Raw genomic sequence first — 41,885 nt, forward strand, 5'->3', positions numbered from 1 at the left:
TGATCTGATTTGGGAAGGACTTGATAAAATCCCCGCTCAAGATCTGCATGTACCTGGCAAGCACCACAAAATCCACCTGATGCTGTTTCAATAACTCAATTTGTTGTTTTTCCACCTCAGCCTTATTGGACTTATCCACAGGAAGGTAATAAAATGGAATTCTAAAGGCAGTAACTACTTTTTTCAGTTCCAAATGATTGGAAATAACCAGAGGGATTTCTACATCAAACTGTCCTGAATAATACCGACTCAAAATATCAAATAGACAATGGGAAAGTTTAGACACAAAAATGGCCATCCTAGGTTTGGAGGTGTTGAAATATAACTCAAATTTCATCTCAAACTCATCAGCCACCTCTTGCTGAAAGATTTCTGCAATTTTGTCCTTTTCCAAATCAAAACTCTCGAGTTCCCAAGCGGCTCGCATAAAAAACATCCCGATTTCCCCATCCACATGTTGGTCAATTTCGAGGATATTGCCTTTGTAGGAATACAAAAAATCAGATACTTTGGCAACTATACCTTTTTGATCTGGGCATTGAATAATGATCGTTGCAGTTTTCATTAAGAAAATTATTTAAAATGTTATATTACTTGTATAGTTGGAATTTAATAGAGATTATTACATAGTAACTAGTATATTAATTCGAATGTCCAGATTTCATTTCTCAATTATAATTTTTTTTTGCATCTCGAATGTAATATTTGGACAAAATAATGACTTACAGAAGGATTATAAAGAAATAAAATTTGGAAAATATCCCGGATTGCAAACAGGAGCTGTATATCCTTCCAAAGACCCTTTGCTGAGAGATGAACCAACACTTGCTGAAAAGCAGTTCCAGGAGTCTAAATTGGAATACGAAGATTTTCATTTTGATAGACAGCTAATCAAGTATGATATTTTTATGGATGAGCTCGTCATCTCCTCTCAACAATTTCAAAATGAAATAATCCTGAATGCAGACCTTGTCTCATATGCAGAGTTTACAGACGGGACTATCATTGTCAAAAGACACTTAAATCCCAGTTACAAACATCATAGAAATGGATTCTACAGGCTAGTGTGGTCTGGTGAGTATGAATTGTTATCCAAACACAGAAAGGAACTTCAAAGATTCTCCTCCCCGTCAGAGTATTACAAATTTTTCTCCACGCATACCGATTATTTTGTTCTGAAAAATGAAGAATGGATTCCAGTGGAGAGCCCTAACCAATTGATCAAGGTATTGGATGTGGACAAAAAAGAGTTCAAAAAACATGTCAGAGGGTTAAATCTAAAATTCAAAAGGAATAAAGACGAATTCCTAATTGAGCTATTGAAATTCAGTACCAATACCCGAAAAGCTCAATGAAGAATATATTAAAAATATCATTTGTTTTATTCTTGTGGTTGATGTGTCAATATTCCATTATGGCCCAATCCGAAAATAGAGAACTCATTAGCGGGCTGTTTTTGGGAATTTCTTTTGAAAGATTTGTTGCCCAAGTAGAATCTAACACTTCATATAGATTCTACTATAAAAGCCAAGATATCCTTGAGCTAAGGGTGAATATGAGCGCGGAAAACAACTCCCTTTCCGATATCCTCAGCACATTGTTTTCAAATACCGAATTAAAATTTTTTATTGATGACAATCAAAATGTATACATCACAAAAGGGGTTTTGGTAAACAATACCGTACATCAAGGATTCAAAATACCTTCCGAAAACCAAAATATTCCTTTGGAAGGTCAAGCCGAAATAGCTCAACAAACTGAAAGCACTACATTAGACCGAAACACCTTATGGGAAATAGGCTCTACTGAAACACACGACGGAAGTGGTTATGCCACCCTCAGTGGTGTAATTCAGGCCAAGTCAACTAGAGAACCAATAAGTGGAGCATTGGTGACAGGTCCACAAATTTCTGACAGGATAGTATCGGACCAAAATGGCAAATTTAGTGTCCGATTACCACTTGGTAGACAATCTTTGGTCGTGCAGGGTTTTGGTTTGGGCCAAGAAAGAAGGAGCATAAATGTCATGGGTGATGGTGGATTGAACATCACCATGGAGGAAGATTTTATCAGCTTGGGGGAAGTAACCGTCAGCTCCAACAGACCTATTAATGTGGAAAAAGTCCAAATGGGTGTAGAAACCATGGACATCAGCACTATGAAAAAAATGCCTTTGCTGTTGGGAGAAGTGGATGTGATCAGGTCAATACTTACCTTGCCGGGAGTAAATACAGTAGGTGAAGCCAGCGTAGGATTCAATGTGCGAGGCGGTGCTGCTGACCAAAACCTGATTTTGTACAACGAGGCTACAATTTTTAACCCCAGTCACTTATTTGGATTTTTCTCAGCATTTAACCCAGATATGGTAAATGGGGTCGACCTTTACAAAACAGGAATCCCCATCCAATATGGGGGCAGGTTATCCTCAGTCCTGGATGTAGAGGGGAAATACGGAAACGCGGAATCCATCCAAGGTGGTGGAGGAATAGGTCTCCTGGCCAGCAGGCTAAACCTTGAAGGGCCAATCGGTAAAAACACCACCTTCAATATAGGTGGTCGTACAACCTATTCCAATTGGCTGCTATCATTACTCGACGAAACTACAGGGTTTAACAATGGCCGAGCCTCCTTTTATGATATAAACCTCAATCTCTCACATCAAATTGACGGGAGAAACAAGCTTTTATTTACAGGATATTTGAGTGGTGATAGTTTCAGGTTTGAAAGAGATACTACATTTTCTTATTCCAACAGGAATCTGAATCTTAGCTGGATAAGGGAGCAATCCGATGAGTTATCCTTTAAGACCACAATTGGCTATGATGGCTATGAATTCAATATCATCAGTGATTTAAATCCTTCAAACTCATTTGACTTTGGTTTTGATATCAACCAATTCCATTTCAAGAGTTTGGCCAATTATACTGCAATACCAAATCACAAGCTGAACTTTGGGGTTTCCTCCATACTGTTTAGTCTTAATCCAGGAACTATTTCGCCTAAAGGCACTGGCTCACTGATCCTTGACCAACGTGTTGATACTGAAAGGGCTCTTGAGTCGGCCATATTTATCAATGATGAGTGGGAGTTAAGCGATAGATTCAGTTTGAGTTTGGGCGCAAGGCTGATGTTCTATCAATTTTTGGGACCCACCGATGTTGATATCTATCAAGAAGGAACCATAAGGACAGCAGAAACTGTAGTTGAAACAATCAGTTATTCCTCAAATGAAATTGTCCAGCCCTATTTTGGCCCTGAATTCAGGATATTTGGGAGGTACTTGTTGAATGAGAACAGCTCAATCAAAGCAGGGTTTTCGAGTTCAAGGCAACATCTCCACATGGTTACCAATACTTCTGCTATCGCACCAACTGATACTTGGAAACTCAGTGACAGATACGTGAGGCCTCAGATCGGGAATCAGGTGTCAGCAGGATATTTCACTTTTATCCCATCCAGGTTTTTGGAAGCTTCTTTTGAGGTGTTTTACCGTACAATGGACAACCTGCTTGATTACCGTAGTGGTGCTACCCTCATTCTCAACAACGCAATAGAAAGGGATATTTTACGCACAGAAGGACAAGCATATGGCATAGAAGTATTGCTCAAAAAAAATGTGGGCAGATTGAACGGCTGGCTGAGTTATACTTATTCCAGGTCACTTCTCAGGACATCACCCGATGAGCTGGGGCAAAAAATCAATATGGGGAGATTTTATCCAAGCAATTTTGATCAGCCACATGATGTGTTTCTTGTATTGAACTATGAGATCACAAAAAGGGTAATGCCTGCCATCACTGCAAATTACAGTACTGGCAGACCAATAACTTTACCGATCGCCAAGTATGATTATCTGGGAGTGGAAAGGGTATTTTATTCAGACCGGAATGACTTCAGGATACCTGATTTCTTCAGGATTGATGCCTCTGTCAATTTTGAAGGAAACCATAAAATCGAAAAATTGGCACATACCTCCTGGTCTTTGGGCGTGTACAATTTGCTGGGAAGGTCTAATCCGTATTCGGCATATTTCACTCCAATCAATGGCACATTGCAAGGATTCCAACTGTCCATATTTGCAAGGCCGATCCCGTTTATTACTTATAATTTTAGATTTTAATATGGATAGAAAGGGTATATTAAAGATTTGCTTGTTGTTCATTTTAATGTCCTGTCGGGAAATCTTCGAGCCTGAAATAGCCTTTGTGGATTTTGGGTTTTTGGTGGTAGAAGGCCATATAGAGGTTGGCGGTAATGAAGTGGCCAATATCCGTCTCAGTAGGACCAGAAGCATTTATGATTCCCTTCCGTCTGTACCAGTCACCCAAGCAGAAGTCTGGGCAGAATCTGATACAGGCAACAAGTATTTCTTTGTCCACAGTGCCAACGGGAATTATAGACAAGAAGAAAATTTACCTTTTGAACAAAACTATAGACTTCAAATCCGATTAAACAATGGATTGAGTTATGCTTCTGATTGGATGAGTCCTTACCGGACCCCATCAATTGAGAACATTTATTTTGAAAAAGAAGAAGAGGGTGTTTTTGTATATCTGGATGCTTCCGCAGGAAATCAATCAGGATTTCTCTTTTGGACATACGAAGAGGTCTGGCAGTTTGCCACCCCTTTCACTTCTCTTTTTAAATTTGATACAGAGATCAATGATTTAGTCATACGTGAAGATCCTATCAACATTTGTTTTAATGAAAATAATCCAGGTAGAATTTTGCTTGCAGATACGGAGAGTATGGATGATGGGAAGGTCAACAGGCAGGAAATTACTCGTATTCCAAATGAGTCTGAAAAACTGGGAATCCGGTATTCCATAGAAGTAATCCAAAGGTCAATAAATCCTGATGCTTTCGAGTTTTGGGAAGTATTGAGAAAAAACACAGAGGATGTTGGAGGTATTTTCAGTCCCATGCCTTCTGAGATTCCAGGAAATATTAAGAGTTTGGACAATCCGGAAGAACCTGTGATTGGTTTTGTTGGATTAGGGTCTACTGAGAGAAAAAGGATTTACATTAACTTTACAGATATCAGTCCTTGGAGAGCCAGAATTCCTGATTACATCAATTGTGCTCTGACAGATACCATTGAGCCCTTGCAGTTCGCTACTTTCTTTTCTACCAGAAGGTTTATACCCCTTGCCTCCATTGAAACAGAAGATCCCGAAGAGGGATTCAAGATAAAATACCTCACTACTACAGTGTTTTGTGCAGACTGCAGGTCTAGAGGAACTTTGGAAAAACCAGAATTTTGGGAAGAAAGATGATGATGTTCCGAGGCAAAACGATTTATAAGCGAGCCATTTGTTTTCTCATGGTACTAATGCTGATCAATAGTAAACCATTTGCATCTACTGGTCCTGAGATACAGGTTTTTGGGATGTTGTCTACTCAAAATGTTATTGCAGGTGATTTTTTGCTCTTAGCCTTCGAGGCAAAAATGGGCAATACACATTCCCCTGAAAAAATCGCCTACACAGAAATTGTCAATAGCAAAGGTACCGCTGTGGAGCAAGTAATATTCGAACTCAACCAAGGAAAAGGCCAAGCTATTTTAAATGTTTCCAATGACCTTCCATCAGGTTATTATCTCGTAAGGGCATACACAAAAGGAAGTAGACTAAGCCATCAGAATTTCGGGGTCTTTCATCAGTGGGTAGGAATCATCAACCCGCAACTGCCTCCTAGATTTCAAGAAAAAATCAAAAGTCAAGAGTACACTAGAGATAAGGAACCGCAAATCGAAATCATTTCAACGAAAAATGAATTCTTGCCAAACGAAAATATTGAAATCAAATTAAAATTCAATCAGAGGGAAATATTCGGTATTACTTCCAGTTTGGAATTTCCTGCAATTTCAAAGCCACCCAGTCAAAATAAAGCTCCTATCACCTATCCTAATGAAGCATCAGAAAGTGAATGGATTCCTGAGATTTATGGACCCATTGTCAAATTTAAAGGGGGAAAGGAGGAGAATAAAAACCCCGTACTGATAAGCAGTTCCGGAAAAACCAATAAGTTTTTTGCCGGCAATTTTGATGAGAAAGGAGAAATGATCCTGGATTTAGGAAAAATCGGAATGATGGATTTTTTGACCGTACAATCTTCAAATAAAGAATCTTTGGATCAAATATTTTTAGAAACCTCTTTTTGGTCAGCAAAGCCGATCATTGATCAATGGCCGGAAATGACTCTGACAGGAGACATACGCTCTTTTGTCCAAAAGATACATGAAAGCAGGCAATTGATGGAATACTTCCTGCCTTTACCAGAAAGCGATTACTCAGCAGTCATATTAAAACCATCAAAGTCCTATATCCTTGAAGAGTACAATACATTTGATGACCTTTGGACCGTGTTCAGAGAGTATGTGGAGGAAGCTTTGGTAAGAAATCAGGGTGGTAAATCTGTGCTCCGTATCATTAACCATAGTACAGGAAAAGCTTTTCAGAATGGCCCACTTATACTACTAGACGGCTTGCCAATTCTTGATACTGATGCATTATTGAAGCACAGTCCAGAAAATATCCGAGAAATAAAAGTAACCAATTATGAGTATTTGAATAATGGAAACTCATTTGACGGCGTGGTGCAGTTATTTTCCCAAAAAGGGGACTTAGGAGAGTTTCCAGTTCCTAAAGATTTATTATTGGTTCCTTTCTCAGGAGTTCAACCCTTTGTGGAGTATAAAGACTGGCTGCTAGTCAAAACTGAAGAAAATAGAACTCCTAACCTTAAAAGACTCCTGTATTGGGATATACACCCGATACAAAAGGCCGGAGAGGAATACACCATTGAATTTCAAGCCTCAGGAATAGAAGGCGACTATGTGCTGGAAATTTTCCCAGCGAATTCATCTGATCAAAGTTCCAAAACACTCTGGAGATATTCAATTCGTTCAGAAGTACATTAATCAAGCAATGCTTCGATATCGTCTTTGCTCAAGCTCTTCATAAAGCTTTCTTCAGTACTGATCAATTCTCCTGCAAGTGCCATTTTTCGCTCTTGCAAGGCCATTATTTTTTCCTCAACGGTATTTCTGGTGATAAATTTGTAGATAATCACCTTATTTTCCTGCCCAATCCTATGTGCTCGGTCTATGGCTTGAGCTTCAACCGCAGGGTTCCACCAAGGATCCAATAAAAAGACATATTCTGCAGCGGTAAGGTTTAGTCCTACACCTCCAGCTTTAAGCGATATCAAAAATATTTTTACACTATCATCTTCTTGAAAAGACCTTACTTGCCCCTGCCTGTCCTTAGTGGTACCATCCAGATAGGCATATTTGATTTCTTGCTCGTCCAGGTACTCCCTTACGATACCCAAATGTCTTACAAATTGGCTAAAAATCAACACCTTGTGGCCTTCACTTGCAGTAGCTTGCAACATGTGGATAACATCTTCCAATTTACCTGAGTCGGATGCATATGTCTTATCTGTAAGCCTCGGATGATTGGCTATCTGCCTCAGCTGAGTAAGTCCTCTCAACAAAGTAAACTGTTGGTTTTTGAGTCCTGGAATGGACATTTCATTCACTATTTTTTCACGGTAAAATCCCTTTACTTCCTCATAAGCTTTTTCTTGATCTGAGGTCATGGTAGAGTATTTTACATTGATAACTTTCTCGGGAAGGTCTGTTGCCACTTGTGTTTTCAGCCTTCTGAGAATAAATGGTTTGATCAAGGCATGAAGCTTCCCTGCCTTATCCATGTCGTTTTGCTTTTCGATCGGCTGCAAAAACTGTTTCTTAAACATGCTTTGTCCCCCCAATAGCCCTTTGTTGATAAAATTCATCTGTGACCAAAGGTCCATGGTTCCATTTTCTACAGGAGTTCCCGTCAATATCAATTTTTGTTTACAATACAGTTCTCCTACTGCCCTAGAAATGATGCTACTGGGATTTTTGATGGCTTGGGATTCATCTAGAATGACATAATTGAAATAGAATCCTTTCAATATATCTATATCCATTCTCGTAATGCCATAGGATGTCAACACCAAATCGTACTTAGCAAAAAGACTATTATCTTTTTGTCTATGCGTACCTGTATAGGTAAGGATTTTTAAGCCAGGAGTAAACTTCCTCGCTTCCAGTTCCCAGTTGTAAATCAAAGAAGTAGGCATCACCAAGAGGGATGTTGTACCTGGGTTGACCTCTTTTTGGTGTGCAAGCATGGCCAAGGTTTGCACCGTCTTACCTAGACCCATATCATCTGCCAAGCAACCGCCAAACTTGTACTCTGCCAAAAATCTAAGCCAGTTATAGCCAGCTTTTTGATATGGTCTTAACTTTCCTTTAAAGCCTGATGGTAAGTCATAATCTTCAATTTTGCTGAAATCACGCAGTTTTTCCAGCTTTCTGCTTAGGGTCAATTGCAGTAGGTTACTTTCTTGCAATTCCTGCGCAAGAGAAATATGGTGTTTTTTGAGTACTAAAGAATGATCCTTTTCTTCTTCTTTTTCTTCCAGAAAAGCGAACATTTCCGAATAATTGACAAACCATGAATTAGGGATTACTGCGATTTCACCATTTGGCAACTCAAACTCAGTTTTGCCTTGAAGCAATAACTTCCTGATCTTATGGAAAGGAATTTCATAAGAACCAAATTTGATTATTGCATTCACATCAAACCAATCGATGTTTTCTTTTACTTCTACAGAAATATGGGCATGACCAATAAAATACCTCTTACCTTTAAGTGTGCTCGATTGCTGGATTTGGATTCCCTGTTCCTGAAGACCTTCTCTATGATTGTTGATCCAACCAAAAGCTTTGGATTTAGACAATGAAAACTTGGAACTGATAACTGGCAAGCCTAATTTCTTCAAGTAATCCCCATAAGATTTCTCCTTCTCTAAGTCCCTTATTACTTTGTGAAAAATATAATTGTCCTCTATCTGTTCAAGTTCGACATTGTTATCATTTTTCTCTTCAGAACGGAAAACGTACTCACCATATTGAAACTTTAGGTCAAAAACAATTTTATCCTCTTCCTTTTCATCTAGCTGATTTCCGAAAAGGTCTGTACCCGAGTTTCCAGGTAAGTCGCTCAAGCTAAGCACTGGGTTAGGTTCATCTCTTACCACGTTGATATCAAACCCTTTTGCATATACATCAAAAGACGAGACCAATTGGGTGACAAATTTCTCGTAATACTGTTTCTCTACCTTTCGGGGAATTACAATAAATTTCTTGTTCAGAAATGGTCTTAGCTTTTTACCGTCTACATCTTTCTTAAAACTGTAAAGCTTACTTTCAACCACCAACCAAGCCGGCTCATGGCATATGAGATACGCATTTTTATATTGCCATTCCAACCTTTCGCCACCGTATTTGAGTGTTGGGAAATAATGGGTATTGTCTTCATTTCTTCTGAAATGAAAAAGTACTGAGGCTTTTTCGGGCATAATTTGGATTTCTCTCCAGATTGGATTGCCATCATTACCCATTTCAAAAAGTCTTTTACCTAGTAGATTTTCAAGAATTTTTGACCTCAATACTTCAAGCTTACGCTCAATCGATTCCTGAACAGTCTTATTTTCCGTTTTGGGATCGTATATTTTCCTCAGGTATTCTTTTGGTTTAAGTTTTTTGGTATTCAGCTTTTTGACCACAGCATCCTGCTGCATGTCATCCATCCATTTGATAAGCTTATAATCCATGTCATCGAGGCCAGAAGCAAATTCCGGAGCATTGATGCTGGATATATTTTGGTTGGCAAATGACAGTCTCCCCCTTTCATCTAATTGTACCACGAAGGACTCAAACAAAAGTCCCAGATACTCATGGCTGAATATGGCATAAATAATTTCAAATGGTTTTTCTGAAGAGACTTTCATGCTTTTTTTTAGAAATGAACGGAGCAATTCCGCTGATGAATTTCTTTTTTGTCAATTAAACTAGTTCGAAAAATACAGAATATAATCAGATAAAAAAAGGTCAAATTGTATAGATGAGACCTGATTTTCCGATGATTTACCCAGTTTTTGTCTTGATCTCTTTGAAATTCAGTAAAAAATAGGTTCTTCTAGACAGAACATATTTATTGACTTTTTATCCATTCATCAACATAGAATGGCGGGCTGATATCTTTGCTTTGAATTGAGAAAATAATATCTGATTTTAACCGGCGAATGAAGAATATTTTTACATGCGTCAAGCTACTCTAAGCCGCCAACTTGGTCTATCCGCTCTCGTTGCCACAGGGGTATGCTCTATGTTGGGAGCATCTATTAATGTAGTCCCCTTTATGATTCAAAGGAACGTGCCTGGTATAGGGCCCTACGTTCTTTATGCCTTTGCTTTTGCAGCCATACCAGCGATTTTGGCAGCATTTGCTTACAGTATCCTGGCGACGGCTATGCCAAAAGCCGGAGGAAGTTATATTTATGCGAGTAGGGGCCTAAACCCATATTTGGGATTTATTGCAAGTTTTTCTCAGTGGTTTGGACTTTCTATTGTCATTGGGGTTGTGGCTTATGTAACAGTTCCCTTTTTACGAGATATTGTGGATAACTTAGGCTACGCTCAGGCAGCCTCAATTTTGGATATAGGTTATGCTCGGGTTGGTATCGCCCTTGCGCTCGTTTGGCTTTTTGTATATGTCAATATCCTAGGCGCGAAACAATATGAAAAAACAGTTGTCCCTCTAATGATCTTGATGTTTATACTGGGGAGCATAGTGATATTCGCAGGTTTTTATTTTACACAAAGTGATTTTGTACAATCTTATACAGAAAAGGTTGGCACACCCCCTATTTTAGAAGATGCTGCAACTTTTGATTTTTTTGCCTTTCTCTCAGCTTCAAGTATCCTATTCGCAAGCTTTATTGGATTTGACAGCATCGCACAAGCTGGAGGTGAAGCTAAGGATCCAACCAGAAAATTGCCTCTCGCCATAGGATTAACGATTTTGATTGTTGGAGGCTATTATATTTTGTTTTCTGGTGCAGTTTATCATGCGATTCCTTGGTCTTTCATTTCATCTGAGGCTGCCAAGAGAGATATCACAGCCCCCGGGATGATGGGATATTTGCTCCCGAGTGGCATGACGGTTTTGATCATTGCAGGAGCCGCCATCGCATTGATCAACGACTTGCCGGCCATGCTGCTTTCTGTTTCCCGATTGATGTTTGCCTGGGCGGAGGATGGAATATTCCCAAGCTTTATAACAAAGGTTCACAGCAAATACAACACCCCAACTTCAGCTATCATTTTGAGTGGTGCAATGGCTAGTTTAGGTATATTTGGCAGTCACTTCGCAGGAGATTTTTTCCTTGGAATTGACATTATGGTTACCTCTATGATGGTCAATTTTCTTTTGATGTGCGTGACACTATTGACTTTGGACAAAATAAACCCCCAACTGGCAAAGGAAATACGCTTTGTTGAAAATCCAAAAACAAGAAAATGGATCGGTTGGGCAGGTGTATGTATCCTGGGCTTTTTCTTAGTTATCCACACCTGGAAAGACTTGCAATCCGATGTTGACAATTGGTACTTTCATTCCACACCTATATGGCTTATTGTTATGGGAATTGCCAGTTTGATTTTCTTAATCAAATACAGATCATTGAAAAAGAGCGGGAAAGATGTGGATAACATTTTCAAAACATTACCATAATGGAAAAAATGACTGATAAAATGTATACCCAATTGGGTGAGAATTTAAGAATTTCTAAAGTATTGACAGGGCTATGGCAAATTGCCGATATGGAAAGGGATGGCAAGATACTAGATCCTGAAAAAACTGCTTTTGCCATGGAACCATATGTACAGGCAGGCCTCAGCTCATTTGATATGGCTGATCATTATGGCTCAGCAGAAATCATCGCAGGCACCTTTGGCAGTCAATCCCCTTTGGGAATAAATTCGCAAATGTTGACGAAGTGGGTGCCGAAACCTGGGAAATCCACAAAAGCTGAAACCAGGAAAGCCATAGAATTGTCACTTCAGCGCCTTCAGACAGAAAGCTTAGACTTGCTTCAGTTTCATGCTTGGCTCTATGCAGACCCTGTCTGGCTCGATCAATTATTCTGGCTCTCTGAATTGAAAGAAGAGGGTTTGATCAAGAATTTGGGTTTGACCAATTTTGATGCTGCCCACCTGAGAATCGCCTGTGCATCTGGCATACCTATAGTTTCGAATCAGGTTTGCCACTCCATTTTAGACATGCGGGCATCACATGATATGGCAAAGGTATGTGCTGAGTATGGCATCAAGGTTTTGGCATTCGGGACACTTGCCGGAGGATTTCTGTCTGAAAGATGGTTAGCAAAAGCTGAACCCTCCACTGAAACTGGGGCCACTTGGTCACAAATGAAATACAAGCGTTTTATTGATACAGCAGGAGGTTGGGAAAAATTTCAATCTTTGTTGCAAACACTCGATCAAATTGCAAAAAGGCACCATGTTTCTATAGCCAACATAGCTACCAAATTTATTTTAAGTCAAGAGCATGTTGGCGGAGTAATCATAGGTGCTAGGCTAGGACAAAGTGCACATGTGTCCGAAACATTGAATTTATTTTCTTTTGAATTATCAACAGAAGACATTATTCAGATCAATCAAGCCCAACAAGAGTTATCCACAATTCCTGGTGGATGTGGAGATGAATATCGAAAACCTCCATTTTTAACTGCTTCAGGGGACCTGAGTCATCACTTGGACGAACTTCCCAAACCTTTTGAAGTAGTACCCGGTCCGGGTGGAAGTCAGAAAGTGTTCAGTGGAACGGAGTGGGAAAGCATGGCAGGATATTGTCGGGCTGTAAAAAAAGGGAACAGGATTTCTGTTTCCGGTACAACAGCTACCCATGGAAATAAAATTATTGGGGGAAGTGACCCGGCTGCACAAACACACTTTGTCATTGATAAAATTGAGGCTGCAATCATCTCATTAGGGGCAAAGCTCGAAGATGTGGTGAGAACTCGAATCTTTGTCAATAACTTGAAAGATTGGGAACCTGTAGCTAGAGCTCATGGACAAAGGTTTTCGGAAACCCAACCCGCAAATACTTTGGTAGAGGCAAAACTGGTTGGAGACGGTTATTTGGTTGAAATAGAGGCTGATGTTGAAATTTGAATCTTATTTATCCACATTAAAAATCCTTACTCTTTTTTTGTTAAAAATTATCATTTCAGACTTATCCACACAGAATTCACGCATATGAAAAATTTATTTGTACTTCTCTACTTCTTGAGTTTCGCTGTATTTTCACAAGAGAATCAAATTCCTGAGCCCAAAAAATTTGAGACTGATCATGAAGGGACTTTCAATGGCAACAGCATTAAGTTTAAAGCCATCGCGAGTGAAACTTATCTGAAAAATGATGATGGTTTACCTGTTGCGTCCATTTGGTCTACGGCCTATCTCAAGGAAGGGGCGGACACCAAAAGGCCGGTGATTTTTGTTTTCAACGGAGGCCCTGGTTCCGCTTCGATTTGGCTACATATGGGTGTATTTGGCCCCCGTGTGGTAGAGGTAGACTCTGATGCTTCTGAAGATGACGGAGCAGCTCCGTATAAAGTTATCCACAATGACTTGGCGCTACTGGATATCGCCGATTTGGTGTTTGTAGACCCTGTAGGGACAGGTTTTAGTAAAACTGTGGGCAAAGGAAAGGTAGAAGATTTTTGGGGATTGAACGAAGATGCTGCCTCAATCTCCAAGTTTATGAGGATGTGGATAACTCAGTATAAGAGGTGGCAATCGCCTAAATATATTGCCGGAGAAAGTTTTGGTACGACACGGGCGGCGGCAGTCACTGCAGCCTTGGAAAAAGGAGGTCAAGCCATGTCATTGAATGGTTTGATCTTGATCTCCCAAGCCTTGGATTACCAGGGATCCACATCAAGGCATGACAATATCGCTTCTTACTTTACCTATTTCCCAACTATGGCCGCCACGGCTTGGTACCATAAAAAAGCCGGACAGGGAAAAAGTTTGGAAGGCTTTGTACAGGAAGCTCGGGATTTTGCTTTCAATGAATATGTTCCGGCTTTGTACAAAGGCAATTTATTGGACAAAGAAGGAAAGGAAAAAATTGCTGAAAGACTCCATTACTTTTTGGGTTTGGACAAGGAGTATATACTTCGTTCGGATAATAGGATTTTATCACGTCGCTTTCTGAAAGAATTAATGAGAGAAGAAGGGAAAACAATCGGGGCATTGGATGGAAGGTACCTTGTCGAAGAAGGGGATCAGGTAGCAGAAAATCCTACTTTGGGAGATCCTTCAAGTTATGGCATAGACGCAGCATATTTTGCGGCATTGCAAGATCACTTTGCAAATGTATTGAAAGTCGATATGGAAGATAGACCCTATTTGACATCAAATTCAGGAATCTATGGAAAATGGAACTGGAGACCTGTCCCCCAAGGTGCAGGATGGGAACCATCTTATGTCAATGTAGCAAGAAGTCTTGGTGAGTCAATGCGTAGAAACAAAGACTTGAAAGTAATGGTGGCCAATGGTTACTATGACCTGATCACTCCTTTTATGGATGCTGAATACACTTTTGCCCGACATGATATTCCCATGGAAAGGGTAGACATGTATTATTACGAAGGCGGCCATATGATGTATAACCATAGACCTGACTTTGAAAAATTAGTAGAAGATATGAGGAAGTTCCTTCAGAAATAGGGGCATTGATCGGGGTTTTATCATTCTAATATCGGATTTTCTAAATATCAACTTTGGATTATAGGCCATAAGCCATACTTGATCAAAAACCCAAGATTGATAGCCTTGAAACTGACACTGCCTAAATTGAACATTTCTATAGATATGAGTAAATCAATCAGAATTGAATTTGATGTTTTCAGAGGTCAGATGAGGTTTAAATCATAGTTCTATAATTTGAAGAAGGCTGTTTTTAAGGGCTTTTAGAAAAAAAACTTGGGAAGCTTTGGTCGAATCAAATCAAAAGGAAACCATTTTTCATCATTTCGCATTTAAAAACCGAATACTACCAGTCAAAATACAACATTATGGAAAAACCAGAATTCAACATAGAAGAAGTAAACAAGATCATCCGTGGAAGAAGGTCTATGTTTGTAGCACAATTCAAAGAGAATGACCCTGTAGAGGATGCTGTCATTCAGGAGATGTTAGAAAATGCGAATTGGGCACCTACACACAAACTGACCGAACCATGGTCTTTCACAGTTTTTTCGGGAGAAGGATTAAAAAAATTCGCTGATTTTCAGGCCGAGCTTTATAAAGAAAGGGCGACTAAAAACGGGAATTTCATCGAAGCCACTTACAACAAGTTTAAAGAAAATCCACTAAAGGCCTCACATATTATTGCCATCAAATTGAAAAGAGACCTCAAGGCCAATTTACCTGTAATGGAAGAAATCGCAGCTGTTTCTATGGCTGTGCAAAATATGTATTTGACAGCTTCAGCACATGGATTAGCTGCTTATTGGGGAACTGGTGGACCTACTTTTTGGCCAGAAGCCAAGTCTTGGTTTGGTCTGGAAGAGGAAGATATGTTGATGGGTTTTTTCTACGTAGCAAAACCAGCCACAGACCGTTGGCCTTTGGGTAGGAGAAAACCTATTGAAGAAAAAGTAGAATGGGTGAGGTAAAGGAAAGGAGGATGGATGATGGAAGAAAAGGAGAAGCGAGAGACAAGAATCAAGACACAAGACGGTTTTGCGACAGTTTAGAGCTTGGTTTAATGTAAACAGTTCCAACCTCAAGATTTAAATCAGCTTCACCTTGTCATTTCAAGTTTTTAAAATTTGGCATTTACAGAAAGGGAATGACAGTTGGTGAAAGTCATCCTGAACGTAGTGAAAGCCTGTCCCGCAGTATTGCGGGGAATCTCCTACACTTTAGGCTAGGAGATCTTCTCCCGTATAGCTATCGGGATCAGGGTGACGTACCCTACAAACCTGTCATTTCGACGCAGGAGAAATCTGAGGAAGGATGAAAAGGAGAAGTGATAAAAGAAAGGATGAAGGATGAGAGACCTTTGAGGTTTTCAAAACCTCAAAGATCTTTATAGAAAAATAGCCTCTAGAAAATAAACAAAGTCCAATTAAAAAGAAAAAAACCATCGAGTTCAAAGAAGCCTCGATGGGTTTTCATTTTTAAATAAGACTTTTTACATAGCCCTGAATGCAGGAGGCTCGATGCCGTTGGCACGGATGTAGGAAATCGCAGCTCCTCTATGATGTGTGGTATGGTCATCAATAAGGGCTGCAACCTGTCTTTTAGTAGCCATATTACCACCAAAAATTTCAACACTGTTCCCTAATTCGTTTTCAGGTATGGATTGAAATACTTTTAAAGCATACTCAAAACTTAGTTTAACATGTGCTTTAAGCTCTTCTCTGCTTTCAGGCTTGGCTTCTAAGATGCTCTTTGCATCAGGCCCATCTAAGAAGCGTTGGCTCATGCCCACTGCTGCACTTGAAAGGTGCATTACCTGCTCCTTAAAACTCATCGCTGACTCATGAGGCTTGTAGTCCATTTTGTCTTCAGGCATTTTGTCTACCACTTCCATGGTAAATTGCATTCCATTTTCCCATTTGGACAAAAACTCCTCCATTGTAGTCTGTGCTTGGCTGGTACTGAAGGTGAATAAAAATATACCCATCGCTAAGCATACTGAAAATAATTTTTGTTTGATAATCATAACATCTCGGTTTTGAATGAAGTATAAATATCAGTCTATCTCGATTGATTTCAAACCTATTTGATAACTTTGGATCTATGCGCAGCGCTTTAGCAATATTATTTCTCGGTATAATGCTTACTTCTTGTCAGGGTGACTACTTTCCAAAACCGAAAGGATACAACCGTATCGATCTTCCCGAGCGTGAATTCACGATGTTGAAAGAAGATAAGCCCTTTACTTTTGAGCATTCCAAGCATGCCCATGTAGAACCTGATAGTTTCAATTTGACTGAGGAAAATTGGGTAAATTTGAACTATAGGAAGTTAGGAGGGAAAGTCCACTTAACTTATTTAGAACTGGAAACTAATGGAAAAGACCTCAAATCGGTCCTCAACGATGCCATCAACCTTACTGCCAAACACCAAGTCAAAGCCTACGGCATCGAGGAATCAATTGCTTTGACTCCAAAAGGCTATACTGGGGTGGTAGCTGAACTTTCTGGAGAAGTGCCAACCCAATTTCAGTTTTTTGTCACCGATTCTACCAAAAACTTCCTGAGAGGTGCCTTGTATTTTGACACCGCAATGAAAAATGACTCCCTCGGCCCGGCCATAGAATACATCAAGGTCGATATGGCACATTTGATGAATACATTGGAGTTTAAAAATTAAAGGGATACTGGTTGATATTAGCTGGAGGCGATATTAAGGTATATGTATACCGGGAATCATGCCACTAATCAATTTAACGATGGTTTTTGGTCACACAGATACGAATGGATCTCTATTTCAAAAACAGTTTAAGCGTTAAAACCATCATCAGAATTACCAATTTAAATATCCCTTAAACTTATCAACGCATATTTTTCCAACTTTTGATGATGATTACTCCTCCAGCAATGGCTACTACCGTGGCAATGATGGCCGAAAGCGTATTTCCATAAATCCAAAAACCTACTGCAAACAATACAGCATACACCATAATGGAGCCTACCAACATCAAACCGATTTCCATTGGGAGTTGCCCTTGCTCCTGCACTTCTTCCGGATACCTGTCCAATACTTTTTTCCATCCAAATGCAGCTGGTCTTACTTTTCTGTAAAAAGAAAGCAAGACCTTGTCTTTTTCTGGTTTGGTAAGGAAAGTTGCCAATACCCAACCTATAGTAGTCAAACCTACCCCATAAAGCAATTTGAGGTAAGCCATTTCCTCTGGAATGTGGATAAGTTCAATTTTAGGGTTAATGGTTTCAAAAAATATAGCCACTATAAATGAAATTACCATGGCGTATATTTCTGTGTAAGCATTGATTCTCCACCAAAACCAACGCAGTATAAATATCATCCCTGTACCTGCACCAATCTGCAAGAGTATGTTGAATGCTTCCAAGGCATTGGACAAAGCAAGTGCAAGAAATGCAGCCAAGACCATCAAGACAACTGTGGATATCCTACCCACCATTACCAATTCCTTATCTGTGGCTTCAGGCTTGAGAAACCTGAGGTAAAAATCATTCACTACATAAGAAGAGCCCCAGTTGAGGTGCGTGGATAAGGTGGACATCACCGCTGCAATCAGGGATGCCAACACTATCCCGATCAAACCAGTCGGTAGGAAGGTCAACATTGCTGAATAGGCCAAGTCATTTCCCAACTTATCCACAGGAATATGCGGGAAAGCTTCTTGCATGTCTGAGACATTTGGGAAAATGATCAGAGAAGAAAGTGCTATGATGATCCATGGCCAAGGACGCATGCCATAGTGTGCAATGTTGAAAAACAAAGTTGCTCCAATCGCATTTTTCTCGTCTTTGGCAGAAAGCATCCTTTGGGCGATATATCCACCTCCGCCTGGCTCGGCACCAGGGTACCAAGTAGCCCACCATTGTATCGCCAATGGCATAATCAATAGTGGTACTACCAAATTCCAATTGTTGAAATCAGGAAAGAAATCCAGTTTGTCTGCCACATTGGGATGTGTCAATAAGTTGTCGAGGGAACCGATTTCCGGCATGTCCAAGACATAAATTGCAGCGCCTATTGCTCCTGCCATGGCGATGAAGAATTGGAAAAAATCCGTCAACAATACACCCTTCAAACCACCTAGCGAACTGTAAACCACAGTAACGACCGAGGCTATCAGAAGGGTTTCAACAGGACTCAAACCCAACATCACTCCCCCGATTTTGATGGCAGCAAGCGAAACAGTAGCCATGATGACTACATTGAAGAACACCCCCAGATACAAGGCCCTGAATGCCCTTAAGAATGCTGCAGGTTTGCCTCCATATCTCAACTCATAAAACTCAAGGTCAGTGGTCACTTCTGATCTTCTCCAAAGTTTGGCATATACAAACACGGTAAGCATACCAGTCAAAAGGAAAGCCCACCACACCCAGTTGCCAGATACCCCATCTTTTCGGACAATGTCTGTGACAAGATTTGGTGTATCCGCGGAAAAGGTTGTCGCTACCATAGAAACCCCCAAAAGCCACCAAGGCATATTTCGGCCGGAAAGGAAAAATTCTTTGGCTGATTTGCCTGCTTTTCTTGAAGTATAAACTCCGATGAGCATGGAAATGACAAAAAAGGCTATAATAATGCCCCAGTCAATCAAGGAAATGTTCATAGGTTTTGGGTTTCTAAGGTGTTTTTGCGAAAGGTTTGTTAATTTTTTTGACTTTCTCTTTCAAACTTCTTTAATAAATTTCACTAATGTAAATATTTATGTAGTATTTGCAAAAGCCCTGATTCCAAATTAGGGAAATTTCCTGCAGATTTGAGGGGTATTTAAGTCCTTCGATTAATTTACCCCCAATTCTTACCCGCTTTAACATTATCAATATGTATATCACATGGTTTTCGGCACTGAATGATTTATATAAGTTTAAGATCCACTCCGAAAGCATGCAGCCTTTTGGAGAGGGGCATATTCACCATACCTATTTAGTAGAGACATCTGTAGGAAAAATGATCCTGCAAAAGTTTAACCATGCCGTATTTACAGAACCTGAAAAAATATCCCATAACCATTTGGTATTACTTTCAGAGATCGATAGAAGTAAACTATCCTTTCAACTACCCTTACCAATTCCCAATAAAAAAGGTGAGGTTTTCACAAGGATTGAAGACTCATTATTCAGGTTTACACCTTTTGTAAATGGGACTTGTATCAATGAGGTGCAAGATACCAAACAGGCCTATTTGGCAGCGGAGGCTTTTGCTGGATTTATTGAATCAGGCAAACATATAAGTTCAGACAGTTTTCTGGAAGTCATACCAGGGTTCAACGACCTTAGCTTAAGGTACAACCAATTGCAGCAAGCCATAAAACAGACAAAAAGAAGGTTGACTAGCGAATTGGACGAACTGATATCGTTTTATTTGAATCAAAAAGACCTGGTAGAGGAATATGAAATGTGGATAAACAAGCTTCCTTTGAGACTTACACACAACGATACAAAAATCAATAACCTGATATTTTCTGAGGACTTATCCACAGTCAATGCGGTGATAGATTTGGACACCTTGATGGCGGGGTATGCTTTTTATGACTTCGGAGATTTGGTCAGGACTGTGGCCTGCACTGAGCATGAGCATTCGACGAAATGGGAAAAAATTGGTGTGGATAAGCGGAAGTACAGTGCTTTAATGGAAGGTTTTTTGGAAGGAGGGAAGGAGTTTTTGACAGATGATGAAATAGCCTCTTTGCCTTTTGGAGGTAAAATGATGACCTGCATTATGGGCTTCAGGTTCTTGGCTGACTACCTCAACGGAAATATCTATTACGTAATCAAATACGACGAACAAAACCTCCACCGAGCCAAAAACCATATGTATTTATTGAAGGCTTTGGAGGTGATGGGTTAGATAAAAAAACGCTCTAATTTTTTAAGCAATTCTTAGTTTTGGGGTGTTCCGACTTTTACCGATTCTATTTGAAACCACAAAGATGACAAAAGAAAACAAAAGACATAGGTACTTTTTAACAGATTTGGAAATGAATTAATATTTATGGTAAAAGAACTCTATAGAGAACGCTTTAGTGACTTTTTGTTTCCTTTTGTGGTAAATTATTAACCTTTATTGTTTCGAGATATATACTGTACACAAAAGAGAAATACTAATATCAAATTCAGAAAGCTTTCGGGTTCGAAAAGATTATAGCTGAAATAAAAAGACCCGCCACGAAGTTTGATTCAATATTTGCATCGTGGCGGACAATATTCCTTTCAAAAGGAACTTCCCTGAATTAATTTGAAATAGTAATCGCTCCAAGCATGCCGGGATGAAAAGAACAACGGTATTTTGCCAATTCTGCAGCCAAAGCTGTAGTCAAGGTAAAGGTGATGTTATCCCCTTCTACCATAAAGTTGACAGCATCGTCATTTTCAAAGGTACCGGTTTGATTGTTTTGAGCCAGAAGCACTGCATTGCTTGAGCTCAAAAACTCTAATGGATGGCCAGAACCACCATTATTGACAAAGCGATAACGCATACCCGTCCTCAGGCCAATGGCAACATTTTGTTCACCTGTAATCGCCGTCGCTCCATCACCACTTATAGAAGCTACTACATAGGCGTTTGCACCAACATTTTCCAATGTAATCGTAGCGGCTATTACATTTGGATCTGGCATGGGCTCTTCTTCCTCTTCCTTACAGGACACAAGAGCAGTCAGCATTAATAGCCCTAACAATAATAAATTGTGATTTAATCGAAATTTCATAGTGGTTTAATTTTAGTAAAATACAGTTTTCGATGTCAATTAACTTTTGCCAAAATTGAGAAAAGGTTAAATGTTTAATCGATTCGGGTTCATATACGAGCTCTAAATGGAATTGAGATTACATACAGGAAATTAAAAGCCAATTACTCTCCAGAAAAAAAATTGGAACTTCTTTAGATATTATGCGAACCTTCTGTCAGACCCTGAAAGGGTCAAATACATATTTGCCCCGGGTAGCTACCTGGGGATTCGATGGAATGATATCTATCAATTTTTGGCCGGAAATTGTCTGCTATTGATCAATGCTTTCCGCCAAAACAGGAATGTAAAAGTTTATCTCCCGCTGATCTCGCAGATTTTCGATGATAGACTTAGGTTTTATGTCACTCTTAATGCTTCCTCTAATTTTCTACTCAGAAAATCAAATGAGTAAACAACAGTCTTACCTCCTTTGAAACTCTTCTTTTGCCTCATCCAAGAACTCCACAAAATTCTGAACAGAAGTATCATAAGCTTTTGGCCTGATCAAGAGCTCTTCATTATGGTCTAAAATCACATAATACGGCTGGGCATTATTGTTAAATCTAGTGATTTGAAAATCTGCATTTTGTTTGCCTATCGTTTTTTTGACCTTCCCATCATACTCAGAAGTAAACCATTCTGCTTCCGGAAGTTCAAAGCGCTCATCTATATACAAAGCTACCATCACAAAATCTTCCTTTAGCCTTTGCAAGACAGGAGCCTCAGACCAAACCCGCGCTTCCATTTCCCGACAATTGACACAACCGTGTCCGGTAAAGTCGATGAATAACGGTTTGCCTGATCTTTTAGCAGCAGCCAAAGCCTGTTCATAATCAAAGTATCCCTGTATCCCATGAGGGAAATGTAGGAAGTCCGCATACTTCGGGATATCATCCAACTGATTTTCAGAAGTTGCTGTTACACCTCTATTTTCAGTAATGTTAAAATCATGCGTAGCCATCGGCGGCAAGTAGCCACTAAGCGCTTTTAAAGGCGCTCCCCATAGGCCTGGAATCAAGTAAACCACAAATACAAAAGTAGAAATGGCAAGCATCATCCTAGGCACACTGATATAATCCAAAGGCGAATCGTGCTTGGTTCTGATTTTTCCCAAAAGGTAAAAACCAAGCAACGCAAAAATCACAATCCAAATGGCAATATAAATATCCCTATCCAACAGACCCCAATGGTATACTTGATCTGCCACAGAAAGGAATTTGAAAGCCAATGCCAATTCCAAGAATCCCAAGACCACTTTGACTGAATTGAGCCAGCCACCTGATTTCGGTAGTGAATTGAGCCACTCTGGAAAAATGGCAAATAAAGTAAATGGTATGGCGAATGCCAGTGAAAAGGCAAACATGCCCGCAATAGGCGTGATAAAATCACCTCCTGCTGCTTTGATCAAAATAGATCCTACGATAGGACCCGTACAGGAAAATGAAACCAATACCAAAGTAAAGGCCATAAAGAAAATTCCTGTTAGGCCTCCCTTATCTGCTTTGGCATCAATTTTATTCACAAAACCACTTGGCAAGGTCAGTTCGAACATCCCCAAGAAGGCAAATGCAAAGAAGATAAATACCAAAAAGAAAAAGACATTGGGAACCCAATGTGTGGATAACCAATTGGCGAACTCAGGCCCTTGTATGGCTGCTACCGCTGTCCCTGCAATGGTATAAATGGCAATTATAGAAAATCCATAAATAGCAGCGTTGCGGATACCCGAAATCCTGGACTTAGAGCGACCTGTAAAAAAGGTAACTGTCATAGGGATCATCGGAAACACACAAGGCGTCAGCAAAGCTGCCAATCCAGCCAAAAAGGCCACAAACATAAAGCCCAACAAACCTGATTGGTCTTCATCGTCATCGAGATTGATAAAGCTTCTTTCACCAGATTGTTCTTGAATCTTGTCTTGATCTGCTTGGGTTTCTTCGTCGATATCATCAGCAAGAGGAAGGCCATCTTCTGCACCTACAGCCTCCAAAACGCCATTTGAACCAGCTGTAAGGCTAATATCAATATCTTCTTCAAAGGGAATACATTGTCCTGTGACATCAGTACACATCTGATAACCGAGGTTTCCAACAAGGGAAATTTCTCTTTTTGTGATTCTTACTTTTTGTTCGAAAGCACCACTGACTTCAAAATAAGTAACTTCACCTTCCCATATCTCATCGTACTTGGATTTGGGATTGATAGCCTTCAACTCACCTATAAACTCGATTCCCGAGGACTTATCCACATTTAATTCGGTCAACATGGGACCCAAATCGGGATCAAAGTCATTGCTATAGATATACCAGTCCTTTGGAATATCAGCGTTAAAAATGATTTTGGTCTCATCACCTACCTTGAGGTCTTTTTTCTCAAATTGGATATCCCACTTTGGAGGGGAGATAATTTGGGCAAAAGCTGTAGCGTGAAGAAGGAATGTAAAAGCAAAAATCAATACAGATTTTGAATTTCTGGACATGTCTCGAGGATTGATTACTAAGATTTATAAATGTATAAATCAGTCATTTGGTTCAATTATAAATACCGCCTGTATAAAGAAGAACTTCCGAAAAGGTTACAACCACAGATTTGTTTAGTACGTCACCCTGATCCTGATAGCTATACGGGAGAAGGTCTCCTTGTCTAAAGTGCAGGAGATTTCCCGCAATACCACGGGACAGGCTTTCACTACGTTCAGGATGACGTTCACCAACTGTCATTCCCTTTCTGTAAATGATTAATTTTTAATTACTCAGAATGACGCCGTGGTGATGTAATTCTCCTTTCGGAGTTGTTCCCAGTGTTTACATTATTTTGAAGCTTCTTCCTTAAAGTTCTTAAAGAATGCTGCTATGGTTTCTATTCCCATAAAGTAATTTTTCACGCCATAGTGCTCATTTGGGGAGTGAAGCGCATCTGTATCCAAGCCAAAACCAAGAAGAATAGGGTCAAGACCCAGCACTTTTTGGAATAAAGAGCAAATTGGAATAGAACCCCCTTCTCTTGTAGGAATGGCACTTTTTCCGAACACATCCTGAATCGCCAAATCCGCCGCCCTATATCCCGGAGTATCTGTAGAGACCACGGCCGGAGCGCCGCCGTGATGTGGTGTCACTTTTACTTTGACTGATTTTGGTGCTATAGCCTTGAAGTGAGCTTCAAACAATTTGGCTATTTCCTTATGGTCTTGATCAGGTACCAACCTCATGGAGATTTTGGCATACGCTTTAGAAGGAAGTACAGTCTTAGCTCCCTCTCCGGTGTAGCCACCCCAAATGCCATTGACATCCAAAGTAGGGCGTATACCCACACGCTCAATTGTAGAATAACCCGCCTCACCGTGGACATCATCTATATCCAACTCCTTTTTGTAAGCATCCAAATCAAACGGTGCCTCATTCAAGGCTTTTCTATATTCCTTGGAATATTCTTCCACCTTATCATAGAATCCCGGAATGGTGATGTGGTTGTCTTCATCCTGCAAAGAAGCGATCATATTACAAAGCACATTGATGGGGTTAGCAACAGCTCCACCATAAGTCCCCGAATGAAGGTCTCTGTTTGGTCCTGTTACTTCTACCTGCATGTATGCCAAGCCTCTTAGACCTACCGTTACCGATGGATTATCAAGAGAAATCATATGGGTGTCTGACACCAAGACTACATCCGCCTTTAATTTTTCCTTGTTCTCTTTTACAAAAATATCCAAATGTTCAGATCCAACTTCTTCCTCCCCTTCTATCATAAATTTTATATTGCAAGCCATATCACCTTCAGCCATCATGGCCTCAAATGCTTTGACATGCATGTAGAATTGGCCCTTGTCATCCGCTGAACCCCTTGCAAAAATGGCCCCTTCGGGATGTCTAGGCGTTTTTTTGATGACTGGTTCAAAAGGAGGTGAATCCCATAGTTCGTAAGGATCGGCAGGTTGCACATCATAATGTCCATAAACCAGCACAGTAGGCAGGTTAGGATCTATGATTTTTTCTCCATAGACAATAGGGTATCCCGCAGTCTGACATATCTCGACCTTATCAGCACCTGCTTTTTCCAAGCTTTCTTTAACAAAATCTGCCGCTTTGAAAACATCGGCTTTGAATTTTGGATCTGCGCTCACAGAGGGTATTTTCAATAAGTCTAAAAGTTCATTCAGAAATCTTTCTTGATGCTCTTGGATATAATTTTTTACTGACATAAAATATTTGGGATTTACTTCGAATTAAATTTTATAGCAGCTTTCTTGAAAGTACAATTCGCTTAGAAAGCTTGGAATAAGTGCCAAAAATACGTTATAATAAAAGAATTGCCTATTTTACCCAAAACTTTTGCTTATGAAAGCTATTATATGTCATGAATTTGGAGGTCCAGAAAATTTACTTTTTAAAGAGGTTGAAGAACCTGAGGTTGGAGAAAAAGAAGTGTTGATAAAAGTTGCTGCTTGTGCCGTCAATTTTCCCGATGTCCTGATCATCCAAAACAAATACCAATTCAAACCAGAACTCCCTTTCTCACCCGGTGGAGAAGTATCTGGTATAGTGGATAAAGTGGGAAAAGAAGTCAAACACCTCAAAGAAGGGCAAAAAGTACTTGCCCTGTGCGGATGGGGCGGGTTTGCAGAAAAAGTGAAGGTCAGTGCTGACCGGGTCTTCCCTGTTCCTCCACAAATGGATTTTGAAACAGCAGCTTCCACCTTGTACACATTCGGCACTTCATATTATGCACTAAAGAATCGTGCACAAATTAAACCTGGAGAAACTTTGTTGGTTTTAGGGGCTTCCGGTGGTGTGGGCTTGGCGGCGGTGGAACTAGGAAAAGTGATGGGTGCCAAGGTAATTGCTGCGGCATCTACACAAGAGAAGCTTTTGATCTGTAAGGAAAAAGGAGCTGATTTCATCATAAACTATGAAACAGAAGATCTCAAGGAGACCGTAAAGAGCATCACGAATGGCAAAGGTGTAGATGTGATTTTGGACGTGGTGGGAGGTAGATTTGCAGAGCCCGCTCTGAGAAGTATGGCTTGGAAAGGGCGTTACTTGGTAGTCGGTTTTGCAGCAGGTGAAATTCCAAAGTTGCCATTCAACCTTGCCTTGCTGAAAGGCTGTGCCGTGATGGGCGTTTTTTGGGGTAGGTTTGCCAGCGAAGAGCCAAAAGAAAGTCAGCAGAACCTGATGGAACTTGTAGGGATGATAAAAGCCGGAAAAATAAAACAGCATATCTACAAAACATACTCACTAGAAGAATCGCCGGATGCCCTGCAGGAAATGATGGACCGAAAAGTGATAGGCAAAGCGGTGGTGGTAGTCAATAAAGAAATGTTAGAAGATGACAATGCTTTGAAAAGCAAGGAGATTAAGGAAAGCAATTCGCAGACGATGACCGAGAAGGAACAACCTGAGCAAGCACCTCAAAGCATAGAAAACATCGGAGATTTAAAAAGATTGCAGGGAAAATCCTTGGGCAAAAGTTCTTGGATTACCGTAACACAGGATCTCATTCAACAATTTGCTGAAACCACCCAAGACCTGCAGTGGATTCATGTAGATACCGAAAAAGCCAAAAATCTAATTCCAGGTGGAAAAAACCTTGCCCATGGTTATCTCACCTTGTCCCTGATTCCCAATCTTATGTATGAATTACTGCCTTTGGACAAAGTTCAGATGGCTTTAAATTACGGCACTGAGAAGGTGCGGTTTCCTTCTCCTGTTTATTCTGGCGATCAGGTACAATTAAGGGCACGTGTAAAAAACATAGAGGAAAACCCTGATGGAAGCGCCAAAATTTTTGTTTTAGCCGAAGTCTTTTCAAGCCAATCAGACAAGCCTGTTTGCGTAGCTGAAATGATCAGTTTGGTTAGATTTTGACAATAATCCAATCAGATTAAATGGGAAATTTTGTTGGAAAGGCCTTGTTATTCTTATCAAATAGATAATTAAAGGAGTAAATAGACTTTTATAGGGAAAAAATACCCTGTAGAGGGTATTTTTTGATATCCTTCTTTGGCCTAAGTTTAAGATAACAATAGTAGCTCTTTTAAGACGAAGACTACAGCTTAAATTTTCAACCATGTTTACTACGCTAATTATAGATGATGAACCTCATGCCCAAGATACTTTGGAATTGATGTTGACACGATACTATACCGGAAAATTCAAGGTGCTGCAGAAATGCTCCTCTGTAGATGAGGCCATGCACATCATTCAAGAAGAAGAGCCCGATTTGATCTTTTTGGACATTCAAATGCCAAGGCAGACAGGTTTTGACTTTCTGGATTTATTTGAAAACAGACACTTTGATGTCATATTTACTACTGCTCATAAAGATTATGCAATAGAGGCCTTCAGCCATGGCGCATTTGGCTATATGTTAAAACCAATTGATGTCACAGAATTCCAAAAAAACGTCGTCAGGTATATCAAGCATAAAGAGGAAGAAGATAACCTGATTGCCCAAAGCCGGAAAATGGATATCTCTGCATTCTCTACCCACGGAGGTCTAGAATTTGTCCACCATGACAATATCATCTACTGTACTGCTGACAAAAACTACACTCGTGTAGTCACCGACCAATCCAAGAACCCAATCTTTGTGTCGAAATCTTTGAGCTACATTGGAAAGAGAATGTCCAAAAATCGATTTGTCCGTATCCATCAGTCTTTTTTAGTCAACATTACCAAAATCAAAAGATTTGACAGAAATTCAGGCCTCCTTCTGATGATCAATGGAGACGAAGTACCTGTTTCAACCCGCAAAAAACGCCAAATTCAAAAGTTTGCGTAGTCTTATAATCCTTCTTTTATTTTGTGCACATTTGGTTTGTGCACAAGAATATCCGGTAAAAAACTTCTCTACCCTGGAAGGCTTGCCCAACAATGCAGTGCGTTCCCTATTTGTTGACTCAAGAGGTATTCTTTGGATTGGGACTGAAAATGGATTGGCCAAAATGGACAATGGCAAACTCGAATCATTTTTTCAATCTGACGGATTGGCTTTTGACAATTGCTGGGCTATAGAAGAAGATTACCTCAATCAAATGTGGTTTGGGAGTTATGGCGGGGGACTTACATTCTTTGACGGAAAGGACTTTCAGGTATTTGACCAGTCCAATGGATTGATAGACAACCGTATAAGACATTTGTATGCATACAAAGATAAAATTTTAGTAGGTACAGAAAACGGCATTTCTATCATTGATGTCAAAGATAGAAAAGTGGAATCTTTTCCTGAGACCAAGCGGAACCCAGACCTCAATTATACTTCAGGTTTCTTTGAGCATCAAAACAGACTCTATTACAGTACTTACCGGCAAGGTGTGTATGAGATCACGTTTAGCCCATCCAAAACATCCTTCAGAAAAGTAAATGAGCACTTGCCTATTTATGCATTGGGCCATTTTGAGGATAAGGTTTATACCTCCAACAAAGGCCATGTAGACATGTTTGCGGTAGACGATTTTGTCTCGGGGATTTCGAAGCCCAAATCTTTTGGGCAGTCGGTAATTTGGTCATTTCTGCAAGATCATTTGGGAAATATTTTTGGTGCCGCTTGGGGGATTTATAAGGAAGATGGTGGGATTTTTCATTTAGCGCAGGAACAAATGAAACCTTTTAAAGTACACACAGGGATAGATTTAAAAAACTTCATTTCCTCTGCCTATGACCATGAGAGCAAAACACTTTACGCCGGTACAACTGACAAAGGTTTTTTTGCCATCCATTTGGATGAGAAAATTCTCTTTCAAGCAGGTCACAAAGAACCGGTCTTGGGATTTGTAGGAGATGTCGAATTAGAGGCCATCCTATATGCTGATGGTATTCACCTTAGCAAAGACTCTCTTTTTGTGGATAAAAAGGATTTTAAAACTGCCCAAGCCCGTTTTCTGAGTGTCTTGGGATACCCACTGCCCAAACACCAGGATGATTTTTTTGAATTGGATTATGATACTCCGACAGAAAACCTCATTTTTTACCAGATCCATTCACTGTCAGGTAACATTTGGGTCAATACCAATATCGGTATTTTTGAACTTGATAGGCGAGGCAGATTTCTTTCCTACCTGCCCGAACATTGTTATGTGATGGGCTTCAATTCAGAGGGCAAGCTGACGGTCAGCAATCCTTATGGCGGTTTGAGGATATATGAGGATCACAAGAACCTTATCTATACCTATTATTCTCCTGAGGATGCAGAAACCCCCACACAATTGGCTTCTATCGTCTCCAGAGGGGACAGGACATTTTTGGCTTCTGTTTTCAATGGACTTTTTGATTTTTCGGAGAAAAAGGGTTTTCGGTCCTATATCAGAGATTCCCTATGGGATGAACAAAAATTCAAAGCCATGCATTTAGATAAGTCTGGGGATTTATTGCTCGGGGCTGAGTTTGGGGATTTGTATGTTTTGAGTTTCGATCCTGATTTTATTATAAAAGAGAAAATCCCGAAATCCAATTTTATAGGAAATGGAATTCTATTTATAGAGTCCTATCAAGATGCCATATTGATCGGAACTGAAGCAGGGCTGAATATTTATCAAAACAAATCCATCCGCTTCATTGACCACGAGCAGGGGCTTGGCGCCGGACAAATTCAGTCTGCAAAGGTTATTGAAGACAAGCTCTACATTGGATATGACAGCGGCTATTTTATCGTCGACCTTACTCAGATTCTTGAAGAAAAAGATTATACCCATAACCTGGAAATAACCAAATTGACGGTCAACAACCAAACCTATCCTAAAGAAAACTTCCTTTGGTTTACCTATAACTTAAAGTCCCTTGACCTCAAAAATAATCAAAGTAATTTGACTTTGGGTTTCAAACCCGTCGGACATCCCTATCCCCAAAAACTTGTATACCGTTATAGACTAGGCAGCCAAGAAGAGTGGGGGGCATACAGCACAGAAACAGAGATTTTACTTCCTTCACTTTCATTTGGGAATTATGAATTAGAAATCGAGACCTATGACTTGCATAGCGGAAAAACCAAGATCACCTCATTGCTTGACTTTAGAATAGCTCCCCCATTTTACCTGGATTGGAAATTTATCCTTCCGATGACCTTATTGATCGCATTGATGGTATTTGCAGTTTTCAAGTGGCGACTTCAGCAGGTTAGGGAGAAAGCGGCAACAGAGAAGAAGGTGGTTGAAACCAAGTTAGAGGCACTTCGCTCCCAAATGAACCCCCACTTTATTTTCAACGCAGTCAACTCCATTCAATATTATATTCTCAAAAATCAGGGAGATGAGGCGCTGGATTTTTTGGGTAAATTCTCCAAACTGATGCGCAACACCTTAGAAAACAGTGTACTTCCTCAGGTTCGTCTCAGCAGGGAGATCGAATACTTGAAAAACTATATTGAACTGGAAAACAAAAGGGTCAATAACAAAGTGGACTGGAAAATTGACATTCCCACAGAAATAGATGCCGAATCTCTAAGTATTCCTTCTATGTTGATTCAGCCATTTATAGAAAATGTTTTTGTTCATGCTTTTGGGCCAAAACATGCCGCGCCTAAGTTGGCCGTTACATTTGCCATGTCCGATACTGGCATACTTACCTGCAGCATTTGGGACAATGGCAGTGGGATTCAGGAAAGCAAAAAAACAAAGTTGTATGAATCAAGGGGGATGAGCCTGGTAAAAGAAAGGTTGTCACTACTTCCGGGCTATAGTTCCGACAGTATTCAAGTCCAAAGCAGTCCTGAGAAAGGCACTGAAATACTGGTAAGGCTACCCTGTTTTTACAAATAATGCCAAAAAAGCAGCGAATTTCCTGCGATTCCCAGCGAATGTACATTTTTTTAAATTGGATAAGAATAAGCCTTAAATTTGTAAATACCTGAGAGTAAGCACCAGGTATTTTTCATAATAAAGCCGTGTCTGTATCTTGGTGAGATCAGTCGCGGCTTTTTTATTGCTCGGGTTCACGTTGGGGTTCACGCATAACTTGTCCCGAGAATCGGGACACGCAAAGAGGCAAAGAATAATTCTTCCGCAGAAGGCGTAGAATTTCGCAGAATGATATGGTAAGATGATGTCTTGGACATCAAGAATAAAGTAGGCTTCGCCTTGTCATTCCGCCTGCCTGCCCTTAGCAGGAGAGTAACGAGACTTCTATTTTTAGGTTTCACGCAAAGTATTTTTCTCGCGAGGACGCAAGGAAGCAAAGAAACAATTCACTCCCTCAGATAGCGCAGAATTCCGCAGAGAGACTAAGCACAAATTTTGGAATCAGGTGTAATTAATGATTAACCTTTACCTTGTCATTTCGAGAGAAGCGAGAAATCTATTTTTGGATTTCACGCAAAGTGATTAGCTTCCAAAAGGAGCAAATTTTACCTAAATTTTCTTCGTGCCTCTGTGGTTTATATTTTTCACCACAAAGCCAAGGAGTTCACAGAGGTTTTTCTTCAAAAAAAGATGCTTTGAAACCCTAATATTTTTGAACTCCATCGGAAAAAACACCAAATATTTCACCGACCCATTTTCAAATAACCTCAAAAACGCAGCGAATTTCCTGCGATTCCCAGCGAATGTACATTTTTTCTATATCGCATAAGATCATTTTCTAAATTACCTATCAACCCCGATTACCCATGGCACTATTCAAAGTCACTGTAAAAGTCCCCCTATTCCGTAATGGCATACGCCTGGAAAAAGGAATGTCCGTCGATGTCATCATGAGCAGTCCTGCTTACTACCCACTTCATCACGAGGGAGGAAAGTCTATAGTCGATGCCTTTCTCCGCATCTACGGCATTGACCTCCGAAAAGCCAATGCAGTGAATTCGTCGGTGCTGGAGGTGGTGAAGGTGGGGTAAAATTAAAGTGTGTTAACCTGTATAAAGATGAAAGACATAATTATTAAAGAACTTAGAAAATATCCACAGGTATTTGATTATCCAAATGAGCAAGATAATAAAGTTTATATCTCAAAAAATATTCCGAGTAAGAAAGAACATGCAGCTATAAAAGTTCATGAACTACCAATAAAATCAGAAATATTATGGCTTTGTGATCGAACTTTTTGGGGGTCAGCCGAGGATAATACTATTATTACAGATGTTGGGATTTTTTATCATGAATCAACATTTGGAGATTCGTTTTATTGGAGTATTACTTGGGAAAAGTTAAAAAGAGTAGAGTTTATTGAAGGAAGAGATAGTTTTTACTTTATATATTCTGAGGAAGACGAAGATCAAAATGCTTTGCTATCTAGAGATAGTTTTCTTTTAAATTTATCTCTAGAATTTGTCCCTCATGTTTTGAGCGCATTGAACAGCATTGCTAGTCAAATTGTTGATAAAGCAGAAATATTACTTGACCAGTTGTTTGACTCAACTGATATTGATGAACAAATTAATATTTCACACGAAATAATAAATAATTATCCGGATTCAGATTCAGTTTATATGGCACATCTAACGTTATGTTATAATTATCGTATTAAAGAAGACTGGAATAATTTGCTTTTGCATACAGATTACTGTCTTGATGATCTCATAGATAACGAATTAGTTGATTTAAACATTGATGATGATTTTTTTAAGCAATATATTACCTTAAACATATATAGAGGAAGTGCTTTGGATAGATTGAATTTTAAAAATAGATCTCTTCAACATTTCCTATTGGTCAATGAACTAACTTATAATCAAGAAGAGCAAGAAAAGTCTTGGAATAAAATTCTAGAACTAAAAAAAGCACTGAAATCTGATTTTGACACCTTAAATTCTTCAGACAAAAAATTCTTAGTTGTTGATGAAGTAAGGATGGATTTAGACAAAGAAAAATTAATTAAAGTTATTTCTAAAGATGAAATACCTGAGATAAAATTCCCTGTTCTTCATCCTCAAACTGAAGTTTTGTATGCAAGTCATCCTTACAAGGAAAACTTATATTTTCCATTTTCTAGTTTAGAAGAAATGCTTTTTCGAGAAAGAATTGATGAGTTTTTGCATTTGGTCAGATGTTTAGGTGCCGTTGAGATCCAAATCGAATTTAAAAAAGGAAAATTAACTACAACATCAGAAGAAATTCAAAAAGCAATAGGAGGTCACGTTGGTAGGGAATTTAAAGGAGTTGGAATTAGTGCTGATTTACAAGCCGAAGAAAAAAGAATCAATAAAAACCTCAACTCGGATGATAGTGGATTAAAAATTTTGCAAACATTTCCAAGTCCCAATACTTCTCCTTATTTGCCAGATGATTTGACGTGGTATCATAATGAACCTTCTTGGCAGAATTTAAAGAAATTTAGGGTACAAGGAGGTTTGTTGCATCATCGTGAAACATTGACAAGTAAAGAAATTACAAAGTTTTACTCTAAAAATGAAAGTAAGCTTTCCATTGAGGTAAAAGCATTGATTACTAATGCTAAATTAGATATAAATACAGAAAACTATATTCACTCAACTTTCAAAGAAGAAATTGTTTGGGATATATCTATAAGATTTGAAAACTACCATGAAAAGGAAGCAATAAAGGCCAGTGGATTGAGAGAACCATTAAAAGAGTCAAAAAATGAGCTTAGTGAACCCGAACTTGAATACCTTGAAGAATATAAATTTATTCTTTCAGAAAACTTAGAAATTAATGGTATTAGTAGAAAAATGTTGAATAGGCTTGCGGAAAAGCTTAAGATTAATAATGAAAGAAGGGAATTTCTTGAAAAAAGCTATTCTGATGGCTTAACAGATGAGGAAAAAGAATATTTAGCAGAAGTTGAATTTTGCTTATCAGAAGTAGATGATATCGGTCCTATTGAGAGAAGATTTTTAGAAAAGGAGAGGCTTAGACTTAACTTAACTAAAGACAGGACGGATAAAATTGAAATTATAGTCAAGACAAATATTAACAAGTAGCGATAATCCAATTTTTAAATTACCAATTGGTTGAAGAGGGGCTAATACCATGAAAACATTCAAAAAGATTCGATTATAAATGTTTGAAGAGATTGATAAAACTTAATATACATCCCTCCAGCCCCTACGTCCGCTTTGACTGACCAAGTCTTTTTCAAAGTCAAAGCAGATATTGAAATCTAGCTACACCTATTTAGGGAAAATACTGCACACCTTAAAATGAATCTTGATTGCAAGATTCCTAATTTTCGGAACATTGATCATGATGTTTGGATATTTAATATTTCAAGGATTCTCAGGCGGTCAGGCGATGTCGTAAAATTCTATTGAAAAGTGCCGGACTGTATCTGTCAAAACACAGTTAAACCAAAGGAATAAAAATGGTGCTTTTGTCTGAGTTTTTAATGGTTTCTTTAAAAGAAACAAAAGTTTAGCTAAATCTAAAAATTCAAATAACCTCAAAAACGCAGCGAATTTCCTGCAATTCCCAGCGAATGTACATTTTTTCTATATCGCATGAGATCATTTTCTATCTTACCCTTCAACCCCGATCACCCATGGCATTATTCAAAGCAACTGTCAAAGTTCCGCTCTTCCGTAATGGTATTCGCCTGGAAAAAGGTATTTCAGCGGATGTAATTTAGGTGGCCTGATTAATTCAAAATATTTTAAATCCCCTCTTGATGAAAACACCATTAGAATTAAAGCAAATATTGATAAACAGTTCAGAAAGAATAGAAAGTGCCACCGAATCTTTAGATGTTAGCCTAAGCCAAACAAAAGTAAAGGACTCCTCTGGAAACGTTGGGAAAAATATTTTTAACTTGATTGAATCAATCCAAGAAAACTTACAAAATCTATCCAAAAGTCTTGAAAGTCCTTTTAAAATTGCTGTTGTAGGAAGTCAAGGTACAGGTAAATCTTCTTTGGTAAATTTATTGATTGGAGAAGCATTGATGCCAAGTACTATTTCTGAAAATGAAAGTGCGGTAATTAAATTAGCTTACCCGTATGAAGAAAATTTAAATAATAAGGCAGTATTTGAATTAATCAATGGCGAACAAGTCGTCATGGAAATTGATCAAGCTAAAATAATAATTGATAAGAACCGAAGAAGTAGTAAGGATGATGAATTCATTCGAAATACAAAATACGTTACTTTTTATTATAAGCTAAATAGGCTTGAAAAAATTGAGATTATAAATACTCCTGGTATGAATGTTTTGACAGAGGATTTTTATCCAAAAGTCAAGCACCTTTTTGTTGAATCAGATGTGATTTTATGGGTTAATGGCGGAGAAAAAATCCTCGATAGTTTCAATAGTTGGTTGATAAAAATGATCCATGCCGACAACAATAAAATAGTTGGATTTATAACTTTTCCTGACAAGCTATATAGGATGGACCCAAAAGATGGAGTCACTGATGTTGTCACTCAATTTATGGAAAACTTAGAGGAAGATAAATTGATAAGATTTAATGATGAAGTTGCACTTTTTATTTTTAACGGGCTTTACGCTCAAATTGGTCAAGGACAGAAAAGTAATATAAAATGTATACAGGATTTAGATCGCTTGGATGATGATGAATCAAATTTAAGAATGCTACACAATTATTGGAATCATGGTTTTGCATACAGTGATGATTCAGACAAAGTAAAAATATTGAAAGATTTGAAATTGTATGGGATACAGGATTGTAATGATTTAGGAGCTGAATTTGTTTTAAATGAATTTGTAGATAATCTTTTAAAAAAAGGAATTTGTGAAAAAGAAAATGAAGATAACGGTGCTTTATATACAGAATTAGGGTTGAAGCTTTTGGATGAAGCTTCTCAATTTGAGGCTTTTAATAAGTTTACTGGAGATTATTTAATTCCAGAGTCTAAAAAGGGTAAGTCTATTCATGTTATTGACAGGTTGCAAAGGATGTTATCAACCACAGAAAGTAAAGACAATCTCTATGCTACACTATTATCTATTGAAAGTGAGTTTAAAGGAAAAATAAATGAATTAGATTCTGAGGAAAAGCAAAAAAATCAAGATTTCGAAAACTTAATTGAGTATTTAAAAATTGAAATTTATAATTGGCATGAAGATAACATTGGAAATGAGAAAAATTTATATGTAGAAGAATTAGTTAATGCTTTTTCTGATGATATTGAAAAGGAAATAGATATAAAGGATTTACTCTATGAGTTAGTAGTTTCTTCAACCATGAGGTTTTTTGGAAGTAAAAAAGAATCGGCAATCTCAAAAAAGATAAGTAAAATTATTGAAAAAAACGTTGAGGATATTTTTCCGAAAGCATTAGAAAAATACGCCGTTCTGATTGGAAATAATATTGAGTTGATATTATTAAGGAAAGGTAAAGAACTATATCTTGACAAAGACAAAGATTTTAATAAAGAAGGAAACGCCTCTTCAAATTTCAAAAGCTTCGAGTATAACAATAATTCAAAAAAATTATCTAGTACTATAACAAAAATATTAGGTCCTTTGATTAAGAATCTTTTGATTAAAGTAGCAAAGAAAGATTTAAGAAAAGGAGCCAATAATTTTTTAAAAACTAGGCTTATTAAGCCATTGGTAATACTTATAAGAAAACTCTTAACTAAAGCTGGGATAAAATTGGTCAAAGGTAAAGCGGCAAGTTCCGCAGGAAAATCCATACTTGGACCAGTTGGTTGGGCATTAATCATTTATGACATTGTCGATACAGTTTTAGAAGTTAAAAATATGTTTAAGAACTTAAAAGAAAGTATAAAAGATTCTCTAAATAACGAAAAAGAATTTGGTAATACTTTTATAACAGAGGGTAGAAATGTTGTCGACATGATGGTGGATGAGGTAAATAATTCCCTCCAAAATGAAATTTTTCAATCTTCTCAGGAAGCTAACAAAATAAGAAATGGATTAAATAGCTGTGAAATTTTAAAAGAAGAGTTTAATAAATTGAGAGAATTATAATTTATTAATAATGGTAAAAGACTATATGATTAACCTTTTAAACGATGTAATTAAAGATCATACGTTAAAAAAAGATGACCTTATTGATAGTTTAAATAGGGAAAATCCTCATACATATCTTTGTGGAAAGAGTTCATCTGGAAAAACCTCTTTTTTGAATGCGTTACTTAATTTTGAAAAAAATGAGCTTTTTACAAGCTCTGATATATCCACGAAAGTTGCATTTACTTTTCACTATGGAGATATTGAAGGGTATTATGATCAGGGTGAGCTGATAAGTTTGCCAGACTCTATTGAAGAAAGGAAAAAATTATTTTTTAACATAAATGAGAAACAAAGTAATTGCACTTTAAAGCTTTCAAAGGAAATCCTTAGGACAACAAGTATAGTTGATATTCCGGGAATTTTTGACTTTAATAACAATAACTCGTTTTTAAATCTGATGTTAAATGATGCAGACGTGATTTTATTTTTCAATCCTTGTCTCAGTAACCTGACTGGGCAAGAATTAGAGACACTAAAATCGATCTCAGAACTTGGAATACCTCTCATAGTTCTTTTTACAATGGGTGATATCACTGAACCTGGGGAGGGCATAACCCGAAAATCACTTGCAACATATATTGAAGATAAAGTTAAATTACAATTTAACGGGTTAAACATAAGCTTTTACCAAATTATTTCAGCAGATGACTTTTATAAGGGAAAAGATCCAAATGGAATCAATAATTTGAATCTACATTTAATCCAAAAAATTGATAAGTATTATCTGGTATCTCATAAAAAAAAACTTAAAAGGTGCATTTTAAATTTAATTCATTCTTTGAATGATATGAAAGCAAAGATTGAAAAAGATGAAATGGGCTTAAATGATATTAGTGAAAGAGAAAATCAAATTTGGAAGACCACAAAAGAAAAAGAAGTAGAAAAACAAAATATAGATGATAAGAAGAAGTTAAAAAAAGAATTTGAATATTTTGAAGATCATGTAAAGGAGCAGCTTTTTTCAACCGTCTATGGATTACGAATTAATGAGGACCACCATTCTAAGGAAAATAAATTTGTGGATAGTTGGACCTCATTTTGGGCAGATATTAATGTTTATTTTGAAGATAGAATTCAAATTCCGGAAATAAGTATTCCAGAGATAAAAGAAGGAGTGTTTGAAAACATCGATATAAATCTTGAAAAGATTACTGATTTTCTGAACAAAAAGCAGGAAGCAAAAACACAAACGACAAAAGAGAAAACCAGTAATAAGAAAACAGGTACTAAAACCAATACAGATTCTAATAGTTGGCTGAAACTAGATATCAAAATTGAAGATCTGACAAAATTGGCATGGGAGATTGGTCTTAATCCTAAAAACGTCAATATTATTTATTTGAAGATTATGTTTTATCAGGAGTGCAAGAAACAAATTTTACATGGCGAAAAGTCTATTAGAGAAGCTGTTCAAAAAAGATATGAAGAGAGCAAAAATTTGGTACAAAACCAATATTTAAAAAAAATGGATGAAAGTAAAAATGAAAACCCTTTTACTTCTGAAATTGAAAAAATCAATCTTTCAATAATTAAGCTAAATGATGCACACTTTAAGTTGTCTGAATAGTTTTAATGCATTGGTTGATCGGAAAAACCTTTTTTACCAAAAACTATTGAGTAAAGGGGTTTTGGAATTTAATGTAACAGATTTGTCAAATAGACTTAAAGAGTTAAATGAAATTGAAAATGATTTGATGACATCAAAGTTAAAAATTTGTGTTGTTGGTAAAACGTCTACTGGTAAATCAGAATTTCACAACCTTATTTTGAACCATGGAAACAAAAAGGGATATGATCTTTTTAAAACTTCTGTTAAAGTAGAAACTTCAATTATTCAAACCCTTCAACATACTAACTCATATCCTCCATACGCAAATTTTAGAATAAAAAATAATATTGAATTCGAAAAAATAGTCATTCCAAAAAATGTGAATTTAATAGATTCGAAACTTGATTTAGATTCTGAAGAAAGCTGTTACTTTTTACGGGAAAATATTATAGCAAAGAAAAATAAATCTGATGAATCATTTATTATTGACGAAGCTGTTAATAGCATAGAAATTTTTCATTCATTGAAATACTTTAAAGATTATATTATAGTAGACACTCCTGGATTAGGCTCTCATATTTCTAAGACAGATGAATTAGTAAAAAATATTCCGAAGAAATCTTCATGCATTTTTTGGTTAATTGATGCTTCTGAAAATATTCTCGGGGACAGTTTAGTTCTTTTGCAAGAGAACAAAGATACTATTGAAGATAAACTAGAAAATGTGATATTTTTTGGAAATAAGATTGATCTTAATTCAAGTTTTAAAAAGGACAAGGACAATAGTGAGATTCAAGAAAATCTGTTTGAAACTTTTAATTCAGGCATTAAAAAAATTTTTGGCCGAGGGATAGATCAAAAAAACTTTATTTTAACTGCTTTTAAAAATACTGATGGGAACCCTTTTTTAGCAACAACAGAAAAAGAATTAAGAAAATTAGATTTGAGGTTTTTAAATTCTAAAAAGAGAATAATTATAAATGATATATCTAAATATCTAGGTGATCTTGATGAACTTCTAAATTTTTCACAAGAAATTTTTGATGATGTATTTTCTAATTTGGAAGAGGATATTGAAAAGATGGAAAAAGAAACTCTGCGAAATGAGAAAAAAAAAACATCTCTAATAGATGGCATAGATGATTTAAGTTTACGGATAGAGAAAGATCTTGGGAAATTAATAAAATTAAAAATTCTAGAGTCCATCAATAACAGGACTAAGTATAATAAACATTTAGATGAAATCAATATAAATCTTAAAACTATTGAAAGTAAAATATCGGATTTTATTAACGCTAAATTAAAGGATGAATATTACCAAGATATTCTTGAATTGAGGGTTGAATTAAAAAAAGGGTTTACATTATCAGAATTGAATTTGGATATAGACCAAGAAAACTTTATGAAAAAACGCTTGTATGATGGAGAATTAAAACGCATTAAAGTAAAACTTGCTGAAAAAATAGATATAAAACATTCTGAGATAGTGAAGTTGATGAAATCAATTATAGATTTGAAAGCCAAAATCAAAGATAAAATGAAAGCATTGTCAACATATGAATTGTTTGAAATAGGTGAGTTGAAAATAAAATATGAAAATACCTCATCTTATATAAAAGAGGTAACGAATCTTAAAAATTATAAAAAGGAAATTTGGTGTAATTTTAAAACGGAAATTCATAAAAATGTTATAAACTGGGATCCTTTGTATAATGGAGATGAAATAGAAAAGCTAGATAATTTTTTAGGGCTTTACTCATTAATTTCAGAGTTAGAATTGGTAGAAGAAAAAATAGATTAAACTATAATGGAAGAGAAAATAGAAAATTATAGGAATGAAATTTCTGAAATTCTTACTAGAGTAAGTGATAATTTGGCTGATAAGACACTCGGTGAGATAAACCCTATTTTGGATAAAAAATTTACAGATATAAAAAATAAAAATGAACATTTTAATGAAAAAATTATCCAAAATTTAGAAAAAATTTTGGATAGAATTATTACTGACAATGATTTATCAAAATCTAAACTTGAAGAATATTCAGAAAAACTTAATAAGATCAATATCTTATCTGAAGAGGTTAAAAGCATAATCAAAAATAACAATTCAACACATCTAAAACTTGAAAAGTTAGAATTTCAATTGAAAAAAAGTAGAGCCATTCAATTGGTGACTCTATCAGTTTCTTTACTTATTTTGTTTTTATTTCTATTCCAGTTTGTTTAATGACCCCCAACCCCCTCCGCCCCTACCTCCGCTTCGATATTGACAAAGTCTTTAACCAAGTCAAAGCTGCTATGCATCGGGAAGCCGAGAAGCGTGGCAACGGAAAGGCTTTGTATCAAGACTGCTATACTGGTGAAATTCTAAACGGTGGTGAACGCTATGACTACGAACATATTTATGGTTCGGAGTGGGTGCATACTACCTACAAACACCTACTGACGGACGAACAGATTGCCCTTGTGGTGAACTGTCCTGAAAATGTGGCTGTCACTTCGCGCAGTATCAATCAGTCCAAGGGTAAAACAAATCCTGAAGTCTGGTTTGCCAATCTGCAGAATATAGAAAACCACCAAATAGACTTAAAACTTGCCTTGGACAATATCAGAAAAGCCAAGGCGGGAATTGAGAAAAAAGTCCGGGAACTCAGCCGCTAAGCATGAATGTCCTCCGTATCCTAGGTATTGTTCTGGCTATTGCCCTGTTTTTTTATTTGGGCTATGTGCTTTGGGACATCAGTAGAAAAAAATACGGATTCAATATTTACGGTTTGGGAACGGTGATCAGAGGATTGATCAGTTATGTGACCTTGTACTTTGGGATCTTTATAGAAACACCTGATGACAGGTTGGTGCTTTTGTTGATCACAGGGGTTTTGTAGCTATGGACTTTTTTGTTGACTTAGCATTACCACAAGTTCAACCCCTTCAGGGTTGTTGCCTTTTACCATCATTCACCTTCACCCCAGGTTTCACCTAGGGCTATTGAAAGGTTCGATCCTTTCAGGATCTTTAGGGTAACCCGACATAATTCAACAAAGGAATCAAATCAGGTATTTCGAA

The 41,885-nt window shown here is 37.8% G+C and carries 28 protein-coding genes (1 of these 28 running past the window's edge); 21 read left to right on the forward strand and 7 right to left on the reverse strand.

From position 1 onward, the window contains the following. Positions 1 to 565 carry the 5' portion of a formyltetrahydrofolate deformylase gene (gene purU / locus CLW00_RS04320; RefSeq protein WP_106132422.1) on the reverse strand. 290 nt of this gene lie to the left of the window's left edge, so the window shows 565 of its 855 coding nt (coding positions 1–565); it begins with the start codon at positions 563 to 565; its stop codon lies off the left edge, out of view. A gap of 202 nt (positions 566 to 767) precedes the next feature. Here purU and CLW00_RS04325 point away from each other — a divergent pair, with 202 nt between their 5' ends. Genes CLW00_RS04325 through CLW00_RS04340 form a run of 4 tightly spaced genes read left to right on the forward strand, consistent with a single transcriptional unit; the run spans position 768 to position 6,922 of the window. After that, positions 768 to 1,355 carry a hypothetical protein gene (locus CLW00_RS04325; protein ID WP_146131364.1) on the forward strand — a complete coding sequence of 196 codons (588 nt, stop codon included), beginning with the start codon at positions 768 to 770 and terminating at the stop codon, positions 1,353 to 1,355. Positions 1,356 to 1,414: 59 nt separating this feature from the next. Further along, a complete protein-coding gene (locus tag CLW00_RS04330) occupies positions 1,415 to 4,120 on the forward strand; it encodes a TonB-dependent receptor (RefSeq protein WP_245917163.1) in 2,706 nt (901 codons plus the stop codon). 46 nt (positions 4,121 to 4,166) lie between these two features. Further along, the gene (locus CLW00_RS04335) at positions 4,167 to 5,276 is read left to right on the forward strand and encodes a DUF4249 domain-containing protein (protein ID WP_170073167.1); all 1,110 of its coding nucleotides are present in this window, start codon (positions 4,167 to 4,169) and stop codon (positions 5,274 to 5,276) included. Positions 5,277 to 5,323: 47 nt separating this feature from the next. Then, a complete protein-coding gene (locus tag CLW00_RS04340) occupies positions 5,324 to 6,922 on the forward strand; it encodes a hypothetical protein (protein WP_146131365.1) in 1,599 nt (532 codons plus the stop codon). Here the strand turns inward: CLW00_RS04340 and CLW00_RS04345 are convergent. Then, entirely contained in the window at positions 6,919 to 9,849 is a 2,931-nt protein-coding gene (locus tag CLW00_RS04345; RefSeq protein ID WP_106132427.1) for a DEAD/DEAH box helicase, read from the reverse strand. The two genes, CLW00_RS04340 and CLW00_RS04345, sit on opposite strands and share 4 nt — an antisense overlap. Positions 9,850 to 10,160: 311 nt before the next feature. Between CLW00_RS04345 and CLW00_RS04350 the strand changes: the two genes are divergently transcribed. The 4 genes from CLW00_RS04350 (at position 10,161) to CLW00_RS04365 (ending at position 15,606) form a co-directional block, all read left to right on the forward strand. Beyond that, the gene (locus CLW00_RS04350; RefSeq protein ID WP_106132428.1) at positions 10,161 to 11,633 is read left to right on the forward strand and encodes an APC family permease; all 1,473 of its coding nucleotides are present in this window, start codon (positions 10,161 to 10,163) and stop codon (positions 11,631 to 11,633) included. Further along, positions 11,633 to 13,093: an aldo/keto reductase gene (locus tag CLW00_RS04355; RefSeq protein ID WP_245917164.1), complete on the forward strand. Its 1,461-nt coding sequence runs from the start codon at positions 11,633 to 11,635 to the stop codon at positions 13,091 to 13,093. Before CLW00_RS04350 ends, CLW00_RS04355 begins: the two co-directional genes overlap by 1 nt. An 84-nt stretch (positions 13,094 to 13,177) precedes the next feature. After that, on the forward strand, positions 13,178 to 14,656 hold the full coding sequence (locus CLW00_RS04360) for a S10 family peptidase (RefSeq protein WP_106132429.1): 1,479 nt from the start codon (positions 13,178 to 13,180) through the stop codon (positions 14,654 to 14,656). A 347-nt stretch (positions 14,657 to 15,003) separates the two neighbouring features. After that, a complete protein-coding gene (locus tag CLW00_RS04365) occupies positions 15,004 to 15,606 on the forward strand; it encodes a nitroreductase family protein (protein WP_106132430.1) in 603 nt (200 codons plus the stop codon). Between the two features lie 521 nt (positions 15,607 to 16,127). Here CLW00_RS04365 and CLW00_RS04370 read toward each other — a convergent pair. Continuing rightward, positions 16,128 to 16,661, reverse strand: a complete 534-nt coding sequence (locus CLW00_RS04370) for a DinB family protein (RefSeq protein ID WP_245917165.1) — start codon at positions 16,659 to 16,661, stop codon at positions 16,128 to 16,130. A gap of 77 nt (positions 16,662 to 16,738) precedes the next feature. Between CLW00_RS04370 and gldD the strand changes: the two genes are divergently transcribed. Further along, on the forward strand, positions 16,739 to 17,314 hold the full coding sequence (gene gldD, locus CLW00_RS04375; RefSeq protein ID WP_106132431.1) for a gliding motility lipoprotein GldD: 576 nt from the start codon (positions 16,739 to 16,741) through the stop codon (positions 17,312 to 17,314). Positions 17,315 to 17,495: 181 nt separating this feature from the next. On the opposite strand, the gene CLW00_RS04380 is transcribed toward gldD, so the two are convergent. Next, a complete protein-coding gene (locus CLW00_RS04380) occupies positions 17,496 to 19,271 on the reverse strand; it encodes a sodium:solute symporter family protein (RefSeq protein ID WP_106132432.1) in 1,776 nt (591 codons plus the stop codon). A 215-nt stretch (positions 19,272 to 19,486) separates the two neighbouring features. Here CLW00_RS04380 and CLW00_RS04385 point away from each other — a divergent pair, with 215 nt between their 5' ends. Beyond that, positions 19,487 to 20,512 carry a phosphotransferase enzyme family protein gene (locus CLW00_RS04385; RefSeq protein ID WP_106132433.1) on the forward strand — a complete coding sequence of 342 codons (1,026 nt, stop codon included), beginning with the start codon at positions 19,487 to 19,489 and terminating at the stop codon, positions 20,510 to 20,512. A 382-nt stretch (positions 20,513 to 20,894) separates the two neighbouring features. On the opposite strand, the gene CLW00_RS04390 is transcribed toward CLW00_RS04385, so the two are convergent. From CLW00_RS04390 to CLW00_RS04405, 3 genes are all read right to left on the reverse strand, one after another. Further along, positions 20,895 to 21,371 carry a cupredoxin domain-containing protein gene (locus CLW00_RS04390; protein ID WP_146131366.1) on the reverse strand — a complete coding sequence of 159 codons (477 nt, stop codon included), beginning with the start codon at positions 21,369 to 21,371 and terminating at the stop codon, positions 20,895 to 20,897. Between the two features lie 442 nt (positions 21,372 to 21,813). Beyond that, positions 21,814 to 23,871, reverse strand: coding sequence for a protein-disulfide reductase DsbD family protein (locus CLW00_RS04395; RefSeq protein WP_106132435.1), 2,058 nt, complete (start codon positions 23,869 to 23,871; stop codon positions 21,814 to 21,816). 330 nt (positions 23,872 to 24,201) lie between these two features. Continuing rightward, positions 24,202 to 25,590 carry a dipeptidase gene (locus CLW00_RS04405; RefSeq protein WP_106132437.1) on the reverse strand — a complete coding sequence of 463 codons (1,389 nt, stop codon included), beginning with the start codon at positions 25,588 to 25,590 and terminating at the stop codon, positions 24,202 to 24,204. 136 nt (positions 25,591 to 25,726) lie between these two features. On the opposite strand from CLW00_RS04405, the gene CLW00_RS04410 reads away from it, so the two are divergent. The 11 genes from CLW00_RS04410 (at position 25,727) to CLW00_RS04460 (ending at position 41,704) form a co-directional block, all read left to right on the forward strand. Next, positions 25,727 to 27,256 (forward strand): zinc-binding dehydrogenase, encoded by a 1,530-nt coding sequence (locus tag CLW00_RS04410; protein WP_106132438.1) that lies wholly within the window; start codon positions 25,727 to 25,729, stop codon positions 27,254 to 27,256. A 202-nt stretch (positions 27,257 to 27,458) separates the two neighbouring features. Then, a complete protein-coding gene (locus CLW00_RS04415) occupies positions 27,459 to 28,172 on the forward strand; it encodes a LytR/AlgR family response regulator transcription factor (protein WP_106132439.1) in 714 nt (237 codons plus the stop codon). Then, positions 28,165 to 31,143, forward strand: a complete 2,979-nt coding sequence (locus CLW00_RS04420) for a sensor histidine kinase (RefSeq protein WP_170073168.1) — start codon at positions 28,165 to 28,167, stop codon at positions 31,141 to 31,143. Before CLW00_RS04415 ends, CLW00_RS04420 begins: the two co-directional genes overlap by 8 nt. A gap of 845 nt (positions 31,144 to 31,988) precedes the next feature. Further along, positions 31,989 to 32,213, forward strand: a complete 225-nt coding sequence (locus CLW00_RS04425; protein ID WP_106132441.1) for a DUF6140 family protein — start codon at positions 31,989 to 31,991, stop codon at positions 32,211 to 32,213. A gap of 27 nt (positions 32,214 to 32,240) precedes the next feature. Next, positions 32,241 to 34,256 (forward strand): hypothetical protein, encoded by a 2,016-nt coding sequence (locus CLW00_RS04430; protein ID WP_106132442.1) that lies wholly within the window; start codon positions 32,241 to 32,243, stop codon positions 34,254 to 34,256. A gap of 683 nt (positions 34,257 to 34,939) precedes the next feature. Continuing rightward, positions 34,940 to 37,225: a dynamin family protein gene (locus tag CLW00_RS04435; protein WP_106132443.1), complete on the forward strand. Its 2,286-nt coding sequence runs from the start codon at positions 34,940 to 34,942 to the stop codon at positions 37,223 to 37,225. 10 nt (positions 37,226 to 37,235) lie between these two features. Further along, the gene (locus CLW00_RS04440) at positions 37,236 to 38,837 is read left to right on the forward strand and encodes a dynamin family protein (RefSeq protein WP_106132444.1); all 1,602 of its coding nucleotides are present in this window, start codon (positions 37,236 to 37,238) and stop codon (positions 38,835 to 38,837) included. Further along, positions 38,809 to 40,620, forward strand: coding sequence for a dynamin family protein (locus CLW00_RS04445; RefSeq protein ID WP_106132445.1), 1,812 nt, complete (start codon positions 38,809 to 38,811; stop codon positions 40,618 to 40,620). Before CLW00_RS04440 ends, CLW00_RS04445 begins: the two co-directional genes overlap by 29 nt. Positions 40,621 to 40,626: 6 nt before the next feature. Next, positions 40,627 to 41,046: a hypothetical protein gene (locus CLW00_RS04450; RefSeq protein ID WP_106132446.1), complete on the forward strand. Its 420-nt coding sequence runs from the start codon at positions 40,627 to 40,629 to the stop codon at positions 41,044 to 41,046. Next, positions 41,046 to 41,480, forward strand: coding sequence for a hypothetical protein (locus tag CLW00_RS04455; protein WP_106132447.1), 435 nt, complete (start codon positions 41,046 to 41,048; stop codon positions 41,478 to 41,480). Before CLW00_RS04450 ends, CLW00_RS04455 begins: the two co-directional genes overlap by 1 nt. 2 nt (positions 41,481 to 41,482) lie before the next feature. Then, positions 41,483 to 41,704 carry a hypothetical protein gene (locus CLW00_RS04460; RefSeq protein ID WP_106132448.1) on the forward strand — a complete coding sequence of 74 codons (222 nt, stop codon included), beginning with the start codon at positions 41,483 to 41,485 and terminating at the stop codon, positions 41,702 to 41,704. The last annotated feature ends 181 nt before the right edge of the window (positions 41,705 to 41,885 follow it).

The sequence above is a fragment of the Mongoliibacter ruber genome, assembly GCF_003003005.1.
GTDB lineage: Bacteria > Bacteroidota > Bacteroidia > Cytophagales > Cyclobacteriaceae > Mongoliibacter > Mongoliibacter ruber.

Bases quoted from the DNA above. Each gene is read 5' to 3' on its own strand.
- CLW00_RS04330 (WP_245917163.1), top strand. From the start codon at position 1,415: ATGGCCCAATCCGAAAATAGAGAACTCATTAGCGGGCTGTTTTTGGGA.
- CLW00_RS04335 (WP_170073167.1), top strand. From the start codon at position 4,167: ATGTCCTGTCGGGAAATCTTCGAGCCTGAAATAGCCTTTGTGGATTTT.
- CLW00_RS04340 (WP_146131365.1), top strand. From the start codon at position 5,324: ATGGTACTAATGCTGATCAATAGTAAACCATTTGCATCTACTGGTCCT.
- CLW00_RS04345 (WP_106132427.1), bottom strand. From the start codon at position 9,849: ATGAAAGTCTCTTCAGAAAAACCATTTGAAATTATTTATGCCATATTC.
- CLW00_RS04350 (WP_106132428.1), top strand. From the start codon at position 10,161: ATGCGTCAAGCTACTCTAAGCCGCCAACTTGGTCTATCCGCTCTCGTT.
- CLW00_RS04355 (WP_245917164.1), top strand. From the start codon at position 11,633: ATGGAAAAAATGACTGATAAAATGTATACCCAATTGGGTGAGAATTTA.
- CLW00_RS04360 (WP_106132429.1), top strand. From the start codon at position 13,178: ATGAAAAATTTATTTGTACTTCTCTACTTCTTGAGTTTCGCTGTATTT.
- CLW00_RS04365 (WP_106132430.1), top strand. From the start codon at position 15,004: ATGGAAAAACCAGAATTCAACATAGAAGAAGTAAACAAGATCATCCGT.
- CLW00_RS04370 (WP_245917165.1), bottom strand. From the start codon at position 16,661: ATGATTATCAAACAAAAATTATTTTCAGTATGCTTAGCGATGGGTATA.
- gldD (WP_106132431.1), top strand. From the start codon at position 16,739: ATGCGCAGCGCTTTAGCAATATTATTTCTCGGTATAATGCTTACTTCT.
- CLW00_RS04380 (WP_106132432.1), bottom strand. From the start codon at position 19,271: ATGAACATTTCCTTGATTGACTGGGGCATTATTATAGCCTTTTTTGTC.
- CLW00_RS04385 (WP_106132433.1), top strand. From the start codon at position 19,487: ATGTATATCACATGGTTTTCGGCACTGAATGATTTATATAAGTTTAAG.
- CLW00_RS04390 (WP_146131366.1), bottom strand. From the start codon at position 21,371: ATGAAATTTCGATTAAATCACAATTTATTATTGTTAGGGCTATTAATG.
- CLW00_RS04395 (WP_106132435.1), bottom strand. From the start codon at position 23,871: ATGTCCAGAAATTCAAAATCTGTATTGATTTTTGCTTTTACATTCCTT.
- CLW00_RS04405 (WP_106132437.1), bottom strand. From the start codon at position 25,590: ATGTCAGTAAAAAATTATATCCAAGAGCATCAAGAAAGATTTCTGAAT.
- CLW00_RS04410 (WP_106132438.1), top strand. From the start codon at position 25,727: ATGAAAGCTATTATATGTCATGAATTTGGAGGTCCAGAAAATTTACTT.
- CLW00_RS04415 (WP_106132439.1), top strand. From the start codon at position 27,459: ATGTTTACTACGCTAATTATAGATGATGAACCTCATGCCCAAGATACT.
- CLW00_RS04425 (WP_106132441.1), top strand. From the start codon at position 31,989: ATGGCACTATTCAAAGTCACTGTAAAAGTCCCCCTATTCCGTAATGGC.
- CLW00_RS04430 (WP_106132442.1), top strand. From the start codon at position 32,241: ATGAAAGACATAATTATTAAAGAACTTAGAAAATATCCACAGGTATTT.
- CLW00_RS04435 (WP_106132443.1), top strand. From the start codon at position 34,940: ATGAAAACACCATTAGAATTAAAGCAAATATTGATAAACAGTTCAGAA.
- CLW00_RS04440 (WP_106132444.1), top strand. From the start codon at position 37,236: ATGGTAAAAGACTATATGATTAACCTTTTAAACGATGTAATTAAAGAT.
- CLW00_RS04445 (WP_106132445.1), top strand. From the start codon at position 38,809: ATGATGCACACTTTAAGTTGTCTGAATAGTTTTAATGCATTGGTTGAT.
- CLW00_RS04450 (WP_106132446.1), top strand. From the start codon at position 40,627: ATGGAAGAGAAAATAGAAAATTATAGGAATGAAATTTCTGAAATTCTT.
- CLW00_RS04455 (WP_106132447.1), top strand. From the start codon at position 41,046: ATGACCCCCAACCCCCTCCGCCCCTACCTCCGCTTCGATATTGACAAA.
- CLW00_RS04460 (WP_106132448.1), top strand. From the start codon at position 41,483: ATGAATGTCCTCCGTATCCTAGGTATTGTTCTGGCTATTGCCCTGTTT.